54 protein-coding genes (2 of these 54 cut by a window edge) are annotated in these 56,989 nt (G+C 59.9%); 38 read left to right on the plus strand and 16 right to left on the minus strand.

Annotated features, from left to right (window positions below; genetic code table 11):
- The 7 genes from FIV03_RS17150 to FIV03_RS31610 form a co-directional block, all read left to right on the plus strand.
- On the plus strand, window positions 1-347 hold the 3' portion of the coding sequence (locus FIV03_RS17150; RefSeq protein WP_031269252.1) for an amino acid ABC transporter permease. It extends 334 nt beyond the left edge of the window; only the last 347 of its 681 coding nucleotides appear in the window; its start codon lies off the left edge, out of view; it ends in the stop codon at window positions 345-347.
- Window positions 344-1,099 carry an amino acid ABC transporter ATP-binding protein gene (locus FIV03_RS17155; RefSeq protein WP_152510403.1) on the plus strand — a complete coding sequence of 252 codons (756 nt, stop codon included), beginning with the start codon at window positions 344-346 and terminating at the stop codon, window positions 1,097-1,099. The genes FIV03_RS17150 and FIV03_RS17155 overlap by 4 nt, the downstream gene beginning before the upstream one ends.
- 312 nt (window positions 1,100-1,411) lie before the next feature.
- The gene (locus tag FIV03_RS17160; RefSeq protein WP_031269253.1) at window positions 1,412-2,422 is read left to right on the plus strand and encodes a metalloregulator ArsR/SmtB family transcription factor; all 1,011 of its coding nucleotides are present in this window, start codon (window positions 1,412-1,414) and stop codon (window positions 2,420-2,422) included.
- A 1-nt stretch (window position 2,423) separates the two neighbouring features.
- Window positions 2,424-3,338 carry a methylenetetrahydrofolate reductase [NAD(P)H] gene (gene metF / locus FIV03_RS17165; RefSeq protein ID WP_152510404.1) on the plus strand — a complete coding sequence of 305 codons (915 nt, stop codon included), beginning with the start codon at window positions 2,424-2,426 and terminating at the stop codon, window positions 3,336-3,338.
- A gap of 183 nt (window positions 3,339-3,521) precedes the next feature.
- Window positions 3,522-3,806 (plus strand): hypothetical protein, encoded by a 285-nt coding sequence (locus tag FIV03_RS17170; RefSeq protein ID WP_077292563.1) that lies wholly within the window; start codon window positions 3,522-3,524, stop codon window positions 3,804-3,806.
- Window positions 3,807-3,883: 77 nt separating this feature from the next.
- Window positions 3,884-7,612: a methionine synthase gene (gene metH, locus FIV03_RS17175; protein WP_152510405.1), complete on the plus strand. Its 3,729-nt coding sequence runs from the start codon at window positions 3,884-3,886 to the stop codon at window positions 7,610-7,612.
- A gap of 222 nt (window positions 7,613-7,834) precedes the next feature.
- Window positions 7,835-7,978 carry a hypothetical protein gene (locus FIV03_RS31610; protein WP_156912470.1) on the plus strand — a complete coding sequence of 48 codons (144 nt, stop codon included), beginning with the start codon at window positions 7,835-7,837 and terminating at the stop codon, window positions 7,976-7,978.
- Window positions 7,979-8,129: 151 nt separating this feature from the next.
- Here the strand turns inward: FIV03_RS31610 and FIV03_RS17180 are convergent, their stop codons facing one another.
- Complete coding sequence (locus tag FIV03_RS17180; RefSeq protein WP_152510406.1) at window positions 8,130-8,819, minus strand: winged helix-turn-helix domain-containing protein; 690 nt, start codon at window positions 8,817-8,819, stop codon at window positions 8,130-8,132.
- Window positions 8,820-8,912: 93 nt separating this feature from the next.
- On the opposite strand from FIV03_RS17180, the gene FIV03_RS17185 reads away from it, so the two are divergent.
- From FIV03_RS17185 to FIV03_RS17205, 5 genes are all read left to right on the plus strand, one after another.
- Complete coding sequence (locus FIV03_RS17185; protein ID WP_055656646.1) at window positions 8,913-9,245, plus strand: NIPSNAP family protein; 333 nt, start codon at window positions 8,913-8,915, stop codon at window positions 9,243-9,245.
- The gene (locus FIV03_RS17190) at window positions 9,242-9,586 is read left to right on the plus strand and encodes an antibiotic biosynthesis monooxygenase (protein ID WP_152510407.1); all 345 of its coding nucleotides are present in this window, start codon (window positions 9,242-9,244) and stop codon (window positions 9,584-9,586) included. Before FIV03_RS17185 ends, FIV03_RS17190 begins: the two co-directional genes overlap by 4 nt.
- A 10-nt stretch (window positions 9,587-9,596) precedes the next feature.
- On the plus strand, window positions 9,597-10,517 hold the full coding sequence (locus FIV03_RS17195) for an EamA family transporter (RefSeq protein ID WP_152510408.1): 921 nt from the start codon (window positions 9,597-9,599) through the stop codon (window positions 10,515-10,517).
- 75 nt (window positions 10,518-10,592) lie between these two features.
- Window positions 10,593-11,015 (plus strand): cupin domain-containing protein, encoded by a 423-nt coding sequence (locus FIV03_RS17200; RefSeq protein ID WP_023000917.1) that lies wholly within the window; start codon window positions 10,593-10,595, stop codon window positions 11,013-11,015.
- 137 nt (window positions 11,016-11,152) lie between these two features.
- A complete protein-coding gene (locus tag FIV03_RS17205; RefSeq protein WP_152510409.1) occupies window positions 11,153-12,295 on the plus strand; it encodes an NAD(P)/FAD-dependent oxidoreductase in 1,143 nt (380 codons plus the stop codon).
- Between the two features lie 6 nt (window positions 12,296-12,301).
- On the opposite strand, the gene FIV03_RS17210 is transcribed toward FIV03_RS17205, so the two are convergent.
- Together FIV03_RS17210 and FIV03_RS17215 are read right to left on the minus strand one after the other, a co-directional pair.
- Window positions 12,302-13,747, minus strand: a complete 1,446-nt coding sequence (locus tag FIV03_RS17210; RefSeq protein ID WP_152510410.1) for an ATP-binding protein — start codon at window positions 13,745-13,747, stop codon at window positions 12,302-12,304.
- Window positions 13,744-14,472: a response regulator gene (locus FIV03_RS17215; protein ID WP_023000920.1), complete on the minus strand. Its 729-nt coding sequence runs from the start codon at window positions 14,470-14,472 to the stop codon at window positions 13,744-13,746. Before FIV03_RS17215 ends, FIV03_RS17210 begins: the two co-directional genes overlap by 4 nt.
- 235 nt (window positions 14,473-14,707) lie before the next feature.
- Between FIV03_RS17215 and FIV03_RS17220 the strand changes: the two genes are divergently transcribed.
- The 4 genes from FIV03_RS17220 to FIV03_RS17235 all read left to right on the plus strand — a co-directional run bounded on the left by FIV03_RS17220 (window position 14,708) and on the right by FIV03_RS17235 (window position 18,318).
- A complete protein-coding gene (locus FIV03_RS17220; RefSeq protein WP_152510411.1) occupies window positions 14,708-15,877 on the plus strand; it encodes a calcium-binding protein in 1,170 nt (389 codons plus the stop codon).
- Window positions 15,878-16,072: 195 nt separating this feature from the next.
- Window positions 16,073-17,071, plus strand: a complete 999-nt coding sequence (locus tag FIV03_RS17225) for a hypothetical protein (RefSeq protein ID WP_152510412.1) — start codon at window positions 16,073-16,075, stop codon at window positions 17,069-17,071.
- A gap of 263 nt (window positions 17,072-17,334) precedes the next feature.
- A complete protein-coding gene (locus FIV03_RS17230) occupies window positions 17,335-17,778 on the plus strand; it encodes a hypothetical protein (protein ID WP_152510413.1) in 444 nt (147 codons plus the stop codon).
- A 72-nt stretch (window positions 17,779-17,850) separates the two neighbouring features.
- Window positions 17,851-18,318: a GFA family protein gene (locus FIV03_RS17235; RefSeq protein ID WP_152510414.1), complete on the plus strand. Its 468-nt coding sequence runs from the start codon at window positions 17,851-17,853 to the stop codon at window positions 18,316-18,318.
- Between the two features lie 13 nt (window positions 18,319-18,331).
- On the opposite strand, the gene FIV03_RS17240 is transcribed toward FIV03_RS17235, so the two are convergent.
- Window positions 18,332-18,709, minus strand: coding sequence for a VOC family protein (locus tag FIV03_RS17240; protein ID WP_152510415.1), 378 nt, complete (start codon window positions 18,707-18,709; stop codon window positions 18,332-18,334).
- A gap of 132 nt (window positions 18,710-18,841) precedes the next feature.
- Window positions 18,842-19,750, minus strand: coding sequence for an iron-siderophore ABC transporter substrate-binding protein (locus FIV03_RS17245; RefSeq protein ID WP_152510416.1), 909 nt, complete (start codon window positions 19,748-19,750; stop codon window positions 18,842-18,844).
- Between the two features lie 92 nt (window positions 19,751-19,842).
- Between FIV03_RS17245 and FIV03_RS17250 the strand changes: the two genes are divergently transcribed.
- The 8 genes from FIV03_RS17250 to FIV03_RS17280 all read left to right on the plus strand — a co-directional run bounded on the left by FIV03_RS17250 (window position 19,843) and on the right by FIV03_RS17280 (window position 28,956).
- Entirely contained in the window at window positions 19,843-20,832 is a 990-nt protein-coding gene (locus FIV03_RS17250; RefSeq protein ID WP_152510417.1) for an iron ABC transporter permease, read from the plus strand.
- Complete coding sequence (locus FIV03_RS17255; protein ID WP_286202200.1) at window positions 20,832-21,851, plus strand: iron ABC transporter permease; 1,020 nt, start codon at window positions 20,832-20,834, stop codon at window positions 21,849-21,851. The genes FIV03_RS17250 and FIV03_RS17255 overlap by 1 nt, the downstream gene beginning before the upstream one ends.
- Window positions 21,844-22,686, plus strand: a complete 843-nt coding sequence (locus FIV03_RS17260; RefSeq protein WP_152510419.1) for an ABC transporter ATP-binding protein — start codon at window positions 21,844-21,846, stop codon at window positions 22,684-22,686. Before FIV03_RS17255 ends, FIV03_RS17260 begins: the two co-directional genes overlap by 8 nt.
- A gap of 41 nt (window positions 22,687-22,727) precedes the next feature.
- Entirely contained in the window at window positions 22,728-23,168 is a 441-nt protein-coding gene (locus FIV03_RS31770) for a hypothetical protein (protein WP_209009687.1), read from the plus strand.
- 3 nt (window positions 23,169-23,171) lie between these two features.
- The gene (gene xrtT, locus FIV03_RS17265; RefSeq protein ID WP_209010074.1) at window positions 23,172-24,224 is read left to right on the plus strand and encodes an exosortase T; all 1,053 of its coding nucleotides are present in this window, start codon (window positions 23,172-23,174) and stop codon (window positions 24,222-24,224) included.
- Window positions 24,221-26,539, plus strand: coding sequence for a VIT and VWA domain-containing protein (locus FIV03_RS17270; protein ID WP_152510420.1), 2,319 nt, complete (start codon window positions 24,221-24,223; stop codon window positions 26,537-26,539). The genes xrtT and FIV03_RS17270 overlap by 4 nt, the downstream gene beginning before the upstream one ends.
- A 66-nt stretch (window positions 26,540-26,605) precedes the next feature.
- Window positions 26,606-27,328, plus strand: coding sequence for a response regulator transcription factor (locus FIV03_RS17275; protein ID WP_152510421.1), 723 nt, complete (start codon window positions 26,606-26,608; stop codon window positions 27,326-27,328).
- Complete coding sequence (locus FIV03_RS17280; protein ID WP_152510422.1) at window positions 27,325-28,956, plus strand: histidine kinase dimerization/phospho-acceptor domain-containing protein; 1,632 nt, start codon at window positions 27,325-27,327, stop codon at window positions 28,954-28,956. Before FIV03_RS17275 ends, FIV03_RS17280 begins: the two co-directional genes overlap by 4 nt.
- On the opposite strand, the gene FIV03_RS17285 is transcribed toward FIV03_RS17280, so the two are convergent.
- Window positions 28,934-29,830, minus strand: coding sequence for a LysR family transcriptional regulator (locus tag FIV03_RS17285; RefSeq protein ID WP_023000934.1), 897 nt, complete (start codon window positions 29,828-29,830; stop codon window positions 28,934-28,936). The two genes, FIV03_RS17280 and FIV03_RS17285, sit on opposite strands and share 23 nt — an antisense overlap.
- 176 nt (window positions 29,831-30,006) lie before the next feature.
- Here FIV03_RS17285 and FIV03_RS17290 point away from each other — a divergent pair, with 176 nt between their 5' ends.
- A complete protein-coding gene (locus FIV03_RS17290) occupies window positions 30,007-30,627 on the plus strand; it encodes a glutathione S-transferase (RefSeq protein ID WP_152510423.1) in 621 nt (206 codons plus the stop codon).
- A 76-nt stretch (window positions 30,628-30,703) separates the two neighbouring features.
- Window positions 30,704-32,356 carry a pyridoxamine 5'-phosphate oxidase family protein gene (locus FIV03_RS17295; protein ID WP_152510424.1) on the plus strand — a complete coding sequence of 551 codons (1,653 nt, stop codon included), beginning with the start codon at window positions 30,704-30,706 and terminating at the stop codon, window positions 32,354-32,356.
- Window positions 32,357-32,384: 28 nt separating this feature from the next.
- Here FIV03_RS17295 and FIV03_RS17300 read toward each other — a convergent pair whose 3' ends face one another.
- A complete protein-coding gene (locus FIV03_RS17300) occupies window positions 32,385-32,765 on the minus strand; it encodes a VOC family protein (RefSeq protein WP_055654985.1) in 381 nt (126 codons plus the stop codon).
- A gap of 707 nt (window positions 32,766-33,472) precedes the next feature.
- On the opposite strand from FIV03_RS17300, the gene FIV03_RS17305 reads away from it, so the two are divergent.
- A complete protein-coding gene (locus FIV03_RS17305) occupies window positions 33,473-34,603 on the plus strand; it encodes a type III PLP-dependent enzyme (RefSeq protein WP_023000938.1) in 1,131 nt (376 codons plus the stop codon).
- Window positions 34,604-34,613: 10 nt separating this feature from the next.
- On the plus strand, window positions 34,614-35,165 hold the full coding sequence (locus FIV03_RS17310; RefSeq protein ID WP_152510425.1) for an N-acetyltransferase: 552 nt from the start codon (window positions 34,614-34,616) through the stop codon (window positions 35,163-35,165).
- A 96-nt stretch (window positions 35,166-35,261) separates the two neighbouring features.
- Here the strand turns inward: FIV03_RS17310 and FIV03_RS31615 are convergent, their stop codons facing one another.
- Window positions 35,262-35,783 carry a hypothetical protein gene (locus FIV03_RS31615; RefSeq protein WP_173013724.1) on the minus strand — a complete coding sequence of 174 codons (522 nt, stop codon included), beginning with the start codon at window positions 35,781-35,783 and terminating at the stop codon, window positions 35,262-35,264.
- A gap of 286 nt (window positions 35,784-36,069) precedes the next feature.
- On the opposite strand from FIV03_RS31615, the gene FIV03_RS17315 reads away from it, so the two are divergent.
- The 3 genes from FIV03_RS17315 to FIV03_RS17325 all read left to right on the plus strand — a co-directional run bounded on the left by FIV03_RS17315 (window position 36,070) and on the right by FIV03_RS17325 (window position 39,629).
- Window positions 36,070-37,455 (plus strand): homospermidine synthase, encoded by a 1,386-nt coding sequence (locus FIV03_RS17315; protein WP_152511964.1) that lies wholly within the window; start codon window positions 36,070-36,072, stop codon window positions 37,453-37,455.
- Between the two features lie 175 nt (window positions 37,456-37,630).
- On the plus strand, window positions 37,631-38,746 hold the full coding sequence (locus FIV03_RS17320; protein WP_152510426.1) for a hypothetical protein: 1,116 nt from the start codon (window positions 37,631-37,633) through the stop codon (window positions 38,744-38,746).
- A gap of 412 nt (window positions 38,747-39,158) precedes the next feature.
- Window positions 39,159-39,629, plus strand: a complete 471-nt coding sequence (locus FIV03_RS17325; RefSeq protein ID WP_286202310.1) for a cytochrome b/b6 domain-containing protein — start codon at window positions 39,159-39,161, stop codon at window positions 39,627-39,629.
- Between the two features lie 51 nt (window positions 39,630-39,680).
- Here FIV03_RS17325 and FIV03_RS17330 read toward each other — a convergent pair whose 3' ends face one another.
- The 3 genes from FIV03_RS17330 to FIV03_RS17340 all read right to left on the minus strand — a co-directional run bounded on the left by FIV03_RS17330 (window position 39,681) and on the right by FIV03_RS17340 (window position 45,149).
- Complete coding sequence (locus tag FIV03_RS17330) at window positions 39,681-41,507, minus strand: adenylate/guanylate cyclase domain-containing protein (RefSeq protein ID WP_209009688.1); 1,827 nt, start codon at window positions 41,505-41,507, stop codon at window positions 39,681-39,683.
- 116 nt (window positions 41,508-41,623) lie between these two features.
- Entirely contained in the window at window positions 41,624-43,438 is a 1,815-nt protein-coding gene (locus tag FIV03_RS17335) for an adenylate/guanylate cyclase domain-containing protein (protein ID WP_152510428.1), read from the minus strand.
- Between the two features lie 172 nt (window positions 43,439-43,610).
- Window positions 43,611-45,149 (minus strand): SulP family inorganic anion transporter, encoded by a 1,539-nt coding sequence (locus FIV03_RS17340; protein WP_152511966.1) that lies wholly within the window; start codon window positions 45,147-45,149, stop codon window positions 43,611-43,613.
- Between the two features lie 471 nt (window positions 45,150-45,620).
- Between FIV03_RS17340 and FIV03_RS17345 the strand changes: the two genes are divergently transcribed.
- The 3 genes from FIV03_RS17345 to FIV03_RS17355 all read left to right on the plus strand — a co-directional run bounded on the left by FIV03_RS17345 (window position 45,621) and on the right by FIV03_RS17355 (window position 48,010).
- On the plus strand, window positions 45,621-46,289 hold the full coding sequence (locus tag FIV03_RS17345) for an ABC transporter substrate-binding protein (protein ID WP_209009689.1): 669 nt from the start codon (window positions 45,621-45,623) through the stop codon (window positions 46,287-46,289).
- 237 nt (window positions 46,290-46,526) lie between these two features.
- Window positions 46,527-47,270, plus strand: a complete 744-nt coding sequence (locus FIV03_RS17350; RefSeq protein ID WP_152510430.1) for a transporter substrate-binding domain-containing protein — start codon at window positions 46,527-46,529, stop codon at window positions 47,268-47,270.
- Between the two features lie 47 nt (window positions 47,271-47,317).
- Entirely contained in the window at window positions 47,318-48,010 is a 693-nt protein-coding gene (locus FIV03_RS17355; RefSeq protein WP_152510431.1) for a transporter substrate-binding domain-containing protein, read from the plus strand.
- 23 nt (window positions 48,011-48,033) lie between these two features.
- Here the strand turns inward: FIV03_RS17355 and FIV03_RS17360 are convergent, their stop codons facing one another.
- Entirely contained in the window at window positions 48,034-49,818 is a 1,785-nt protein-coding gene (locus tag FIV03_RS17360; RefSeq protein WP_152510432.1) for an SPFH domain-containing protein, read from the minus strand.
- A gap of 179 nt (window positions 49,819-49,997) precedes the next feature.
- Between FIV03_RS17360 and FIV03_RS17365 the strand changes: the two genes are divergently transcribed.
- Window positions 49,998-51,176, plus strand: coding sequence for an aminotransferase (locus tag FIV03_RS17365; protein WP_152510433.1), 1,179 nt, complete (start codon window positions 49,998-50,000; stop codon window positions 51,174-51,176).
- A gap of 35 nt (window positions 51,177-51,211) precedes the next feature.
- Window positions 51,212-52,240, plus strand: a complete 1,029-nt coding sequence (locus tag FIV03_RS17370) for an asparaginase (RefSeq protein WP_152510434.1) — start codon at window positions 51,212-51,214, stop codon at window positions 52,238-52,240.
- A 115-nt stretch (window positions 52,241-52,355) separates the two neighbouring features.
- Here the strand turns inward: FIV03_RS17370 and FIV03_RS17375 are convergent, their stop codons facing one another.
- The gene (locus FIV03_RS17375; protein ID WP_209009690.1) at window positions 52,356-52,772 is read right to left on the minus strand and encodes a GNAT family N-acetyltransferase; all 417 of its coding nucleotides are present in this window, start codon (window positions 52,770-52,772) and stop codon (window positions 52,356-52,358) included.
- A gap of 45 nt (window positions 52,773-52,817) precedes the next feature.
- Between FIV03_RS17375 and FIV03_RS17380 the strand changes: the two genes are divergently transcribed.
- Complete coding sequence (locus FIV03_RS17380) at window positions 52,818-53,618, plus strand: arginine deiminase-related protein (RefSeq protein ID WP_023000954.1); 801 nt, start codon at window positions 52,818-52,820, stop codon at window positions 53,616-53,618.
- Window positions 53,619-53,861: 243 nt separating this feature from the next.
- Here FIV03_RS17380 and FIV03_RS17385 read toward each other — a convergent pair whose 3' ends face one another.
- Together FIV03_RS17385 and FIV03_RS17390 are read right to left on the minus strand one after the other, a co-directional pair.
- Window positions 53,862-55,232: a TIGR03808 family TAT-translocated repetitive protein gene (locus FIV03_RS17385; RefSeq protein WP_209009691.1), complete on the minus strand. Its 1,371-nt coding sequence runs from the start codon at window positions 55,230-55,232 to the stop codon at window positions 53,862-53,864.
- A 199-nt stretch (window positions 55,233-55,431) separates the two neighbouring features.
- The gene (locus tag FIV03_RS17390) at window positions 55,432-55,905 is read right to left on the minus strand and encodes a YHS domain-containing (seleno)protein (protein WP_023000956.1); all 474 of its coding nucleotides are present in this window, start codon (window positions 55,903-55,905) and stop codon (window positions 55,432-55,434) included.
- Between the two features lie 203 nt (window positions 55,906-56,108).
- Here FIV03_RS17390 and FIV03_RS17395 point away from each other — a divergent pair, with 203 nt between their 5' ends.
- The gene (locus FIV03_RS17395) at window positions 56,109-56,687 is read left to right on the plus strand and encodes a TetR/AcrR family transcriptional regulator (protein ID WP_152510435.1); all 579 of its coding nucleotides are present in this window, start codon (window positions 56,109-56,111) and stop codon (window positions 56,685-56,687) included.
- A 236-nt stretch (window positions 56,688-56,923) separates the two neighbouring features.
- Here the strand turns inward: FIV03_RS17395 and FIV03_RS17400 are convergent, their stop codons facing one another.
- Window positions 56,924-56,989: the 3' end of a peptidase C15 gene (locus FIV03_RS17400; protein WP_152510436.1), read on the minus strand. 546 nt of this gene lie beyond the right edge of the window; the window shows 66 of its 612 coding nt (coding positions 547-612); its start codon lies beyond the right edge, outside the window; the stop codon is at window positions 56,924-56,926.

Below are 56,989 nucleotides of genomic sequence, written 5' to 3' on the forward strand. Positions count from 1 at the left end.
TTTCCTCCGTGCCGAAGGGACAGTGGGAAGCCGCGTTTTCCACCGGGATGACATGGCGCCAGGCAATGATGCGCACGATCCTGCCGCAGGCCGGACGCGTGGCGGTGCCGCCGCTGTCGAATACTTTCATTTCGCTGGTCAAGGATACGTCTCTGGCCGCTGCCATCACGGTGCCGGAGTTGTTCCAGTCGGCGCAGCGCATCGTTGCCACCACATATGAGCCTTTGATCCTCTACATTGAGGCAGCCCTGATCTATCTTGCCATGAGTTCCGTGCTTGCCTGGCTGCAGGAGCGGCTGGAAGTCCGGTTTGCGCGATATGGCGGCATGCTGGAGACATCAAGATGATCGAACTCTCCCATATCGAGAAAAAGATCGGCGAAGCGCTCATCCTCGACGATATCTCGCTGCGTTTTCCGGAAGGCAGCGTTACGGCGCTTGTTGGCCCGTCGGGCGGCGGCAAGAGCACTTTGCTGCGCTGTATCAATCTGCTGGAGATACCGACCTCCGGCAGCGTTCAAGTCGGTGAACACAAGATCACGTTCAAGCCGGGCGTTTCAGTGCCGCAGGCATCGGTTCAGAAGATCCGCTGCGAGACAGGCATGGTGTTCCAGAACTTTCAGCTCTTTCCGCACAGGACAGTGATCGAGAATGTGATGGAGGGCTTGTTGGTGGTTCAGAAATGGCCCCGTGAAAAGGCACGCAAGCGGGCATTGGATCTGCTCGAAAAGGTCGGCATGTCGCACAAGACCGACGCCTGGCCGGCCAATCTTTCCGGCGGTCAGCAGCAGCGTGTTGCGATTGCCCGTGCTCTTGCACCTTCGCCCAAGGTGCTTCTATGCGACGAGCCGACTTCCGCGCTCGATCCGGAACTGGCCGGTGAAGTGGTCGATGTACTCGGCCAGCTTGCCCGGGAAGGGACCACCATGGTGATGGCGACGCACGACCTGCGACTGGCATCGCAGATCGCAAATCATGTCGTCTTTCTGGAGGCCGGGCAGGTGGTGGAAACCGGAGACGCGGATGCGATCTTCCGTCATCCAGAGCGCGAGCGCACCCGCCGGTTTGTTTCCTCCATCAACGCCGCACAGACGCTCTAGGTCAGCGCTGCCGCATTGCTCAGATGCGGGAGGTGGTGCAATTCGGCGTGTCACGCGAGGGCTGGGCTATTGCCCTTGCCCGAGCTCAAGACCGCGTAGGGCAGCTCACCTGACCTGAAGTGGCTCGTTCCATTTGTGCTGATGGTCCCGCTCAGCGGATGCGAGGTGGTGCGCAGGTCGGCTTTCGTTTTTCTCCTGCGGGCGTAATTTCGACGAATACGGACCAATCAGTGTCGTATTTGTTTTGATCCCTTGCATGGTGCTTCGATTTCATATAAAGATATCTTTATATCGACATTGATGGCGAAGCGCATGACCGAAGAACAGACCCTGTCCGTTGACGATACCCTGGCCGCCCTGAGGGCTGTCGGCGAGGCGACGCGCCTGAGGCTGATTGCGCTTCTGGCGGAAAGCGAGCTGACGGTGAAGGATGCCACGGCGATCCTCGGACAGAGCCAGCCGCGCATCTCCCGTCATCTGAAGCTGCTTGCCGAAGCGGATCTCATACAGCGGTTCCCGGAAGGAGCCTGGGTCTACTACAGGTTGGCGGATGGTCCTGAAGGCCAGCTTGCACGCGATCTTGTTGCCCGTATTTCCCTGGAAGACCCGGTGCTCGCGGCGGACCAGGAACGGTTCCGGGCGATCCGCAAGGCCAAGGCGGACGAGGCGGCTGCATATTTTGCAGCCCGCGCGCTCACCTGGGACCGGGAGCGTTCGCTGCATGTTTCCGAAGACGATGTCGAGAAGGCGATGCGCAAGGCACTGGGCGACAAGCCGTTCCAGTCGTTCCTCGACCTTGGCACCGGAACCGGCCGGTTGCTGGAAGTGTTTGCAGACCAGTATGCGACGGCACTTGGTGTCGATGCCTCGCATGACATGCTTGCCGTTGCCCGCGCGAACCTCGCCAAGGCCGGGCTTTCTAACGCCCAGGTACGCCACGGCGATGTTTACGCACTGAATGTGCCGCCGCGGTCCTTCGATGTCGTGGCGATCCACCAGGTGCTGCACTTTCTGGAAGAACCGGCAAGGGCGCTCAACGAGGCTGCCCGTGCGCTGCGTCCAGGCGGCCGCCTGTTGATCATCGATTTTGCTCCGCATCAGCTGGAGTTCCTGCGCGAAAAACACGCGCATCGTCGCCTGGGCTTTGCCCATGACCAGATGGAGCGCTGGCTTGAAGCGCTCGAACTGGACCTGGAACAGGTCACCGATCTTGTTCCGGGAGACGGCAACGACACCAACCTTACCGTAACCCTTTGGCTTGCGCGTGACCGCCGAATTGTCACCGACCTGCCTGCCCGAGACACGTCCCGAGAGGTCGCCTAACATGACAACCTGTTCCAACCGCCGGTCTCACCAGGCCGCACCTTCGCCAATCACGGCTTCGTTCGAATTTTTCCCGCCGAAGTCCGACAAGATGGCGGAGACGCTGTGGCAGACGGTTCAGCGGCTGGCGCCGCTCAGCCCGTCCTTTGTTTCCGTGACCTATGGTGCCGGCGGTTCCACCCGCGAGCGCACGCATCGCACTGTCGAGCGGATTCTGAAGGAAACCGACCTTGCACCGGCGGCACACCTGACCTGTGTCGGCGCGGCGCGCAGCGAAATCGATGCGATCGTCAAGGACTACTGGGATCTGGGTGTGCGTCATCTGGTGGCGCTGCGCGGTGACCCGCTCGACGGCATCGGCTCGCGTTACGTGCCGCATCCGGAGGGCTATGCCTATGCCTCCGACCTGGTCGAAGGCGTCAAGAAGATCGCCAATTTCGATATTTCCGTCTCCGGCTATCCGGAAAGGCATCCGGAAAGCGGCAATTGGCAGAAAGAGATCGACAATCTGAAGCGCAAGGTCGACGCCGGTGCGGACCGGATCATTACCCAGTATTTCTTCGACAATGACCTGTTCGATGATTACCTGGACCGGATTGCGGCCGCCGGCATCAACATTCCGGTGATCCCGGGCATTCTGCCGATCCACAATTTCGAACAGACGATGGTGTTCTCCGCCAAATGCGGCACATCCATTCCGCAGTGGCTGGCTCGGCGTTTTGCCGGCCTCACCAACGATCCGGAAACCCGGAAGCTGGTTGGCGTTTCGGTTGCCTGCGAACAGGTGATGGACCTGGTCGACCGCGGCATCAACGACTTCCATTTCTACACCATGAACCGGGCCGACCTGACCTTTGCCATCTGCCACATGCTTGGCATGGGGCAGCCGGAAACCAAGGAAACCCTGGCGGCCTGAGGGAGGCGAGGCGGCCGGGCCGGGCGCAGAAACGAGCCAGTTGTTTTGGATTTAGAGCGGATGCCCCCTCTTGGCCCCTTACCCTTACCTGGGTGCGGCAGGGTTGGGGGTATCGGCGCAGCCGGGACACGCTGCTGTCATCAGGACAGGAACGACCGGAAACCAAGCGGGAAGCGGAGCGAGATGATCAAGTTAAGCACTGCCGATGCCATTGAATCGACCGCCTATGCGGTGTTGCGCGAGAAGGGTTTCGAGCTTCATGTCGTCGACATGGGCGCGGACAACAATCGTCTGATCGTCGCCACCGACAAGGACCACGAGTTCCGCGGGCATTCGGCCCTCGAAATTCTCGGGCTCCTGGCCGTTTATGAGGCACGCGGAGAAGACTGGCACCCGACCGAAGACGACGTTCACAGCCGCACCAAGTTCTGGGACGCCTCCTACAACGATACCGACCGGGACAGCTGACACGCTGTCCGGTTGCACAGTCAAATCACGCCGGCTTCCGCCGGCCAAACCAACAGAAATTTCCGGAAGGAAACCCCGTGATCAAGTCAGACGCCTTCGAGCGCCTCCGTGACCTCGCCAAGACCCGTATTCTCGTCCTTGACGGTGCCATGGGCACGGAAATCCAGCTTCTGAAACTGGATGAAGCGGCCTACCGTGGTGACCGCTTCAAGGACTGGCCGAGCGACATCAAGGGCAACAACGACCTGCTGAGCCTGACCCAGCCGGACGCGATCCGGAAAATCCATGTCGATTATCTGGAAGCCGGTGCCGACATTGTCGAGACCAACACCTTTTCCTCCACGACGATCGCCCAGGCCGACTACGGCATGGAAGAGCTTGCCTATGAGCTGAACTTCGAAAGCGCGAAACTCGCGCGTGAAGCCTGCGACAAGGTCACGGCACAGGATCCGTCCCGGCCGCGTTTCGTCGCCGGGGCGCTTGGCCCGACCAACCGGACCGCGTCGATCTCGCCGGATGTGAACAATCCGGGTTACCGTGCTGTTTCCTTTGATGATCTGCGCATTGCCTATGCCGAAGCTACCCGCGGTCTCATTGCGGGTGGTGCCGATATCATCCTGGTGGAGACCATCTTCGACACGCTGAACGCCAAGGCGGCGCTATTTGCTATTGACGAGGTCTTCGAAGAAACCGGCAAGATCCTGCCGGTGATGATTTCCGGTACGATCACCGATCTTTCGGGCCGGACGCTTTCCGGACAGACACCGGAAGCCTTCTGGAACTCCGTCCGTCACACCAGCCCGCTGACCATCGGTCTCAACTGCGCACTTGGCGCCAAGGAAATGCGTGCACATGTGGACGAGCTCGGCCGCGTCGCCGACACGCTTGTGTGCGCCTATCCGAACGCCGGCCTGCCGAACGAATTCGGTGAATATGACGAGAGCCCGGAACATATGGCCGGCCTGATCGAGGAATTTGCCTCGGCGGGTCTCGTCAACGTTGTCGGCGGCTGCTGCGGTACCACGCCTGCGCATATCAAGGCGATTGCAGACGCCGTTGCGGACAAGAAACCGCGCGAGATCCCGGAAATCGACATTCACATGCGTCTGTCGGGCCTGGAGCCGTTCGTGGTGACGAAGGAGACCAACTTCGTCAACGTGGGCGAACGGACCAACGTGACCGGCTCGGCCAGGTTCCGCAAGCTGATCAAGGAGGGTGACTACCCAACCGCGCTTGAAGTTGCCCGTCAGCAGGTCGAGAACGGCGCGCAGATCATCGACATCAACATGGACGAAGGCCTGCTCGATTCCGAGGAAGCCATGGTCACCTTCCTGAACCTGGTGGCCGCCGAGCCGGATATCGCCAAGGTTCCGGTGATGATCGACAGTTCCAAGTGGACGGTCATCGAAGCGGGTCTCAAATGCATTCAGGGCAAGGGCGTCGTTAACTCCATCTCGATGAAGGAAGGCGAAGAGGAGTTCATCAAGCACGCGACGCTGGTGCGCCGCTACGGGGCTGCCGTTGTGGTGATGGCGTTTGATGAAAACGGACAGGCCGACACGTTCGAGCGCAAGACAGAGATCTGCGCGCGGTCCTACAAGATCCTGACCGAAAAGGTTGGCTTCCCACCGGAAGACATCATTTTCGACCCGAACATCTTTGCCGTCGCGACAGGCATCGAGGAACACAACAACTACGGTGTCGACTTCATCGAGGCGACCGGCTGGATTCGCGAGAACCTGCCGCACGCCCATGTGTCGGGCGGTGTATCGAACCTGTCGTTCTCGTTCCGAGGCAACGAAGCCGTGCGCGAAGCGATGCACTCGGTATTCCTCTATCATGCCATCAAGCGCGGCATGGATATGGGCATCGTGAATGCCGGTCAGCTTGCGGTCTATAATGATCTCGATCGCGAACTGCGCGAGCTTTGCGAGGACGTTGTCCTCAACCGGCGGCAGGACAGCACTGACCGGATGCTGGAAGCGGCCGAGCGCTGGAAAGGCGAGGGTGGCAAGAAGAAGGAAGCCGATCTCACCTGGCGCACCTGGGGTGTTGCCAAGCGCCTGGAACACGCGCTCGTTCACGGCATTGCCGATTACGTGGAAGAAGACACCGAAGAAGCCCGCCAGGCCTTCGACCGGCCGCTGCACGTGATCGAAGGCCCGCTGATGGACGGTATGAATGTCGTCGGTGATCTCTTCGGATCCGGGCAGATGTTCCTGCCGCAGGTGGTCAAGTCTGCCCGCGTCATGAAGAAGGCGGTCGCCTATCTGATGCCGTTCATGGAGAAGGAAAAGGAAGAGCTTGGCCAGACGGGTCATTCTTCCGCCGGCAAGATCCTGATGGCCACGGTCAAAGGCGATGTGCATGACATCGGCAAGAACATTGTCGGCGTCGTTCTCCAGTGCAACAACTTCGAGGTGATCGATCTCGGCGTCATGGTGCCGGCAGCGAAGATCCTCGATACGGCGCGTCAGGAAAAGGTCGACATGATCGGGCTGTCCGGCCTGATCACACCGTCGCTGGACGAAATGTGCCACGTTGCCGCCGAGCTGGAACGTGAAGGGCTTGACGTGCCGCTGCTGATCGGTGGGGCGACCACGTCCAAGATCCATACAGCGGTGAAGATCCACCCGAACTATGCCCGTGGCCAGGCAATCTATGTCACCGATGCGGGCCGGGCTGTCGGTGTTGCCTCCAAGCTGATGAGCGAAGGTGGCCGCGCGCCGTACTATGCCGATGTGCGTGCCGAATATGCCGATATTGCCGAAAAGCATGCAGCCGGCCGGGGCTCTCAGCAGCGCACGTCGCTGAAAGCCGCGCGGGACAATGCCTTCAAGGCCGACTTCAAGGGCAAACAGCCGGTTGCGCCGAAGAAGCCAGGCACGACTGTCTATGACGATTTCCCGCTGGAGGAACTGGTGCCGTTCATCGACTGGACACCGTTCTTCTCCACCTGGGAGATCAAGGGCCGTTATCCGGCGGTACTGACCGACAATCGCTACGGCCCGGCGGCCAAGGCGCTTTTCGACGATGCCCGGCGGATGCTTGATGAGATCGTTGAAAAGAAGCTGCTGACGGCACGTGGTGTTGCAAGCCTGTGGCCGGCCAATGCGGTTGGTGACGATGTGCGTGTCTTCACCGACGAAAGCCGGAGCGAAACGCTGGCGACCTTCCACACGCTGCGCCAGCAGATGAGCCGGACTGCAGGTGGCCGCGCCAATATCGCCCTCAGCGATTTCGTTGCGCCCGAGGCCAGCGGCATTGCCGACTGGATTGGCGGATTTGCCGTTACCTCCGGTCATGGCGAGGACGAGCTGGCGGCACGTTACGCCAGGGAGTCGGACGACTACAACAAGATCCTGTCCCAGGCCCTGGCAGACCGGCTGGCGGAAGCCTTTGCCGAGAAGCTGCACCAGATCGTGCGCAAGGACATTTGGGGCTACGCCGCCGCCGAAGACTTGTCCATCGACGATATCATCGCGGAAAAATATCAGGGCATTCGTCCGGCACCGGGCTACCCGGCCCAGCCGGACCACACGGAAAAGGATACCCTGTTCCGGCTGCTCGATGCGGAACGCCTGACAGGTATTCAGCTGACAGAGAGCAGGGCCATGTTGCCGGGGTCTTCCGTTTCCGGGCTCTATTTCGGCCATGCCGACAGCCATTATTTTGGTGTTGGCAAGATCGAGAGGGACCAGGTGGAAGACTACGCCGCACGCAAAGGTTGGGATCTGGCCTATGCGGAACGCTGGCTGGCTCCGATTCTCAACTACGATCCGGCCCGGATGGTCGCTGCCGAGTAGGGTCAGCACCACCTAGACCGAGTGGAAACAGATGGCCTCCCGCGTGTTGCACGCGGGAGGCTATTTATTTTCTCCAATGAATTAAATGACGTAAGGAAAATAACACAATTTTTTGAGAATATGCACAATGTGCGCTCTTGTAATGTGCACGCAGTGCGCTAACATAAGCTCTATCAGGTGAGTGCCGATAAAGGTTCTGCGCACACCAAAGGAGAAAAAAACATGACTGTGCAAATCGCTAGAATTTTGCTGGTTCAGCATCGCCAGGATTACAACCGGGACCGCCTTGCGTGGTTGCCGGCGCGGCTTTATCGCTCCTGGCGTGAAGCCCTTCCGAAGGTTCAGGAGACCATCCGGTCTCTTTGAGCTGGGCCCACCCCGAAATTGGCCCCAAGAAACAAGAACAAGATCACTGGGCGCCTCGTTTGCCCCTGGCGTCTGCCCACTTCCTTACAAAGCCCGGCTTCGGCCGGGTTTTTTGTTGATCTGTGGATGAGAAGAAAGGGTGGGCTGTTGCTCAGGCCACCGGAAACAGTTTCTTCAGTTCCGCTTCACCTTTCGGCGAAATATGAACGATGCGTCCCGCCGGTTCGCGGCGCAGCCAGCCGCTTTCGGTGAAGCGCGTGAGAAGAGCGGCACCCAGACCTCCCGCCAGATGGTTGCGCCTTTCGCTCCAGTCCAGGCAGGCACGGCACATCGGGCGACGGCTTGCTGAGAGGGCACCCAGGTCAATGCCGATGTCTGAGACGAAACCTTCACCATCTGCGGTCAGGGCGAGGCCGCCTTTGTCCGTCGAGACGGCAAGGAACCCGCGCTTCTGCAGGCTGTCGAAAATACGCACCGCCATATCGCCGGCCAGATGGTCGTAGCACACACGGGCGGCCCGCATCTGCGGGTCTCTGGGGCCGGTGCGGGTGCGCAGGTGGCCCTTGCGGGCGGCAAGGCCCATCACGGCTTCCAGCACGGCTCCAACCTCCGGTCCCGCGAGCGTGAAATAGCGATGCCGGCCCTGTTTGGCCTGGGTCAGCAAGCCACCTTCCATCAGTTTCTTCAGGTGCGAACTTGCGGTCTGGCCGGTGATGCCGGCTTCGGTTGCCAGTTCCGTCGCCGTCAGGGCCTTGCCGCTTAACAGCGCGCTCAGGATGTTGGCGCGGGCCGGGTCACCCATCAAGGCGCCGATGCGGGCGATGTCCGGTCCATCCTTCATGAGATCTCCTCCATGGTTCGATCTGTGTCGAAGCATTGCAGACATTGACCGTGTCACACAAGCGCAATCGACACAGCCTTGAAGGAGACCTTGGTGATTACCTGTTTCATCCGCTATCACATCGACCCGACGAAGAAAGCCGCTTTTGAGCAATACGCAAGAAACTGGGGGCAGGCGATCCCGCGTTGCGGTGCGGATCTGATCGGCTATTTCGCACCCCACGAAGGCTCGACGACGCTGGCTTACGGTGTTTATTCCATCGAGAACCTTGCGGCATATGAAGCCTATCGGGCGCGGCTTGCCGCGGACCCGTTGGGGCAGGAGAACTATGCTTTTGCCATGAAGGAAAAATTCATCTTGCGGGAAGACCGCACGTTTCTGAAACTGGCCTCCGCGCCGCATGGCATGGGAGAGAAACTCAAATGATTGCCGTCATCTTCGAAGTGATCCCGCATGCGGACAAGAAACAGGCTTATCTCGACATGGCTGCCGAGATGAAGCCCCTGGTCGAACAGATCGACGGCTTCCTGTCCGTCGAGCGATTTCAGAGCCTCACCAATCCGGAGAAATTACTGTCGGTCTCCTTCTTTCGGGACGAAGCCGCGCTGAATGAATGGCGGCAGCTCACGCAGCATCGCAAGGCGCAGCGTGCCGGACGGAGCAGCTATTTCAGGGACTACCGTTTGCGGGTGGCGCAGGTGGTGCGCGACTATGGCATGGACGAGCGCGACGAGGCTCCCGCCGACAGCCGCGACGTGAACGGTTAAGCCGGCAGCCATGCACAACAGATCCATCGAACTGGCGCTTTTGGGCGTGCTCGCTCTGCTGTGGGGTTCATCCTACATGTGGATCAGCCTGGCGCTGCCATCGTTTCCTCCTGCGACGCTGATTGCCATCCGTGTGTCTCTTGCTGCGCTGGCGCTGCTGGCCATCATGGCTGCAAGGGGCATTCGCATGCCGCTGGACAGGCGAAACTGGAAGCAGTTCTTCATCCAGTCCCTGGTCAACAGCACAGGACCCTGGCTGATGCTGGCCTGGGGCCAGCAATATGCCGGGACGGCCGTATCAAGCGTTCTGAATTCAACCTCGCCGCTCTGGGTCTTCGCCTTTTCGTTCCTGCTGCTGAACCATGGCGAAAGGCCAGGTGCCCGGCAACTCACTGGCGCCTTGTTCGGCTTTGCCGGTATCGTGCTGATCGTCGGTGTCGGTGCGCTTGAGGATATCGGCAGGAACCTTGTGCCGCAGCTTGTCGTCCTGTTCGGGGCTGCGCTCTATGGCATCGCGGCCCTGCGCGGCCGTGTCTTTGCAGGCCTGCCGCCTATAGTGCCGGCTGCGGGAACGCTCATCTGCGCATCGGTAGTGCTTGTCCCGGCAAGCCTCATCGTTGACCGGCCCTGGCAGTTGACGCCGGATACGACCGGCATCGTTGCCGCGCTGACGCTCTCGCTTGCATGCACCGCGCTGGCATTTCTGATCTATTTCCGTCTGCTGTCGACCCTTGGGGCAATGGGGACGGCCAGTCAGGCTTATCTGCGCTCTGGCGTAGGTGTCTTTCTCGGTGTCGTGTTCCTGTCGGAGACGCTGGATCTGGAGACCTTTGCCGGAATTTGCCTTGCCATTTTCGGTGTTGTTCTGATCAACTGGCCACGCGCGGTAAAGCGTCAAGACGTTTCGGCTCCAGTATCTGCCGCCAAGTAAGAGGGCGTTTGGCCGGCAGGAAACTGGGCGGCCCGATCCGTGCGCATGGTGGCAGAGACTTGCGAGGAGGTGTCCATGAGTGTCCTGACCGTTTTCGAGGCCGGTTCCAGGCCATCGCGACGTGCAAATCCGGATTATTTCACTGGAACGGTCTGGCAGGACCCGGTGATCGAGGCGCCCGCGCCAGCGCGTGTGCGTGCATTGCGGGTGACGTTCGAACCTGGGGCACGTACCCACTGGCACACTCACCCGCTCGGGCAGACCCTTCAGATACTGGAAGGGGCAGGTTTTGTGCATCTGTGGGGGCAGGAGAAACTGTCGATATTGCCAGGTGATGTCATCTGGATCCCGCCTGGTGTCAAACATTGGCATGGCGCCGGACCGAACACGTCACTTGTCCATCTGGCCATACAGGAAGAACAGGACGGTGCGACGGCGGAATGGCTCGAACCGGTCGACGAGGCGACTTACGCCGGTGGCCTTCAGGCGCGGCGTTGAGCGTCCGGTGCCGAAGTTGCCCCGGCTCCTGTCGGCAGACGGCTTGCGTTCATCCGCGGCACGGGGTGCCGGAGCATATTGTGCTTGCCGGCAGACTCTGGTCAAAAGGATCCATCCATTCATGAAGTGATTGCCCGATGAACATAGCCATTGTCGGGGCCGGGATCGGAGGACTGGCGACAGCCATTCTTCTGGAGCGTCTGGGCCACCGGATTTCCCTGTTTGAACAGTTTCGCAAACCGGTTCCCATCGGTTCGGGCTTGATGATCCAGCCCGTCGGGCTGGAAGTCCTGGAGCAGGCTGGTGTCGCGGATGTGGTGCTGAAGCACGCAACACCGATCAAGCGTGTGCTTGGCAGCTCGTCGCAAACCGGCAGGCGGGTTCTTGACGTCGACTATGGCGCAGTCCCGGGGCTTGGTATCCACCGGGCCGCGCTGTTTTCCGCGCTTTATGAAAAGGTGCTGACGCGTGCGCTTTACTGGCGCACGGATTGCCGGATCACTGGTCACCAGGATGGAAAACTGCGTTTCGCCGATGGCAGCTTTTCCGAGGCCTTCGACCTGATCATCGATGCGTCGGGCGCAAATTCGGTTCTGTCGCCGCTGAAAGCACGCGCACTGTCGTTCGGTGCGATCTGGGGAACTGTCGACTGGGTTTCCGGCGGTCTGCCCGAGGATCATCTTTCCCAGCGGTATCGCGGTGCAGACCACATGATTGGTGTGTTGCCTGTCGGCCTCATGCCGGGACAGGACCGGCGGAAGGCCGCGTTCTTCTGGTCACTTCGCCAGGACGCTTATGAAGACTGGCTCAAGGGCGGGCTGGCAGCCTGGAAGGACACGGCGCTGTCGATCTGGCCCGATGCCGGGCCCTTTCTGGAGCAGATCACGGATCCGGAGCAAATGACCATGGCGCGCTACAGCCATGGCACCTTGCGCCAGCCCTGGGGGGACAGGATTGCCTTTGTTGGTGATGCCGCCCACCGGGCGAGCCCGCAGCTCGGGCAGGGCGCGAACATGGCTCTACTGGACGCTGCCGCCCTGGCAAAGGCATTGGAGACCCTGCCGCTTGACCAGGCTCTCCCTGCCTACGGCAAGGCCAGACGTTGGCACGTGGGTGTCTATCAGGCGTTCAGCGCGATGTTCACGCCGGCCTATCAAAGTGACAGCAGGTTGCTGCCCTTTTTGCGCGACAATGTGCTGTTTCCTGTCAGCCGTATCCCGCCCGTTCCCTCGGTGCTGTCGCATCTGATCTCGGGAACGCTTGTGCCACGCGGTATTTGATCCAGTCTATTTGCCCGCCCCGAGCGGCAATCTGACGTCGGCCTGAAGACCGCCTTCCGGACGGTTCTTCAACTCGATCCGGCCGCCATGTGCATGGATGATCGAACGGGTGATCGCCAACCCCAGACCGATGCCGCCCGTTTCTTCGCTGCGGGATTCTTCAAGCCTGACAAAGGGTTCGAAGACGTCCTTCAACTTTTCCTCGGGAATGCCGGGACCCTTGTCGGTGATGCGGATGATGGCTTCGCCGGCGGATCTGGCCGCGTGGACCGAGACGCCGTCTCCGTAGCGGATCCCGTTCTCTATCAGGTTCCTCAGGGCCCGTTTCAAGGCCACCGGACGGCACGGAAGCACGATCCGTTCTTCCGTTTCAACGGTGCATTTGTGGCCAAGGTCCTGCTGGTCGCCTGCAAGTGCCTCCAGGATCGCACCAAGATCGGCGTTTTCCGCTGTTTCCGCCTGGGCGTCGTCCCTGGCGAAACGCAGCGCGGCTTCCGTCATCGCAGCCATTTCTTCCAGGGTTTCGATCATCTTGTCGCGGTTTTCCTCGTCCTCGATGAACTCGGCCCGCAGGCGCAATGAAGTGATCGGGGTTCTGAGATCGTGACTGATGGCGGCCAGCATCCGTGTGCGGTCCCTGACAAACCGTGTCAGGCGGTCCTGCATGTCGTTGAAGGCGTTCGTCAGCGAGCGGACTTCGCTCGGCCCGCTGGGTGTCAGTGGCTTCTGTTGTTCGCCGCGGCCGAACTTCTCGGCAGCCACGGACAGTTCCTTCAAGGGCCGGGTCACGCGGCGGACGGCAAAACCGATAATGAGCACCATCAGCAAGGCGGTAATCGACAGCTGCACGACCAGAGGCAGAAAATCGCCGGCTGGCGGGCGATAGCTGGTAGCGACATTCAGCCAGCGTCCGTCACTCATCTGGATAGACAGCGACAGGTCTTCCGGCTTGTTCATGATCTTGCGCAGTTTCGAAGGGCGTTCGTGCCGCGGCTCGTCGCGCGACTTCGGATGATCATCGTCGTCTGCCTCGCGGCCACGCGGTCCACGTTTTTCGTCGGCAAGAATGTTGAGATGCACAGTCTGGCCGTGTTCCAGCCTTTCGGCCATGTAGCCCTGCAGGCGTTTTTCGAAACGCGAGTTGCCGGGCGCCGGTGCCAGCGGCTTGTCGCCAAGCCAGAACACTGCGAACCGGCTGCTGCTGGCCACAAGGATCCTGTCCTGCAGGTTTGCAGGTGTATCTTCCATCAGCTCCGCCAGGGAAACAGCGCGCGACAGAAGGTTGTCACGGGCCGCCGCCACGAGCGCGATGCGCCGCTCGTCCTGGAAGATCCAGATGCTGAATGCCTGTGCCGCGACGATGGCTGCGAGCAGCAGAATGATCAGCTGCGAGGCGAGGGTGCTCGGCCAGAGACGGGACAGGATCGGTCGGGGCGTCGGACGTGTCGTCATTCGGCCGTGTCTCTCACTTCGGCAGTGAACATGTAGCCGCCTCCCCAGACGGTCTTGATGAGTTTGGGATCTTTGGGATCGATCTCGATCTTGCGGCGCAGACGGGAGACCTGGTTGTCGATGGACCTGTCGAAGACAGCGGGCGTCCGGCCGGTTGTCAGGTCCATCAGCTGGTCGCGGTTCAGCACCATTTTCGGACGTTTGAGGAAGGCGCACAGCAACTGGAATTCACCGCTGGAAAGGGCCACCGAAGTCCCTTCCGGGTCCAGAAGCTCTCGACGGGAGACATTCAGCGACCAGCCGTCGAAATGAAGCCTGTCGTGCTCGATCGGATCGCGTTCCTTCGGCACAAGCGATGTACGGCGCAGGACCGCGCGAATGCGCGCGAGCAGTTCGCGGGGATTGAAGGGCTTTGTAACGTAGTCGTCGGCACCGATTTCCAGACCGATCACCCGGTCCGTGTCGTCTGCCATCGCGGTCAGCAGGATCACGGGCATGGAGCCGGTTTCCACCAGATGACGGCACAGGGACAGTCCGTCCTCGCCCGGCATCATGATATCCAGGACGACAAGATCGATGGACGCCGCCTTCAGGGTCTTGCGGGCCTGTGCGGCATTTTCCGCCACGGTTGCGCGCAGTCCATTCTTGACGAGGTAGCGCGCAAGGGTTTCGCGGATGTCGCGGTGATCGTCCACCACCAGGATATGCGGGCTCGGATCGCTCAAGTGTTTCTCCAATCTGGCCTGCCGGGAATGGTCTCAAACCGGCCGGGCGCTGTGATCCTACTGTTTCTAAGGTAAAAATAGTCTCCGGAACGCGCTTGTGCGACCGGAACTTGTAACAAAGTGTGTCGCAGTGCCCATCCGGGACAGACGGCGACACTTCGGGCCCATTCGGACGGTATTCCTGCGACAATTGCTGCCTACCTTCAGCTCATCAACGAACCAAGGAGTTGTTGGAATGAAACCGTTCAAGAAGATTGCAATTGCCGCCCTGGCTGCGAGCGTCGCGGGTACCGCGCTGACGGCCGGCCTGTCCGCTTCCGCCCAGAACGCGACTGCAAACCAGGACGGGGGGCAACAAATTCAGCAGGCCGACGGACAGCGTGTCGCGCTTATGGATGGGCGCGGTGGTCCTGGACACGGCTTCGGCCGGGGCCATGGCATGCGCGGTGGCAAGGAACGCGCCGAGCGGTTGTTCGAACGTTTCGATGTCAATGAAGACGGTGTCATCACCAAGGCTGAAATCGAGGAAGTCCGGACGCAGGAGTTCACATCGGCCGATGCAGATGGCAACGGCGAGATCAGTCTGGAGGAATTCAAGGCCGAATTTCTCACCCGCTCCAATGACCGCATGGTCAGGGCGTTTCAGTTCCTCGACCGTGACGGCGATGGCACTGTAACCCAGGACGAAGCGGATTTTCTCGCCAACCGCATGTTCAACATGCTGGATCGTGACGGCAACGGAACCGTTGAACGTGTTCGCGGTCCGCGTGGCCCTATGGCCGACGATGACGACGATGATCGTGGCCCGCGCGGCGAAAGAGCAGAGCGGGGTGAGCGTGGAGAGCGTGGAGAGCCCGGGGAGCGCGCCGAGCGCGGCGGCCGTGGTGAGCATGGCTGGCGCGGTGGTCCGCAAATGAGACAAGGCGGACACCACATGGGTCGTGGTGGTCACGGCGGCCCGGGAGGGATGTTCCTGGGCATGTTCGACACCGATGCGGACGGCAAGGTGAGCCGCGAGGAATTCGATGCCAGGCGCGGTGAATTGTTTGCGCTGGCCGACACCGACGGCAACGGCTCGTTCACGCTTCAGGATTTCGGTCCGCTGTGGCTTTCGATCAACGAGAGCCGGGTGGTCGACATGTTCCAGCGTGCCGATGCCGACGGCAGCCTCGGGATCACCGCGGAAGAACAGAGCAAACACCAGGACCGCATGCTGGAGCACGCCGACCGCAACAACGACGGCGTGATCACCAAGGCGGACTTCAAGGGTGGCCGGAAAGGCGGCCATGGTCCGGACAAGGGCCACGGCTGGAAGAAAGGTCACGGCCATGGTGATGGCGAACGTCGCGGTCAGGGCCAAGGTCAGGGCCAAGGTCAGGGATGGGGGAAACACCACCGCGGCTGATCTGGCGCACAACACCTGAAAAACTTCGGCCGATCGCACCGGCCGGAGCCGTTTCCCACCCCCGGCGGCCCCACCCCGCGCACGGGAAACGGATAAGGGAGCCGTCCCTCGCGGCTCCCTTTTTTTGTCGGTTCGGTTTTAGGGTAACTTCAAGAAATTTCGGCAATAGTCGTTCCGGTTTTCAAGGGGGACAGCATGGCCAAACCGACGTTGAATGAATTCGTGACTGCCAGAATAGCAGCGGGACATCTCAGTGAGGATGATGTCATCAACGTGCGCCGCTACGTTTACGGCGACATGGCCGTGTCTGTTGAAGAGGGCGAGGCTCTTTTTCGGCTGAACAATGCCGACATCACCTATCACGACACCTGGTACGAACTCTTTCCCGAAGCCATCCTCGATATCTTGGTGCACCAGGCAAAACCAGAGGGCTATGTTTCCGAGGACAAGGCTGCCTGGCTGGTCAGCCAGATCATGGCGGATGGTCATATCTGTGGCAAAACCGAGCTGGACGCCGTGCTGCATGTGCTGGAAAAAGCCCGCGAAGCACCGGAAAGTCTCGAACAGTTTGCACTGCGGGCTGTGGCGGACAGCGTGATTTCGGGGAAAGGGCCGACGCGCTCGGGCCTGGATCTCAAGCCCGGCGTCATTGCCGAGGCTGAAGTGGAGCTGCTGCGCCGGGTGCTCTATGCCGGTGCCGGCAGTCGTGGTGTTGCCATTTCGAAGGCTGAAGCCGAGGTACTGTTCGATCTCAACGACGCTACAATAGAGGCGGAAAATGCTCCCGGCTGGTCGGAGCTCTTTGCCAAGGCGGTCGCCAATTATATGATGGCGATGTCCGGTTTCACGCCACCCTCCCGCAAGATTGCACTCGAGCGTGAAAACTGGCTGGAACAACCCGGCGGATTTGAAGGTGGGCTCAGCGGTTTTTTCAAGAAAATGTTCAGCGGTGGTATCGGCGGCATTCGTGACGCCTATGGCGACACGCCTGATCCGTTCACCGCCCGTGGAAACGAGATGCTTGCGGAGATTGCCGCCAATGAGGTGGTGACGGAAGACGAAGCCACCTGGCTGGTGGAGCGCATTGGCCGCGACGGTATCCTGCATGAAAACGAGAAGGCCCTGCTGCGGTTCATCCGGGAAGAAAGCCCGAACATTCATCCCTCCCTCCGGCCATTGCTGGAGAAAGTTTGACCGGGCACCAGGCCGGTCAACGTTTTTTTGTTCCATCCGGCTTCTTGGCACGTCGTCAATATTGCAAGGATGCCGCGGTCCGGTTACCTGAAGATTGTCGAAAAAGGCGTGACCGGTTGGGCCTGTCGCCCGGGTAAGCCCCGGTCCCTTCACACGTGAAGGCTTTGTTCGGTCAGGCGGCATAAACGCCGTCTGGCAAGAACCCCCGACTGTGGCGGCGGAGATGCCGCCCCTTCGCGTTTGCGAAGTCGAGGGAGCATGTCATGACGAACCCATTTGAAACGCAGGGGTCCACGCGCCCGATCGGGTACTGGATCCGCTCTGCCGATAGATGTCTTACCAAGGCGATCGAGGCCATCCAGTCTGACCTGGGGCTTGAGCGAGCCGACTGGCAGGTGCTCAATACGCTTGCCGAAAGTGCAGCAGGAATGCCGTTTGGCCGGCTGAGAGAGACTTTTGATCCCATGCTGGAGGTTAGGGACCTGCACAAGGTTCTGATCAGTCTTGCAGACCGGCGGCTTCTTTGGTTCGAGGAAGATTTCTGGCAGCTAACCGACAAGGGCAGGGGCGTCCACAGAAGTGCGATGGAACGCCAAACCACCTTGCGGAGAAAGGCGATGCGGGGAATCTCCGAGGCTGATTACAGTCTTGTGGTGAATGTTCTGGCCAGGCTCGTCAGCAATTGCCACAGGCCAGAAGACACTTGAAAGGAGACGCGAACCTCTGCAAGTTGCCGTCGCCACTGGCCAAACGGCCAGCCGAACCAGATGGAGCCGGACATGACGCAAGAGACTTTTTCACTCAAGGGGACATGCCGTTGTGGTCACACGAGCTTCGAGGTTTCCGCGCCGCCGCTGATCACCTGTGCCTGCCATTGCAGAGGGTGCCAGCAAATGAGTTCCAGCGCCTATTCCCTGACGGCGATCATGCCGGCGCCCTCGTTCAAGGTGACCGAAGGTACACCGGTAAAAGGGGGATTGCAGGGACCTGAGGCGGATCATTACTTCTGCCCGGACTGCAAGACCTGGATGTTCACGCGTATTCCCGGGTACGACGAAATCGTCAATGTCCGCTCGGTCCTGCTCGACGACCTCCACTGGACAGAACCCTTCATGGAAACAATGACTGCCAGCAAGCTGCCTTGGGCGGAAACGCCTGCAAGGCACCGTTATGAAGGCTTTCCGCCACCGGAAGACTTCATGAAGCTGATGGGCGAATTCGCCGCCCACCAGCAGGCGACCAGATAGCGGGTCGGCCAGGTCAGATTTCCTCGGCAACGTCGATCCGGTTGCCGTCCGGATCGGCGAAGACGAAGGCTCTGAGGCCGTAGTCCTTGTTCCGGAGGCGCTTGACGATGCGCAAACCATGGCGCTCGCAGGCCCGGCAGGCGGCGTCGGCGTCGGACACCATGATGTGGGCCTGATTGAATGGCGGAGCCTGGTAGCCTTTCTGGAGTGTCAGGTGCAATTCGGCCTCGTCCTTCTTCAGGATCATGAAGCCAACCGGACTGCCGTTTTCGAACACTTTTTCCAGGCCGAAGATTTCCCGGTAGAGCGTACGGGAACGTTCAATATCGCTGACGCCCAGTGTTGCGGCGATGCGGCCGAGCCGCAGCTGCGAGGAAGTGTCGGTGGTCATGGCTTACCCTTCTGTTTTCAATGACGGACAGCAAGGCAACCGGTCGGTGCCGGTGAGAACCTGCTAATCCGCAATCTCAGGGCGGTGCCTGTGTGGGAACGGCTTCCGTTCAAGCGGAAGCCGAACGGTTTTCTAGTCGAGGCCGTAAATCCCGGCAATGTCGTGAAGCATCAGCTTTGCAGCCAGAATGCCACCGGCGGTGTTCCAGATGGCATCACTGACCTGGTGCACCTTGCCGGCCTTGACGGCGGACAGGGACTGCCACAACGGATCGGCAAGCACTTCTTCTTCCAGAGACGTGCCTTTGCCGTCGCCCGTGTCATAGGTGAAATAGAAGATCCGGTCGCCGTCCATATCCGGAATGCTCTCCTTGCCGGTGCGGATGGCAAATTCTTCCACATTCTGGTTCGCCGGCCGGTGAAAGCCGATGTCTTTCAAAAGCACACCGGAGAAACTGTCGAGCTGATAGATGCGGATCTGGCCGGGCACGAAACGGATCACGGAAACTTCCTCGTTGAGGTGGTCACCAAGTTTCTCCCGAAGGTCTGCGACTGAAGCATCGTAATCGGCGATGGCCGCATCCGCTTCCTGCTCCTTGCCGAGTGCTTCGGCATAGAGGCGGAAGTTGATTTTCCAGTCGCCACGAAGCTCCTTGGACATGACGGTCGGGGCGATTGCGGTCAGCTGCGGATAGATTTCCTCGTGCCGCTGCTTGTTTGCCAGGATCAGGTCGGGTTCCAGAGCCGCGATCAGTTCCAGGTTCACCGCGCTTTCCTTGCCGACAGGTTCTGCTCCGTCCATGGCATCGGAAATATGGTCCCACCAGGGATCGCCATTCCAGGAATTGGCCGCGCCCACCGGCGTCACTCCAAGCGCCAGCAGCGCTTCCGTGCCTTCATTGGTAAGGACAACAATCCGTTTCGGGGCGTCCGGAACCGTGACGTTGCCCATGCTGTCGGTGACATCGCGAGCAATCGCAGGGGCTGCTGCCAGCATCGCACACAGCGGCAGGGCGCACAGCAGGCGTGACCAGATCTTCATTAGAATGACTCCAAAAAGTTGAATATTTGCCTCCAGTATTAAACCCGTGTATGGACGGGCCGTTGATTTGTCAATCGGAGGGGAGAGGGCGCATGAGGCGGCCGGCGATTGCATTGTGTCTGGCGCTGTGCGCGGCTGTCATTTTCAGCCTGCATGCCGGATTGACCTTCTATGCGCCTCATACGGTCCTTTCCGCGCTCATGGGGGGCGAGGGCGCAGATGCGCTGATTGTGACGACGTTGCGTCTTCCAAGAACCGCGATCGGCGTGGTTTGCGGGGCCTCTCTCGGCCTTTCCGGCTTGTTGATGCAATCGGTTACGCGCAATCCGCTGGCAGAGCCGGGACTGCTCGGGGTCAATGCAGGCGGTGCGCTGTTCGTGACCTTCGGGGTGACGGTCTTCGGCGTGGCAAGCCTTGCCGGTATCGGCATTGCAGCAGTGATGGGTGCGCTGGCGGCAACGGCCCTGGTGTTTTCGATTTCAGCGTCCACTGGCGGTGCAGGCAATCCGGCAACCACGTTGCTGGCCGGATTTACCGTAGCCGCCCTGCTGGCGTCCTTCACACAGACCTTGCTGCTGATCGACGAAAGCGCTCTTGAGACACTGCTGTTCTGGCTGTCGGGCAGTTTTTCCGACCGGCCGATCGGGTTGTTGCAACTCGGGTTGCCGTTGCTTGCCATCGGGGTCGCAGGCAGCCTTCTTCTGGCAACACCGCTGGACGTGCTGCGTCTCGACGATGCCAGTGCCCGGTCAGTGGGTGTCAATGTTGGCGCAGTCCGATTGACGGCGCTCGGGCTTGCGGCCCTGCTTGCGGCGGGTGCGGTGGCGATGGCGGGGCCGGTGCTGTTTCTGGGCCTGGTTGCGCCGCATCTTGCCCGGCGCCTGACCGACGGCGCCCTGCCGTCGACACGGCAGTTGATCGTGCTTTCCCTTCTGACCGGTGCCCTGATCGCAGTCCTTGCCGATATTCTTGCGCGTATTGTCGTTGCGCCCGGTGAAGCGCCGATGAGTGCCGTTCTTGCGCTTGTCGGCGTTCCGATGCTGGTGCATCTGCTTCACAGGCGGAAAGGGCTGGCAGCGTGATGGCAGGCGCATTTCCTCTTGTCAGGCTGCTTCCGGTCATGCTGCTCGTGTTTGCGTTGACACTGGCAGCAACGGGCATCGGGTCCAGCTTCATGCCGCCGGAACGTGTTGTCGCGGCGCTGGCCGGGCAAGGCAGCCGCATGGATGAAGTAATCGTCTGGACCCTGCGCTTGCCCCGTGTTGCCCTTGCCATACTGGCCGGAGCGGCGCTTGCCCTTGCGGGTGCCTTGCTGCAGCGGGTCGTGCGCAATCCCATGGCGTCGCCCTCGGTTCTGGGCATTACCGACGGCGCGGCGGTTGGCGTCGTGCTGTTCTTGTGGCTGTTTTCCGATCAGGCGAACAATCTGACAGTCTCCATTCACTGGCAGCCTCTGGCCGCCATCGCCGGGGCGGCAGTCTTCGGAGCCCTGGTAATCGCATTGGCATCGCTTGATCGGGCAGGCAGCAAGCCGCTGAAGATCATCTTGTACGGTATTGCCCTGGCAGCACTCGCAAAGGCCGCGGTCACGCTGTTGATTATTCTCGGGCCTGTCTACAGGGCAAGTCAGGCACTTACCTGGCTGACGGGCTCGGTTGGTGCAGCCCACTGGCAGGACGTTCTGGCGGTCGGTCTCGGACTTGTCGCAATCGTCCCGGTGTTGCTGTGGCAACGGCTCACACTTCGGCAACTCGTACTTGATCCTCAAAGCGCTGCCGTGACAGGCCTGTCGCTGGACAAGGCCCAGTTCTGCCTGCTGGCGGTTGCCGTTTTCCTGACGGCCATCGCAACGGCCCATGTCGGTGCCATTGGTTTTGTCGGTCTGGTCGCGCCGCATGTTGCACGGATCTTCCACGGTCAGTTCCGGTCCGGATATCTGGTTTCCGTGGCTCTGACCGGAAGTTTCCTGGTGCTGGCAGCCGACACGCTGGCCCGGATCATCGCGCCACCGCTGGAATTGCCCGCAGGCGCGTTGACTGCGCTCGTCGGTGCGCCGCTGTTTCTCTATCTGCTTGTAAAAGGACGGCAATCCCATGCCTGACACTCTGGCCAGTCTCGATCGTGTCAGTGCCGCATATGACGGCGCGCCCGCGCTGAACGAGGTCTGCCTCGACCTGCCCGACGGCAAGATCATCGCCTTTTGCGGACCGAACGGCAGCGGCAAATCGACGGCCCTGAAAGTGATGCGCGGTCTGCACCGGCCGGATGCCGGCAATGTGGAAATCGCAGGCAGGGCGCTTGGCGACTGGTCGCAGAAGGATCTTGCGCGCCAGGTCGCCATGTTGTCCCAGTCGCCCGATGCACCGTCGGACCTTTCGGTTGAGGATCTGGTGCTGATGGGGCGGTTTGCGCATCGAAGCCGGTTCGGCGGGCCATCGGCAGCGGACAGGACTGCCTGCGACCGTGCGCTTGAAATCACCGAAATGACCGAGCTGAAAACCCGGGCTCTCGCCCAGCTTTCCGGCGGGCAGCTGCAACGTGCCTGGGTTGCCATGACACTGGCGCAGGATGCGCCCCGGATCTTTCTGGACGAGCCGACCAACCATCTGGACATTGCCCATGCATTTGAGTTGCTGGACCTCGTCAAGCACCTGAGCCGCTCCGAGAACCGAAGCTTCGTCATTGTCCTGCATGATCTCAACATGGCCATGCGTTATGCCGATCACGTTGTGCTGTTCGAAAAGGGACGGATCGCCGCCAATGGTCCGACAACGGAAGTGCTGACGGAAGCGACCGTCTCTTCCGTATTTGGCATCGCCTGCAGGATCATGCCCCTGGACGGGTTGGAACGACCGGTCATCGTTTCCTGGGGCAAGGCCACCGGCGCGGGCGTTTCCGGCCAGTCGTCCGGCAAAATGCGCAAAATCTGCACATAGGCTGACAAAGGCCTGCAAGCGGGCTTGGCACAACAGGTGCCATGACCCGCCTGGCAACCTCTTCCCCGACCTCACTGGCCTTCCTCCTGGCCTCGCTGATCCTTGCCTACGAGCCGCTGCGCTGGCTGATCGGCACATGGACTGACCCGTCCTACCCATCGACCGGCGCGCTCTATCTGGTCGCGGTGGCAGCCCTGGTGCTTTGGTCGATGACGAGCCCGGTTCGGCAGAATTCGATCGGGCACCGGCAAATGGCAGTGCTGCTCCTGTTGGCGGCGGCGCTGATCCGGCTGGCGAGCCAGGTTCTGGGGATCAACGTGATCGGCGGGGTGGCGCTGGCAATTGATGTCTTCGCGCTCGCTACCCTTTTGCGGACAGGGGAGAGGCAGAGAGCCGTTTCCCCCTTCTGGCTGTCCGTCCTGTTTCTGTTCACTCTGCCGGTCGAGCGCATTCTGCAACGGCTGCTCGGCTATCCGCTGTAGGAACTGTCGGCCAAGCTTTCCTGCGGCGGTCTCGGCCTCTTCTTTTCGGATCTCTCGTGCTCAGGCATCCGGATCGGACTTGCCGGCAAGGACGTTCTGGTGGACCTGCCTTGCTCGGGCACATCCGGGCTGATGCTCGCCATGGCCTTTCTGGTCATCCTGACTGCGCTTTACCGGCCGAACCTGCTGACTGCCGTACTCTGGATTGGCATCACGCTCGGACTTGCTCTCATCGGCAATTCTCTGCGCATCGCTTTGCTTGCCGTCGGCATTGCCTATCCGGAAAGTGTCCTGGAGGCCGATGTCATGGCGCAGCCGCTTCACGACATTATCGGTTATCTGACGCTTCTTCTGTCGATGGCACCGGTGCTGGCGTTCTACAAGCCACGTCCTGCTGAGTGGCGCGCTGCCCGGGCTGTCTTCAGCTTGCCGGTGATGTCGCGGCCCTTGCAGAAGATGTCTGCTCTGGTGTTCCTGAGCCTTGCCTTGTTCATCGTCAGCCTGCCGAGGCACGCGCTTGATGTCTCGGCTTCATCCCGGCCTCAGCCGCTGCCTTTGACACTGGCAGGTGAGGTCGGTGTCGATGAAGCGCTGTTGCCGATCGAGGAGCAATATTTCCGGCAATACGGTGGCCACGCCCAGAAGCGGCGCTACGGGCCGATGGCACTGACGCTCGTGCACACCTCTTCGCCGCTGCGCCATCTGCACGCCCCGGACGATTGCCTGCGCGGGATGGGCTTCGATGTGACCTTTGTCGGCAGCCGTTTCGAACCGGTTCCGACAGCGCTCTACCGGGCCCGGTCGGAAACCGGTGGGGACTGGCGCGTTGCCGTTACCTTTACTTCGAGCACCGGCGAGACGACCCACAACATCGCCGAGGCGATCTGGCTGTGGCTGAAACGGCCCGGCACCACCTGGACCAGCATTCAGCGAATTACCCCGTGGACTCTGGACGAGCCGAAACGCGCCGCCTTTGAGGCCGCCGCAGGGGCTGCGCTCGATCTCAACACCCGCACTTCCGGTAATTTCCCTGCCCAAAAGGAGAAACGCATATGACGTTCCTGTCCCCATTGGCGTCTGCCAATTCTCTGAAAGCCACTCTGGCAGCCTCGCTGGCTATCGTCTTTGGCACCCTTTCAGCACTGCCGGCTTCAGCCGAGCCAGACCTCGACGATCTGTCCGGCACCGTGGTCGCCACAGCCGATGGCAAGGAGATCCATCTGCCGCTTCTGAAGGCCGATTACAGGGTCGAGGTTGACGGCGATGTTGCCCATGTGGAACTGACGCAGACCTTCCTGAACCCGACCAAGCTGCCACTTAACGCGACCTATCTGTTTCCGCTGAACCAGAAGGCCGCCATCTACGCCATGCGGATGGATCTCGACGGCGAGACCATCGTGGCCCGGATGAAGAAGAAGGAAGATGCCAGGGCAACCTTCGAGAAGGCGAAACGGGAAGGCAAGGCCGCTGCCCTTCTGACGCAGCACCGGCCCAATATGTTCACCCAGGATATTGCGCATCTGATGCCCGGTCGCCCGGTGAAGGTGACACTGGAATACGCCCAGACCGTCCCCAAGATCGACGGCGCCTATGAGCTGGTGATGCCGATGGTGGTGGGGCCGCGTTACGAAGGACTGGGCGCGCAAGCCGCCCTGAAGCCTTCGCAAAACATCGCGGACAAGCGAGTGCCGGAGGACGACAGTCCCGGATACGGCGATACTGAATATGCGAGCGATGTGCCCGTCTTTGCGAAACCTGCTGCCTTCAAGCACAGTGAAACAGTCTCCGGCTGGCAGATCGACAAGCTTCCGGCCTATCCGGAGGTCATCGGGCAGAATGCTCCGAAGGAAATCGATCCGAGGCGGGTGTCGCTGGAACTTGCTCTCAAGGCACCGATGCCTGTCTCGCGGCTGTCGAGCGATACCCATGCACTGGAGGTTTCAAGCCAGGGCGAAATGCGGACAGTTCGCTTCAAGTCCGGCAGGGCCATCGACAATCGGGACTTCGTTTTGCGTTACGAGCTTGCCGCACAGAGCAATGTTGCTGCCGGTGTCTCGTCCCGGTACGAAGCCGATGGCGGGGGCTATTTTTCGCTGCTGATCGAGCCGCCGAAACTGCCGGCTGAAGACATGATTGGCCAGCGCGAGCTTGTCTTCGTGCTGGATACATCCGGGTCCATGAGCGGGCAGCCGATCGAAGCGAGCAAGACCTTCATGACGGCAGCGATCAAGTCTCTGCGCTCTGATGACTATTTCCGCATCCTCCGCTTTTCCAATAACACCTCCCAATTTGCCGGAAATGCTGTTCTGGCAACGGAGCGAAACAAGCGGCAGGCCTTGAAGTTCGTGGCTGGTCTTTCGACCGGTGGCGGGACGGAAATCAACCAGGCCGTAAACACCGCCTTCGATCAAGCGCAGCCGGAAAACACCACCCGTATCGTTGTCTTTCTGACCGACGGTTACATCGGCGACGAGGCGACCGTGATCTCGAGTGTCGCGAGCCGTATCGGCAAGGCGCGTATCTATGCCTTCGGCGTCGGCAACTCGGTCAACCGGTTCCTGCTGGATGCGATGGCCACAGAGGGCAGGGGCTATGCCCGCTATGTGGCTTTGGGAGAAGATGCGGGCGAAGCGGCGGAAAGCCTTGCCGCAAACCTGAAGACACCGCTCCTGACAGACATCACCATCGACTGGAACGGTCTCAAGGTCGAGGGACAGAGCCCGGCCAGGATACCCGATCTGTTCGAAGGCGGCTCGGTGCGCGTGATGGGGCGATACGCTGCCGGCGGCAAGCACACGATTTTCATCAACGGTCTGGTCAACGGACATGCTGCCAGACTGCCGCTTGAAATCGACCTGAAGTCTTCTGTCGACGGCAGTGCGGTTTCCAGTCGGGCCCTGCCGCTGATCTGGGCGCGCGAGCAGATTTTCGACAAGGAGCGCGCCTATACGATCGGCGGCAGCACCGACACGCAACTGAAGCAGGAAATCGTCGATCTGGGCCTGACCTATTCGCTTCAGACCCGGTTCACGTCCTTTGTCGCCGTCTCTGAAAAGGTGGTGAACGGCGCACCGGCGACCGCCTCTCACCGAAACGTGCCCTTGCCGCAAGTTGCAGGCGTTTCGACCAATGCCTATCCGTCCTTGAACCTTTCCGGCAGTTCCGCGCCGGAGCCGGAAGGCATATTGGGAGTGATGCTGGTCCTCCTGGCTGTGGCTGCCCGGTTCCGGCTTCAACTGGCAAATAGCTTCCGCAAGTTGCGGGAAAGGGTTCGCGGGTTCCGGTCACGCGATGAGGAAGCTGCGTCTGGCGAGCTGGATCTTGCCTTGCCCCGCACGTTGCGCCGGGATGGTTGGTGGCTGGAAACCTGATCCGTGCTTCGCTATTGGTAACGCTCCCGCAGGCAACTGCGGGAGCCATTTTTCGGGAAGAGACATTTGCCAGGTCAAACCATTCTTGTTGTCGATGACGACCCGCATATCCGGGACGTCATCTGTTTCGCGCTTCAAAAAGCGTCCTATGTGTTCGAAGTTGCCGCTGACGGGAAGGAAGCGCTCGACAAGGCGCTTTTATGCAATCCGTCCCTGATCGTTCTGGACATCGGCCTGCCGGAAATGGACGGGCTGGACGTCTGCCGACACCTGCGCCGCACGTCGGAGGTGCCGATCCTGTTTCTGTCGGCACGCGATGACGAGATCGACAGGATCGTCGGCCTGGAACTGGGTGCCGACGACTATGTGACCAAACCTTTCAGCCCGCGCGAACTGATCGCCCGCGTCGGCGCGATCCTGAAGCGCTATGGCACACCCGCGGCAGCCGAAACGGTTGAAGACCTGCCTGCGCTGCGTTTCGGTGCGGTCGAACTTGACCGGTCGCAGCGCCATGTGACAGTCGGTGGAACGCCTGTCACGCTCACGGCCATCGAGTTCGATATCCTGGCCACCCTGCTGGCCCGGCCGAAGATCGTCTTTACCCGCGAGCAGATCCTCCAGAATGCCTACCGGGACAATATCCACGTCTCCGATCGCACCATCGACAGCCACATCCGCAACATCCGCGCCAAGCTTGGAACCGTTGGATGCGGCGATGCCATCGAGACCGTGCACGGCGTCGGATTCCGGCTTGGGCCCTGCCGCGTCGAGAATGGAAACGGCGGATGATCCTGTCGCGCACCTTCCGAGACAAATGGCGTCCGCCGCTGTCGCTCGTGGTGGCGGGGGTTCTTGGCATCATGCTGCTGGTGCCTCTCGCAGGTGTCGCTTTCTTTCGCGTCTATGAAAACCAGCTCATCGAGACGACAGAAGCGGAGCTGATCGGGCAGTCGGCGGCAATTGCCGCGGCAATGGCGCAGCGCCTTGAGGAGATCGGTGGCGCCGACCTGCCTTTGGGGCCGGAGGTTGCGAAGGCTACGGTGGTGCCAGGCAGTCGCAGCATCTATCTGCGAAACCCGGGCGGAAGCTGGACGCCGCAACTTCCGGAACTCGATCTCACGCGCACGACGGTCTTGCCCGGGAGAGGGGCGCCACGGCCGGCTGCCGAACCACCGCTTCTCGAATACCTGAGTGCCGGACAAGCCGTGGACCGCATCCTGCAGGAAACTCAGAAGAAGACCCTGGCCGGTTTCCGGGTGCTGGATTTCAATGGTGTGATCATCGCCGGGCGTGAGGATATCGGCCTGTCGCTTGCCCATGTGGAGGAGATCAAAAGAGCGCTTTCGGGGCATTATGCCAGTGCGCTGCGCGAGCGCATCGTCGACAATCCGCAGCCGATCTATTCCATCAGCCGGGGAACCAGCGTTCGCGTTTTTGTCGCGATGCCGATTATCGTGAGCGACCGGGTCGCGGGCGTTGTCTATGCCTCGCGCACGCCCAGCAACATCCTCAAGGAAATGTTCGTTAAGCGCGAGGCCGTCTTCTGGGTCGTGGTCTTTGTGCTGGCTGCGACTTTTGTCGTCGGGTTCATTTTCGCACGCGCCATCACCGGACCGATCAAGGCACTGACCCGACGTTCTCTGGCGATCGGTAATGGCGAGCGGGAGGCATTGGTGCCGCTTGCCATTCATGGCAACCGCGAGATCCATGCACTTTCAGAAAGCATGCTGGACATGTCGCGCAAGCTGTTCGATCGGAATGACTATATCTCCACCTTCGCCAACCACGTGACCCACGAATTGAAAACGCCGCTGACCTCTATCCAGGGAGCGGCGGAGCTGTTGAAGGATGAAGGGGCGGAGCTGAGCGATGCGGACAGGGAGAAGTTCCTGAGCAATATCCTGCACGATACCGAACGTGCCTCGAAGCTCTTGAACCGGCTTCGTGATCTCGCCCGAGCCGACAGCGTCGAGATCGGCGGGAGTTGCCGGCTGAGCGAGGTTGTCACCGCGCTCAGGAGGCGTTTCGAAGGACTCGAAATCGACCTGTCCGGCGAGGCGGATTTGCCGATGTCGGCGGAAAACGCCCGGATTGTTTTTGAAAACCTGATCGACAACTCCCGTCGCCACGCCGCGTCCAGGGTATCGATTGTTGCTGTGCCCGACGAGAAAGGCCTGACAGTTCAGGTGCAAGACGATGGTGAGGGCATTTCCGAAGGCAATCAGAACCAGGTCTTTGAACTCTTCTTCACCACCCGGCGGCAAAGCGGGGGCACCGGCATGGGGCTTGGCATCGTCCAGGCGCTCTTGAAGGCCCATGGTGCAGCGATCCGACTGCTGCCGGGTGCCGGTGGCGCAACCTTCGAGCTCTCCTTTCCAGTGAAGCCGCCTGCCGTCAGTCCGGCCAGCGGGAACTGAACACTGCGGCCAGATGATCGAGCAGTGCACGCACACGGCGGGTCAGGTGCCTGTTGGGTGGGTAGAGTGCATAGAGGCCGAACGTGTCGGTCTTGTATTCCGGCAGCACGTGCTCAAGCCGTCCGTCTGCCAGGGCGTCCTCGATGGCATAGAGCGGCGCGATGGTGAGGCCGAGACCGCCCATTGCCATACGGGCCAGGGCTCCGGGCGAGTTGGAGCGGACGGCACCATGCAGCCGGATGACCTGCTCTTCATCCCCGGAATGAAACCGCCAGGTGTTGAGTTCGGTCTGATTGCTGTCGACAAGGCAGACATGGGTTGAAAGGGCTCTTGGGTCCTGCGGTCTGCCGTGCCGCTTCAGATAATCCGGTGAGGCACAAAGAACCAGCGGCATGCCGGCCAGCTTGCGAGCGATCAGGGTGGAATCCCGCAAGGCTCCGATGCGGATCGCCAGATCGAGACCTTCCTCCACCAGGGCAAGCCGGTGATCGGTCAGGCGCATATCCACCTCGACATCCGGATGCTTGCGCAGGAAAGGGACAAGCGCCTCGCTCAGCCTCGTGCTGCCGAAGCCGGTCGGGGCCGTCAGTCTGATCTGGCCGGCCAGGGCGCCCTGACGTTCACGCACAAGCGAATCCAGATCATCGATCTGCTCCAGGATCGGCCGGCAATGCTCCAGATAGGCTGCGCCGACGTCGGTCAGGGACACACTGCGCGTGGTCCGGTTGAAAAGCTGGGTCTTCAACTGGCCTTCCAAATGCTGGACATATTTGCTGACAAGCTTGGTCGACAGGCCCAGCCGTCGCCCCGCGCTTGTGAAGGATCCTTCCTGCGCGACGGCGATGAAGGCTCGCATGGTTTCGATCTTGTCCATCACTATTGTCCTCGGCGGATCCTGCTCTCATCAACTAATTATCCCTTATTTGTACATAATCATTGAATGAATTCGAAGATTATTTCTATTCAAGGCAGGAGGCATATTGCAGGCAGCGGACCGGACAAAGACGCTTCGGCCGCAGAAAGATCCTTCAAGGCAAGAGGAAGCTGGCGATGTCCAACGCAATCAAGATCCACCGTTTTCCGCTCTCCGGTCACTGCCACCGGGTGGAACTCTTTTCCAGCCTCACCGGCATCAATTACGAGCTGGTCGAGGTCGACCTGGCCAATGGCGAGCACAAACGCGATCCGTTCCTGAAACTCAATCCGGTGGGCCTGGTTCCGGTCATCGAAGATGGTCCGACCGTGCTCTCGGATTCCAACGCGATCCTCGTCTACCTGGCCCGCAAATATGCGCCGGACTGGCTGCCGACAGATCCGTATCTGGAAGCGGAAGTCCATCGCTTCCTGGCCTTTGCCGCCGGTGAACTTGCAAGCGGCCCGGGTGCGGCGCGGTTGATCACGGTCTTCGGACGGCCGCTTGATCCGGAACGCGCGAAGTCTGTCGCCAAGGTGGCTTTCGATAATCTGGAAGCCCATCTCGATGGCCGCGAGTGGCTCGTTGGCGACCGGCCGACGATCGCCGACATCGCCATCTACAGCTACACGGCGCATGCGCCGGAAGGCAACGTTTCGCTGGAACCCTATCCGCGCATCCGCGGTCTTTTGAAGCGTATCGAGGCCTTGCCGGGCTTTGTGGCCATGCCGGCGACCAAGGCAGGCCTTGCCGCGTAACGTTTCCCCGAACTGCAGGTCCTTGCGAGCAAGGGCCTGCGTCTGGCGTTCCTGAAGGTACCGAGAGGATTTGACGATGGCTGAGATCGATGAGACTGCAAACCGGACGGTCATCCCTTCTCCGTTTCATGACGGCGAACGCCAGGTGCAGGAACTACTTGGCGACAGGGACGTGGAGCGATGGGCGCGTGGTGCCATCCGCGGCTTCATGCCGGATCAGCATCGGGCCTTCTACGAGGACCAGCCATTCATGATCGCCTCGGCACGCGATGCTGCCGGTCGCCCCTGGGCGACAGTGCTGGAGGGCTGGCCCGGATTTGTACGCTCACCCGATCCCGGGTCGTTGACGATTTCAGCGCGTCCTGTCGCAGGAGACGCCCTGGAAGAGGCATTTGTCGAAGGCGCGGATGTCGGGTTCATCGGGATCGAACTTGCGACCCGGCGGCGCAATCGCGTCAACGGGACAGTCGCCTCCGCAGGGGGTGACGGGTTCCGGTTTGCTGTCGGGCAGTCGTTCGGAAATTGCCCGCAATATATCCGGGCACGGGATGTGCGCTGGAGCACGGAAGCTGTCTCGGGAGAAGCCGTTCGTGGATCGCGTCTGAGTGCTACGCAAACGGCGTGGATCAGGTCTGCCGATACGTTTTTCATCGCAACCGGCTACCGGGGAGAGGGCGATGACGAGGCCTTCGGCATGGACGTGTCTCACCGGGGTGGTGAACGCGGCTTCGTGCATGTTCTGGATGATCGTCGGCTGATCTTCCCCGACTATGCTGGCAACAGGTTCTACAACACGCTTGGCAACATTCTGGCGGATGCGAGAACAGGGCTGTTGTTCCTGGATTTTGCAAGCGGCAGCCTGTTGCAGGTGACCGGTCGGGCAACGATCGTTTGGGATAAGGAAGAAGTGGCGAAAGTGCCTGGTGCACGTCAACTCGTGTCCTTCGAGGTCGACGAAATCGTTGAACTGACGTCGGTCTTGCATTTGCGCTGGCAGAAGGATGCATCGGCAATCCGGTCGTTGAGGCTCGCCGAGAAAATCCGGGAAAGTTCCGACGTGACGTCGTTCGTGTTCGAGGCTCGCGACGAGGGAGCTTTGCCTTCGTTCAAGGCCGGTCAGCATTTGCCGATCGAACTCAGCCTTCCTGCCGGCCACGGCAAGATCCAGCGAAGCTATTCGCTATCCGGCGATCCGTCCGAAGGCCGCTATCGAATATCCGTGAAGCGCGAGCCGAACGGACTTGTCTCGCGTCTCCTGCATGATGTGCTTCAGGTTGGCGGATACATAGACGCTGGAAGGCCGGCTGGTGATTTTGCGCTGCCGGAGACGAAAGACCCGGTGGTGCTGGCAAGTGCGGGCATCGGTATCACGCCGCTCCTGAGCATGCTGCATCATCTGGCAGGTGAGGATGGGAGCCGGCCCGTGTGGTTCGTCCAGAGTGTCAGGGATGGTGATCATCATCCCTTCCGGCAGGAAGTCGAAAGCCTGACGGCGGGGAGGCCGAACATTCAGCACGAGATCCGTTATAGCCGCCCGCAGCCTTCGGACGTTTCAGGTCAGGATTATGATGCGGTCGGCCGGATAACGGCACAAGATCTGCTGGACTTGTCACCCCTACTGCAGACGCAATACTTCCTGTGCGGTCCGTCTGCCTTCCTGGCTGATCTGAAGTCCGGGCTCGAACAGCTCGGTGTTTCGCAGGAGCGGATCCACTTCGAAGCCTTTTGAGGGCGATCCGGGAGTTTCGATCCGGTCGTCAGCCTTCCGGGGTGAAGTCGACATGGATATGGTTGCCGTCCGGGTCCCAGACATTGATGGCAACCGTCCCCGTGCCGGGCTGAACGGAGCGGCGATAACGTTCGCCGCGCTCGTTCAGTCTTGCTTCGAAAGCTTCCAGGCCGGAAGCGGTAAAGGCGAAATGTTCCAGTTTCAGCTTTGCTTCGGATCCGGTCGCTTCCGGCCCCTCAACGCCGACCAGATGAATGGCAGCATCGTTACCCGCGTAGAGCCAGGCGCCTGGAAAGGGAAAATCGGGACGCGGTCCGGGTTCCATCCCGAGAATGTCGCCATACCAGGCGATCAGTTCGTCGAGCCGCGTGGTGCGAAGATTGACGTGGTCTAGCTTTCCGATCTTCATGCGCTGGCCTTTCCCGAGCGGTCCGTTTTGTCCGGTAAGTGGTGATTTGCTGTCTGACCCTCGAGGGCTGGCAAGTCAATGCCGGTCGGCATCCAAGGGACCGTGCAAGGCACCGCGAAACGTCTGCCGGGACTGTCACAATTTTTAGCAAATAGTTAAGGCGGGGCAAGGCTTTCGGCTCTGAAGACCACTCGTCCGGTTCAGCGTGAAAAAAAAACCTTCTGCAACTGAAAATTTCCTATTGCATCGGGGGGCGAACGGGCGCATATACGCCTTGCCCAAATTCGCACGTGCCCGTGGTCGTCCATGGGATGTTCAACAAGACATCTCTTAAGGGGCCGCTGCCAGACAATCCGCCAAGGGGCGGGGCAGTTGAGATCCGGACGGCTTAAAGCAACGACGTAAGAGGGCTTTTTTGGTCTCTGCCGGGGTTTCCAACCTCCGGCGTCACTGAAGAGGCACTTGTTACATCATTGCCCGACGTGCGGTTCGGTTCTCCCGATCCAATCAACGGCATTTCCCGACGCGGGAAAGCTTTGTGCTGCTTGGCAGTCGCATAGCCCAACCGTCGCTGCAGTCAACCCGGCCTCCGGTTCCATCCCGGGGGAGGCCCGGTGCGCATTGCAGCCCCCTGTGACGTGAACGCAGCGCGCACGCCAAGGATTAGCGCGCCTGCGGCTGAGATTGAGAAAGAGGGGAGCCCCCCAATGAGCGACCGTATCCGCGATTTCCTCCGCCGACGTGACGAAGATGGCCCGTGCGTTGTTGTCGATCTCGACATCGTGCGCGACAACTTTGAAGCTTTTGCCAAGTCCCTGCCGGACACCTCCGTCTACTACGCAGTGAAAGCCAACCCGGCACCTGAAATCCTGTCGCTCCTGGAAAGCCTCGGCTCCTCCTTCGATTGCGCCTCCGTCGGCGAAATCGAAATGGTGCTGGCAACCGGCGCATCCGCCGACCGCATTTCCTACGGCAACACGATCAAGAAGGAGAAGGATATTGCGCGTGCCTATCAGTATGGTGTCCGCCTCTTCGCCGTCGACTGCGTCGAAGAAGTTGAAAAAATCGCCCGCGTTGCCCCTGGCTCCAAAATCTTCTGCCGCGTCCTGTGCGACGGTGTCGGCGCCGAGTGGCCGCTCTCCCGCAAATTCGGCTGCGACCCCGAAATGGCGCCCGACGTCCTCGAACACGGGCACCGGCTCGGCCTTGTCGCCCATGGCGTTTCCTTCCATGTCGGCTCCCAGCAAGCCAACCTCACGGCGTGGGATCTCGCTCTCGCCATGGCAGCAGGCGTTTTCCAGGAAATGGCGCTCCGCGGCATCGAACTGAAAATGGTCAACATGGGTGGGGGCTTCCCGACCCGTTACCTGAAGGACGTCCCGGGCGTTTCGACATACGGCGAAGCGATCTTCCAGGCGCTGTGCAAGCACTTCGGCAACCGTCTGCCGTCCACCATCATCGAGCCGGGCCGCGGCATGGTCGGCAATGCCGGCATGATCGAAGCTGAAGTCGTGCTGATTTCCCGCAAATCCGCAAACGACGAAGTGCGCTGGGTCTATCTCGATATCGGCAAGTTCCACGGTCTGGCCGAAACCATGGACGAGGCGATCCGTTATCCGATCCGCACCCCGCGCGACGGCGACACCACCGCACCTTGCGTGCTGGCCGGCCCGACCTGCGATAGCGTCGACGTTCTTTACGAAAAGACGCCGTACGAACTGCCGGTGAGCCTGTCCATTGGCGACAAGGTGCTGATCGAGGCTTGTGGTGCCTACACCACGACCTATTCCACGGTCGGCTTCAACGGCTTCGCGCCGCTGGCGTCCTTCGTCATCTGAGGCAAGTGCCATGATTGATATTGTGGACGAGGCGCCGGATCACACCGGCGCCCGCGAGGGTCTGCTTGACCTTTGTTTCGGTGAGGACCGCTTCAGGAAAACCTCCGAGCGTCTGCGTGAAGGCCGGCTTCCGGTCTTCGCATTTTCTGCAATCGACGAATCTGGCAAGCTCGTTGGCACGGTAAGGCTCTGGTCTGTGGCGGACCGCAACGGCTCGCAAAGCCTGTTGCTCGGACCCCTTGCCGTCGATCCGGGTTGCCGGGGACTGAAGGTCGGAGACCGCCTGATGCGGCACGCCCTCAACCAGGCTGCCGTGCTTGGCCATGGATCTGTGATCCTGGTCGGCGATCAGCCGTATTATACCCGCTTCGGTTTTGCTGCGGGCCTTCTCGACAAGGTCGGGATGCCGGGACCGGTGGACTATCACCGTTTCCTCGCACTGGAGTTCACTCCAGGGCACGTTGACGGCCTGGAGGGTGTGCTTTCGGCATCCGGTGTACCGGATCCGATGGCAGTACCGGCTGCCCGGGAAGACGTCTTCTCGGTTTCGCAAGCAATTTGAAGCTTTCGACTTGGAGACGGCGGCGAAGTTTTTCGCCGCCGTCTCTTGTTTTTTAAGCACAGGCTTGTTTGTTTAAAAATAACAGGGTTGAGACGGTCATTTGTCTTTCCTTGAACGGGCTTTCATCGAGAAGACTTGAAATTCCTGCAGAAACCAGCCACACCTAACAAAGGCGCAATAAGTGCGCTTTGCTGTTTGAAGGATTTCCCAACGGGCCGGACCCTCTGGAAGCGATGTGGGCGGCATATCGGATAGGATTGGAGTTACGCATATGACCGACGACACCAACGACGGTGCGCCGAAGAAGCCGGCGGTAAAAGCTGCCGCAAAGCCAACAACACGGCGCAAGACCACATCGCGTACGCCTGCTTCCAGAGCCGCATCGGAAAAGCCGGCAAGCTCCAGATCGACACCTGCCAAATCATCGTCCGCGAAGCCGGCAGCAGCCAAGGCTGCACCCGCCAAACCCGCTGCAGCCAAGGCCGCGCCCGCCAAACCCGCTGCTGCGAAACCGGCGGCCGCGAAACCGGCTGCTGCAAAATCTTCGGCCAAAACGGCTTCTGCAAAACCTGCTGCTGCGAAACCCGCAACCAAGAAGCCGTCCGCATCCGCCGCCAAGGCAGCTGACGTGAAGGCACCCGCAAAGTCTGTGGCGGCCACAAAATCTTCGACAAGCAGGACACCGAAACCTGCAGCTGCGAAAGCGCCGGCCAAGGCTGCGGCCAAGCCGGCTGCCAAAAAGGCAGCTCCGGTGAAGCCGGTAGCAGCGAATGCTTCTAAGGCGAAGACAGCCGCTCCTAAAGCTTCTGCACCGAAGGCAGCAGCTTCGAAGGCTGCTGAACCGAAAGCAGGTTCCACTGCATCAGCAGGCGCCGTTCACGGAACGATCACCGGTCCGCTTGTGATGATCGGTCTCGGTTCCATCGGCAAGGGAACACTGCCGCTGATCGAGCGTCATTTCAATTTCGACAAGAACCGGTTCACGGTCATCGACCCGGTCGATGGCGATGCCAAGCTTGTGACCGACCGGGGATACCGGTTTGAAAAAGTCGCCCTGACGCCTGAAAACTACAAGGACATACTCACGCCTTTGCTCACAGAGGGCGAGGGGCAGGGGTTTGTCGTTAATCTGTCTGTCGACACTTCATCTCTGGACCTGATGAAACTCTGCCGCAAGCTTGGCGTGCTCTATATCGACACGGTGGTCGAACCCTGGCCGGGGTTCTACTTCGACGACACCGTAACGGCTGCCGACCGGACCAATTATGCGCTGCGTGAGGCCGTACGACGCGAAAAGAAGAAACATCCTGGCGGCACTACGGCAGTTTCCTGCTGCGGCGCCAATCCTGGCATGGTCTCCTGGTTCGTGAAGAAGGCACTGGTGGATATCGCGACCGATACCGGCGTCAAGTTCAAGGAACCGTCCAGCCAGAAGGGCTGGGCGAAGCTGATGAAGAAAGTGGGTGTCAAGGGCATCCATATTGCCGAGCGTGACACTCAGCGAGCCAAGGAACCGAAACCGTTCGGCGAGTTCTGGAACACCTGGTCGGTGGAAGGTTTCCTGTCCGAAGGTTTCCAGCCTGCGGAACTCGGCTGGGGTACGCACGAAACCTGGAAGCCTGCGAACGCCAAGAAGCACAAGAAGGGCTGCAAGGCGGCGATCTATCTGGAACAGCCGGGCGCCAACACCCGTGTGCGGACCTGGTGCCCGACGCCGGGCGCGCAATATGGCTTCCTCGTCACGCACAATGAAGCGATCTCCATCGCCGATTACTTCTCCGTGGGCGACGGCAAGAAGGTCAGCTATCGCCCGACATGCCACTATGCCTATCATCCGGCGAACGTGGCCGTACTCTCGCTACATGAACTGTTCGGCTCCGCAGGAAAGGTTCAGGAGACGCTGCACGTTCTCGACGAAAGTGAACTGCAGGACGGCATCGATGAACTCGGCGTCCTGCTCTACGGTCACAAGAAGAACGCCTACTGGTATGGCTCGCAGCTGTCTGTGGAGGAGGCCCGGGACCTTGCGCCGTATCAGAACGCGACCGGTCTGCAGGTGACTTCGGCCGTTCTGGCCGGAATGGTCTGGGCGTTGGAGAATCCGGAAGCCGGCATCGTCGAGACGGACGAGATGGACTACAAGCGCTGCCTCGAAATTCAGCTGCCGTATCTTGGGCCGGTCAAAGGCTATTATACGGACTGGACTCCGCTGGAGGGGCGGCCAGGCTTCTACAAGGAAGATATCGACACCAAGGATCCCTGGCAGTTCCGTAACATTCTGGTGCGATAGGGAAAAAGAGCAACCTTTGGTGAATATAGCCGCCGGGTAACTCCGGCGGCTTTTTTGTTTTTTGTTAAAATTTGGAAAGTCGCCGAGCACGAAAACTTTGTGATCTACATAACATTCTTGAAATAGATTCTGGCTGAATATACGTCATAGGGTGCAACCATTCGGCGAGGGCAAGGTGAAAGTCGACCAGGCAAGACTGAACGCTGCCATCCGGGGCCTTTATGAGGCCGCGGTTACGGCGGAGCTCTGGAAGCCGGCCATGGAAGAGGTGACAGACGCTCTCCAGGCAAAGAGTTGTCACTTCTTCTCCAACAACCTGACAGATGCGGGGGACGATCTCTTCGTCACGGTTCGCATGGATCCTGATTTTCACAAGGATTACATGGGCACTTACGCAGAGCTTGATGTCAGGTATCCGCGCATCATGGATGCACCGGTCGGAAGAGTTCTGCACGGAGATCTCCTGTGGACCGACGAAGAGCGGATGGCCAGTCCCGTCTATCACGAGAACCTGCTGCCTTTCGAACTCTACGAGGTAACTGGCGCCCAGCTCGCCATGCCCGATCGCTTGAGCTGGCTTGGCTTTTCTCTCTATGACGAGGAGCCTTGGGAAAAAGACCAGCTTGAGGCACAGCAGCTCATCCTCGGCCATACCCGGCAGGCCTTGCGGATCCATCTGACACTGGCTGAAGCAAAAGCGAATACGGAAACGCTCGGCAATCTCCTGACAGCACGCGGGCAAGGGATAATCCTGGTGACCGCAGGGGGCAGGATCGTCTTCGCGAACGATCAGGCCGAAGCCTTGCAGCAAGAACAGGTTCTGAAAATGAGCAGCCGGGGACTTGTCTTCCGGGACAGGGCCTTGAACCGGCGACTTGCGCTTGCACTGGACGCCCTTCACTTCCGTTCGAGCGTTCCTTCAGGCGAGACCGTTACGCTCACCGATACAACGGATCATCAGATCGGCGTCCGCTTCCTGCCCGTTCCCGGAGGAATAGGTGGTGGCGGTTCGATGCTGGCTGTCCTGTGTATTCCGCTCCACATGCAGCGTGGGCCGGACCCATCTGAGATCAGGCAATTTGCCGGATTGTTCCGCCTGACACCTTCCGAGGAGCTTGTGGTTGGCGCAATCGCGTCCGGGCAGGATCTGTCGCAACATTGCGTTGAGCGCGGCATCTCACTCGACACTGCAAGAAAACACCTGAAGAATACAATGGCCAAGGCCAACTGCCGCTCGCAGAAAGACCTTCTGCGGCTGGTCGAGCGGTTCTGCTTCTTCCGTCTTCGCTGACCTGCGAAGCTCTTGCCATCCGGAATGCCTGACAGATTTATACTGGATCCGTTGTCGCTGATCTTGCCGGACCCGGGCCGCCTTGCGTTGTTTCCCCCGGTTTGTACCAAGACCACTTGCACCTGCTTTTCAGGCAGTGTCGCTGGTCACAGGGGGCAGGGAAGGGGATGAGCTAACAAGAGACGGTGACAGGGCTCGTGACAGGTTCAAACGCTGGTGACAACGATTGCCATCTACCCGAACCTGACGGGCAGCCGACCGTGAAAGAACCGGGCGCAAAACGAACCCGGGCTGTTAAGGCATAAAAAGGACAATGACAGTGCTGAATTCCATGGAAACAACTTCGCGAACCGATGCGCATCCCCTTGGACCGGAAAGCCGTCATGCCGGAACCACCAGGATCCTGCACTGGATGATTGCCGCTTTGGTTCTGGCGACATGGCCACTGGGCTACGTGATCAAGTTCGTGAAAAGCGATGTGTCCCTGGATTTCTACCTGCTGCACGAAAGTTTCGGCTTTCTGGTGCTCTGGCTGATGCTGGTTCGTGTCGGCAACAAGCTTGTTGCCCGAAAGCCGGCGGAGGAGGGCCCGGCTCTGGAACGACTGGCGGCCAGCGTCGTTCACGGCTTCCTCTATCTGTTCTTGATCGTCATGCCTGTGAGCGGGTTTCTGGCGACAAACGCTCATGGATTTCCGCTGAGCTGGTTCGGCCTGGTTCCGGTCTGGAGCCCGATCGGCAAGTCGCCAGACATTGCGGGGACACTGTCGGCCACTCATTCCTGGAGCGCATGGGCTTTGCTGGCACTGTTTGCCCTTCACATCGGCGCGGTACTGTTCCACCACGTTCTGAGGCGTGACCGGACACTCTACAGGATCCTCTGAGCCGAACAGCCAGTGCTGGGCAACGCTGACCGCTTCCTCCCGTGGTGAGCGTCAATCGATCAGCCGGACAACCTCCAGGGGCTCAACTCTGCCTTTTACCTGATGCTGGCCGATGGACCGGTACTCAACGGTGTTGCCAAGGCGCTTGGCGATCTCGCTGGAGACGAGGATCACCACATCGGAACTGCCGTCGATCTCCTTGCCGAGGCTCTCCAGCCGGGAAGCGGCGTTTACCGTGTCGCCGATGACGGTGTAGTTGACCCGCTCCGGTGCGCCGATGTCGCCAACGACAAGCGGTCCCATGTGAAGGCCGATGCGAATACGCACCGGGGCTTCACCGCGGACAACGCGTGCAGTGTTGTCCGCCCGGATGGCACGTGCCATGCCGATTGCCGCACGGGCCGCAGGCTCTGCCGGATTTTCCAGCCGTTCCGGAGCACCCCAGAATGCCATGACACTGTCGCCGATGTATTTGTCGATGGTGCCGCCTTCCTTTGTGATCTCGGCGCCGAGCAGGGACAGGTGATGATTGACGAAGGCTGCTGTTTCGGTTGCCGTCATGCCTTCGGAGGCGGATGTAAAGCCGGCAATGTCGGTGAACATAACCGCGACTTCACGTTCTTCCGGCGGTGCATACGCCCGGCCTTCACGCAGGAGTTTCCTGACCAGTGTTTTGGGTACGTACCGGCTGAAAGCGGTCAGGCCGCTGACCATGGAATTGAACCCGTTGGCGAGATCATCAAGTTCGCGCACGAAGCTGCCGGGCAGGTGCTCGGCGGAATCCAGTTCAAGATCCGCAACGGCCCTTGCCCCAAGTGCCGCCCGGCGGATCGGCTGGCCGATGCGGTGGGCAAGAAAACCGGCGCCGATCAGCGACAGACCGAGAAGGGCGATGCCGATCAGTATCGCATCGCTCAATTGCTCAAGCGGCTGCTCAAGAACCTCTGCCGGAAAATGGGCGCCAATGGCAATCGGCAACCCCGTCGGGCCGAGGTCCGGGCTTTGGAGGACGACAAACCGCTTGTTGCCAAGGGCGTCATAGCCGGCACGCATTTCGTGTCCCTGGCGGATCCCGTAGCCTGATGCATCGACTGTTTCGGTCGATTTGAGGGTTTGCAAAAAAGTGTCCGGGACGTTCTCGAGTTCAATCAGCGGACTTGTCGGCGACAGAAGGTTGAAGACCTCCGACAACGCAGGATGAGCAATCAGACCGTAGGTCTGCGGGTTGATCATGAACACCTGAACCAGGCCGGTGGAGATGTCGCTTGTGACTTCCGACAAGCGCTCCATGGACATGGCCATCAGGACGAGGCCTTCGTATTCACTGCCGTCAGGGCCTTCGGACAGGATCGGTTGAACGTGAGCGATATAGGTGTGCTGGCGCTGAGGGTAAAAAGCCGGCCCAGACCAGAAAGGGGCTGTCTTGTCCCTTGATGACGAAATCAGACCCGCAAGGGCATGCGTTTCGTCCGTCTTCGGCACGAATTGCGGTACCAGAATTCCGTCTGCACGGCCCCGGTCGACCTGGATGAAATTGCCGTTCCTGTCGGCGACGATGACAAAGGACACATGCTCCATGGCCGACAGCGCACCGAACATGTAGTCGGCGACTTCCTGAGGACGGCGCAACAGGATGCTGCCGGTGGAAAGCGCTGCCGCGGTAAAGGAGCTTGCTTCCTCGACGGCTTCTATCTGGGCGGAAAAGGCCTGCTCCAGCGAGTGCATGCCCGAGTTGATCAGCGAGCCGCCCAGGTTGCGCACGACCTTTTCCGACGTGGCCGCCTGAACGATCAGGACAAGCGCTGCGGTGACGAAGACAAAACCACCGATGACCGTCGTGAGCGTCGGCGTGATGTGAAGGCGCCTGTTAAAGGGCAAGTGCTTGGCCTGCGTGCTGAATTTCGACGCAATACCCATACCCTGATAACGTGGCGAGGCAAAGCACGGGTGACCGGATGAAACCGTGAGGATTGCAATGGATGATCGGCTCGGAGCTAGCCACGCAGCCGAACGACCTCGACCGCTGCCGATTTACCCTTGACCTTGTGCAGTCCGATGGCTTCTTGCTCGATGCTGCTGTCGAGACGTTTGGCGATCTCGCTGGAGACGAGAATCACAATATCGGCGTCGCCGTCGATCTCCTTGCCGAGGCTCTCCAGCCGGGAAGCGGCGTTTACCGTGTCGCCGATGACCGTGTAGTTGACCCGCTCCGGTGCGCCGATGTCGCCGACGACGAGGGGGCCCATGTGAAGGCCGATGCGAATACGCACAGGCGCTTCACCGCGGGCAACGCGTGCCGTGTTGTCTGCCCGGATGGCACGGGCCATGCCGATTGCCGCACGGGCCGCAGGTTCTGCCGGGTTTTCCAGCCGTTCCGGAGCACCCCAGAATGCCATGACACTGTCGCCGATGTATTTGTCGATGGTGCCGCCTTCCTTTGTGATCTCGGCGCCGAGCAGGGACAGGTGATGATTGACGAAGGCTGCTGTTTCGGTTGCCGTCATGCCTTCGGAGGCGGAGGTAAAGCCGGCAATGTCGGTGAACAGCACTGCAACCTCCCTTTCTTCCGGCGGGGCATCCGCCCGGCCTTCGCTCAGAAGTTTCCTGACAAGTGTGCCTGGAACGTAGCGATTGAAGGCTTTCAAGCCGCCTAACATGGCATTGAAGCCCTTGGACAGGTCGTCCAGTTCCCGGATGATGCTGGAAGGCAGCGGGGCTACGGTCGAAAAGTTCAGGCCCGCCACTTCTCTTGCCGCGACCGAAGCACGTTGCACCGGTCTTGCAATCCGTCTCGCGAGCAAAACCGCGCCAAGCAGGGACAGGATGAGCAGTCCGCCGCCAACAAGTAGCGCCATCAGCAGTTGTTTCAGCGGCTGGTCAAGGTACTCGGCAGGAAAGTGAACACCGATCCTGACCGGAAGACCCAGAAGGTTTTCGTTCTTCTGCTCCAGGATCACGAACCGTTCGGCGCCGTCAGAGGCAGCGCCGGAATAGACTGCCAGCTTCTCGGAAATATCGAAGGACTCATTCTTGACCCTGGGCATGTCCTTGAAGCCGGCCAGAAAGGCATCGGGCAAACGATCGACATTCAGAAGGGGCATTTCTGCTGTCAGGTCATCGAAGGATTTGTGAAGGTCGGGATGGGCGACGATTTCGTCTGATCCCTCTTTCATGAGAAAGACGGTTATGTCGTCTGTCGAAACGTGCCAGGTGATCTCGGACATTCTGTCGAGCGACATGCCGATCATCAGGCTGCCACGGTAGGTCTTGCCCTCGTGCAGCGGGCGTACAAAGACGTAATAGGTGTGCTCGCGGTTCGGCATGTAGAACGGCTCGCTCCAGAAAGCGCCAGACCGGTTTTTCGCGCGTTCCGCCAGGGGAACCAGGATCGGAATATCCTTCGCCAGATTGACGTTGCCGCCCAGCAGCTTGCCGTCCGCATCGCCCCTGTCGACATCAACACCTTCGCCATTTTCGTCTACCAGAACCAGAAAGGAGACCTGCTCCATCGGGGCGAGTGCGCCGTATAGGTAAGACAGGATGAGATCGGGATCATCGACCGGCAGTTCCTTGCGCTCATAGGTCAGTCGAGTGAATTCGGCGGTTTCGGTGATGGCATGAAGCTGCTCGACAAACGCTGTTTCGGCCGCATCCATGCCGATATCGACCAACTCACCGCCCATTCTTCTGACGACTTCCGAAGAAGTGACGGCCTGGATGAAGAGGATCGCAGCCGCGGTCACCAGCACGAAACTGCCGATGACGGAGGCAAGGGTCGGCGTGATGAAGAGTTTCCTGCGTGCTGGCACCGTGACGTCCCGATTGTGAGCTGTGTCGTCGTAAGCCGTTATCTCTTTCAAATTACGCCGCGCGTAGCAATCGGGGAACTGCACCGGAAGCTTGAAACCTGTTTCAGATACAAAAAGACCCGCACGGGGAAACCGTGCGGGTCTTGGTTCGTCGCGCTTGGAAAAGCGTGCGTCAGGAGGTCTTTTCTGCCCGGTCGAACGTGTGACCGTAGTCCACGGCAATCTCGTAATCCGGATCTTCTAGGACCGAGACTTCGACAAGATCGCCAGCCTTGGCCAGCAGCTTCTTGCAGTCCGGCGACAGGTGGCGCAGGTGCAGACGCTTGCCAGCAGCAAGGTATTTCGAGGCGAGGGCGTCAATTGCTTCCAGACCGGAATGATCGACCACGCGGCTGTCGATGAAGTCGACGACAACGTCCTCGGGATCGTTCAACGGATCGAAGAGGTCGGCAAAGCCTGTGGTGGAGCCGAAGAACAGCGGGCCGGTCAGGCGATAGACCTTCCAGCCCTCCTTGCTGGTGCCGATACGGGCACGGATCCGGCTGGCTGCATTCCAGGCGTAAGCAAGCGCGGAGATGATCACACCGACCACGACAGCGACCGCGAGGTCCGAATAAACGGTGACGCAGGTGACGATGACCATCACAAGCGCGTCGATCGGCGGGATCTTGTGCATGATCTTCAGGCTGGTCCACGCGAAGGTGCCGATGACCACCATGAACATTACGCCGACCAGAGCTGCGACCGGGATCCGTTCGATCAAGGGCGAAGCGATGACGATGAAGGACAGCAGGAAAAGAGCTGCGGCAATGCCGGAAATCCGGGTTCGTGCACCGGATTTCACGTTGATCATGGACTGGCCGATCATGGCGCAGCCACCCATACCACCGAAAAAGCCGGTCACGACGTTCGCCGTGCCCTGTGCAAGGCATTCCTTGGACGCGCCGCCCTTGGTGCCCGTCAGGTCAGCCACGAGGTTCAACGTCAGCAGGGATTCAATGAGGCCGATGGCTGCCAGGATCACGGCATAAGGCAGGATGATCTGCAATGTGTCGAGCGTCAGCGGCACCATGGGAATGTGGAAATCCGGCAGGCCGCCGGCGATCGACGCGAGATCGCCAACCGAGCGGGTGTCGAGGTTGAAGCCGAGCACGAGCGCGGAGACAACCAGAATGCCTGCAAGCGGCGCGGGGAAAGACGAGGTGATCTTGGGCAGGAACCAGATAACAGCCATGGTGAGGGCTATCAGGCCGAGCATCAGATACAGCTGGGAGCCTTCCATCCATGTCAGTCCGCCAGCGCCATCTGGAACCTTGAACTGGCCAAGCTGTGCAAGGAAGATCACGATCGCAAGGCCGTTGACGAAACCAAGCATGACCGGATGGGGCACCATGCGGATGAACTTGCCCCACTTCAGCACGCCCACCACGATCTGGATGAGGCCCATCAGCACGACGGTGGCAAAGAGGTATTCCACCCCGTGCAGGCTGACGAGGGAAACCATCACCACGGCCAGTGCGCCGGTCGCGCCGGAAATCATGCCGGGACGGCCGCCGATACAGGCCGTAATCAGACCGACAAAGAATGCTGCATAGAGACCTACCAGCGGATTGACGCCGGCAACAAAGGCAAAGGCCACGGCTTCGGGAACGAGCGCCAGGGCAACTGTAAGCCCGGCCAGAAGTTCGGTTTTGATGCGGGACGCATCCATTTTCAAAGGTTGTTCAGGCGCAACGGCCTCCGCGCGTGCTGACACGGGCTGCTCCGGATATTTGGTGTGGTTTTTTAGGTCAGCGCCAATCCCTGCCCGGATTTCCACTTTTGACCTGGATCAAGTTGCCACCTTCTAATCGATTTTTTGCAACGCAGCAAGGCAGGCCGGGCAGGAGCAGCCATGCGTTGACCGGGGTTCTTCCTTGATAAAGGTTCGGCGCTTGCCAGTTGAGGTAGTAAAGCACGTGTATGTCAGAAATTTTCCGTTAAGGAAGATGGGCTGGTTCTTGCTGGATACAATTTACGATATTGCAATAATACGAGCGATAATATTTGATGAAATTGGGTAACAACTTTAATTCTCTGATTATTTGGGGTTGTTGTTGTGTCAATTTCTCGTATCTGTTGCGTTGCTTTTTCCTTTTTGCTTGCGGTGTCAGCAGGCATCGCACGCGCGGACGAGATGATCATGGCCACAGATGACTGGCCGCCCTTCCGGATTACGGAGGGAGATACCTTCATCGGGCTGGATCTGGACCTGATGGACGAAGTTGCCAGGCGCACAGAAGCCGAACTCCGGATCGCCAAACTGCCCTGGGGGCGGGCGCTCACCGAGATGCAAGGGGGCGGCGTCGATGTCATGACCGGGCTGGCTTTCCGTCCGGACCGGGCGGAATACATCGCCTATACCGATACGCCTTATTTCAAATGCACGACCGCCTTCTACACCATCAAGGGACAGGCCGACAAAATCCGGAGCTACGAAGACCTGGCGCCACACCAGGTCGGCTACGTGTTGCATTCGGCCTACTTCGAAAGGTTCGACCAGGATACGTCATTGGACAAGGTTGGCGTTGCTCAGGAGCAGATCCTGATCGACATGCTGATGAAGGGGCGTTTCGGTATCATGATCGGTACGGATTGCCAGGTGGACTACCTGATCAAACGTCAGGGGTTCGCCGACAAGATTGAAAAGGCGCCGTATAATCCTGGAAACTCGGTCGACCTGTATCTCGGTGTTTCCAAGAAATCGGGTTGGGCGGCAAAGCTTGATGAATTGAACCGTGTCATCAAGGAGCTAGTCGACGAAGGCTTCATCGACAAGATTGCAGAGGACTATTACGGCTCGCACTCCTGACGTTGCCAAATCTTTCGATCCTTGAAGTCTTTTCCTGACTGGCAGAAGGAGAGACAAGTAAGCGCACGTTATTGGTTATTCTCGATAGATTGTACAACCGCATTGCAATCAGCTTCGAAAGTCTGCAAATTGTCCCGTAGGGTTATTGCTCTAGATACCGGACTGCGGAGGACGTGGCCGCAGCTGAACGGCTTGTTGTGAACGAAATTGTCGTGCAGGCAGCTTAAGGAGGGCGGAATGCATCGGCTCATTTTTTGCGCCATGCTGAGCGTTCTTCTTCTGATGTCCGGCGCCCGGGCACAGGACGTTCTCAAGCTGTCCGGTTTCGAAGCCCCCAACCTGACCCCCGTCGCCGAGAGTATTCTAAGTCAGGCCTATGGGGAGATAGGCATCCGCATCCAAACGGTTATCACCAGCCCTCGCAGGGCACTGCTGGATGCAGCTTCCGGCAAGACCGACGGTGAACTGGTGCGGATCAGAACCATAGAAGCCGATCATCGCAGCCTGTTGCGTGTCGATGTTCCGATTATCCTGGCTCGGACCTTCGCCTATACGAACAAGCCTCAGCTTCGCGGCAAGTCCTTCAAGCAGCTCCGGCACTTGCGGGTCGGCCATGTAGCGGGCGCACGGTTCGCCGCTGAACTGGCAGAGGGGTTTGCCGAGGTATGGACCGCAGATACGCCCGAACAATTGTTCGAGATGCTCCAGCGGGACCGGATCGACCTTGTCATTGCCGGGGAGGGCACGGGGCGGCGCATCATCCGCGACCGCAAGCTGGTGGGTGTCTTCCCGTTGCGACCGTCTTTGCAGGAGGTCGCATTCTATCATTATCTGCATGAAAAACATGCTGATCTGGTGCCCAGGATCGAAGCAGTTCTGAAAAGAATGCTGGCGGTGCCGGTGGGTGAGGAAACCGACGGTGTCGGTGAGACGACACCGGAGAAAGATGGACACGTTCTGCACAAGACCGGCTTGAGCTGAAGGTTTTACGCAGGCTGCACGGCCGACGAGACGCTGCGAGGAACACTATGTGCACGAAGAGGCTCATCTGCTTGCTGGCCGGGTTACTGCTGGCTACTGCCGCTTCCGCAAGCGAGAGAATTGTGCTGTCCGGGTTTGAGGCTCCCGGTTTGACCCCGGTGGCGGTCGGTTATCTGCAGAAAGCCTATTCGAGCCTTGGGATCGAACTGGAGATTGTCGAAAACACGCCAAGCAGGGCACTGGTGGAATCCACCTCCGGCAAAACCGATGGCGAAGTGATCCGGATCGGCTCTGTGGGTGACCGTTATCCCACCCTCGTCAGGGTGGATGTGCCGCTGCTTTCTGTTGTGGCCTATGGCTACACCAACCGCGCAGACCTGAAGGACAGATCCCTGGAGGATCTTAAATCCCTGCGGGCAGGGCATGTGCGCGGGGCTGTCTTTGGCGAAATGGCGGCTAGCGGATTTGCAGAAGTCTGGTCGGCTGAAGAACCGGAGCAGCTGTTTCTCATGCTGAAACAGAAGCGGCTTGATCTGGTTTTCGTCCGCGAGTTGAGGGCGAAGGAGATGATAGAGAGGTTCGGTCTTGAGGATGCTTTTTCCCTCCCGTCCAGCCGCAAGGAATATGCCTTCTATCATTACCTTCACGAGCGGCACCGGGATCTGGTGCCACAAGTGGAGGAGGCCTTGCGCGCCGTCCTGAGTGACGAGCACAAGGATACCGGGGATGGCCCGAGCTAGGCGGGCCAATCCGCTGATCCGGACTACTGCCCGCCGGATGTACGGCTAGTTGCCGGTTGCTGGGCCTGTCCCAGGCTTGCACCGAGAAGGGCGGCCGCACCGGCAAAGCCGCTGTCTCCACCGACAACTGTATTGGGAACAAGCTTGCCGACGAGGCCGACCAGCTCCGGTTTGCGTTCCAGCGAGGTCAGCAGTTTCTCCAGCGCCTGCAGCAGAGCTACGCGGTCCTGGCCGAGAACGTCGACCTGCGCTCTCTGTCCTCGGGCAAGTTCCTCCAGATACTGGCGCTCGGCACGGCCGAGGGCCGCGCGTTCCTGTTCGCGCTGATTGGCCACCTGCACGGCTATCTGGGCTTCCACGAGACGGGGCTGTTCGTCCGCCGTGGAGCGTGCCTGTTCCGTTTCGATGCGTTTTTGCTGTGCATCCGTTTCACGTTCGTAGGCGGTGGAAAGCTGATCGGCCAGTTGCACGCGCAGGCGGGAGACCAGCAGTTCCGGCGGGATGGCCGGTTCGCCCAGACGGATCTCGCGGATGTCGACGCCGGCCTTGTTGCCTTCGATCTTGATCTGCTGCTCGATGGTCTGTTCCAGGGCATCGCGGTTTTCGATGAGATCGAGAACCTTTGTCGGGCGCACGGTGTAGGTCGCAGGCTGCACCGGCGTTCCGTCGGCATTCTTGTCCTGCACGCGGATCGAGGCACCGGCGACGTTCCTCACGATCGAGCGGATGGCCGGTGTCAGGATGCGGTTTTCAATCTCCTCCAGTCCGCCGACGGAGCCGACGACCACGGGTGCATTGTCAGGATCGACCTGAACGAGGGCGCGCAGTTCCAGGGGAATGTCCCAGCCTTCCACCTTGACGTAGACCGCCCGGTCGGCAGCGTCGCTGGGGATCTCTTCCTGAACGGAGCGTTCGTTCTGCTGGATATTGCCCTGTTGATCTACCGAGAGATCGATGATGCGTTTTACGTAGCCGCCCTTGTATTCCCAGGTCTGGACGCGGGTATCGACCAGCGTGACTTCATAGGCCTGCCGATTGAGGTAATAGGCCCCGGGGAAGAGCGGGTCTTTCCAGATGCCGACGCAGCCCCTGGGCACCAGGGGAACGGTAAGCGCCTCGCGGGAAACAGAGGAGGCAGAGACTTCTTCCTCGATGCAATTGATGCCGGGCTGACTGACATTGGACTTGACCACACCCACGTGCCCGGCGGGGATGATCGTCGCGTTGGTATTCTCATCGAGGCGAATGTCGAAGAGATACCGGTTCAGACGGTATTGCCCGGGCTTCAGCACCGTTTCCTGAGGGCCGCGCAGACCGCCCTTCGTCAGGAAGCTGTCGGCCTTCAGCATGTCGCCGACATCTGCATCTGCAATTGCCGGTGCCATGAACATGCCGGAGGGCATGGCGTCGCCGTCGAGTGCGGTCAGCTGGCCATAATAGCCTTCGGGAATGGTGACGACGTCCCATTCCTCGAAATCGTAGAGCACCCGGACAAGCGGAATGAAATGAAAGCCGGGCCCGAGGATCTGGGCCTGCGGGCCTTTTTCGCCGTCCAGGGCAATGATGCGGCCCTCAGGCAACTCCTCGAACGCATAGATCCTCTTCAGGTGACCAACACTGTTGGCATCCACCAAGATGAAGGAAGAGGACAGGAGCATGAAGCCGCCGATCAGCACCAGAATGACGCCCATGAACCGGCTCGAAAAAATTTGAACCAGCCTGTGACCGCCGGCTGGAACTCCGGCTCGTCGAAGAATGATGCTGGCTCCCAGAAGGATCGCCACAATTCCAATAATAACGCCGAGCATCACGTTTCCTCCGCCAAGGTTCCGATGCGGAACCTATCTGACTGCGGGTCATGGACTGAGTCAACGACACTCATGTGACACGTGGTGGTCGAACTGCGCCTGTGCCTCGATCAAATGAAAAAGCTCGACGGCAAACGCGGGTAGGATTAGAACCGGCGAAAAGACGCTCGGGAGGAACCATGAAGCCGACCAATCCGGTCTTCACCGGCATTGCCACCACCGTGTTCGAGACCATGTCGCGCTTGGCTATGGCGCATGGGGCCGTGAACCTCGGACAAGGGTTTCCAGATGTCGACGGGCCGGTGGATATCCGGCAGGCGGCGGCTGATGCGTTATTGCAGGGGCCGAACCAATATCCGCCCATGCTTGGCATACCGGACCTTCGCCAGGCCGTTGCCGAGGCCAATCGCCGTTTCTACGGTCTCGAGGTCGATCCGCAAACCGAAGTGATGGTGACTTCCGGTGCGACCGAGGCATTGGCGGATTGCATTTTCGCGTTGGTCTCGCCGGGTGACGAGGTCGTGCTGATCGAACCGCTCTACGATTGCTACCTGCCGCTGGTGAAGCAGGCCGGCGGCATTCCCGTGCGCGTCCGGGTGACCCCGCCCAACTGGTCGCTGGATGCTGAAGCTCTCAAGACAGCCTTCTCCGACAAGACCAAGGCAGTTCTCATCAACAACCCGATGAACCCGACGGCCAAGGTGTTTTCAGACGAAGAGCTTGAGTTGGTCGCCTCTCTCTGCCGCCAGCATGATGCCTATGCGATCTGTGACGAAGTCTACGAGCACCTCGTCTTTGACGGTCATCGGCACACACCGCTGATGGCGCTGGACGGCATGCGCGAGCGCACGGTGCGGATCGGCTCTGCGGGCAAGACCTTCTCGCTCACCGGCTGGAAGGTCGGCTATGTCACCGGGCCTGCCGCGCTGATGGATCCGATTGCCAAGGCGCACCAGTGGGTGACCTTCACGACACCGCCACATCTGCAAAAGGCTGTTGCCTATGGCCTGCGTAAGGACGACAGCTACTACGATGGCCTGTCGCAAGACCTTGCCACAAAGCGCGACCGCATGGCGGCAGGCCTTGCCGCCCTCGGCTTTTCCGTTCTGCCTTGCAATGCAACCTACTTCCTGACTTGCGGGTTCGAGGGGCTGGGGCTTGGACGGACCGACGTCGAGGCGTGTGAAACCCTGGTCACAGCCGCCGGCGTTGCGGCAGTTCCCGTGTCTGCCTTCTATGGATCGGATGCGCCTGAAGGCTACATTCGCTTCTGCTTCTGCAAGCAGGATGCCGTGATCGACGAAGCGCTCGCCCGTCTTTCCGCATTTTTGACTGCGGCCCGGGCCGAATCCGCTTAGCCTGATAGTGTGAAACCTTGGAAATGAGAAACTTCATGGACAATCCGGCTCTGGTCGACGTCACCCGCGGCACCGTGATCGAAAGCCTGCATCGGGGCAGCATTGCGATCGTCGATAGCGCCGGAAAGCTGGTTTTCGGTATCGGCAACGTGGAAGCCCGGGTGTTTCCGCGCTCCGCCATCAAGGCACTTCAGGCATTGCCCCTGGTTGAATCGGGAGCGGCGGAAGCGCTCGACTATTCAGATGCCGAACTGGCACTTGCCTGTGCGTCCCATAACGGCGAGGAAGTTCACGCAAATTCGGCAAGGGTCATGCTGATGAAGGCAGGCCTTGCCGAAGACAATCTCGAGTGCGGCCCGCAATGGCCCCAGCGGATGGAAGATGCAGCCAAACTTATCCTGGCTGATGAATCGCCCTGCGGCCTGCACAACAACTGCTCAGGCAAACATGCCGGTTTCCTTGGCCTGGCCAAGGTGATGGGTGTCGAGACACGCGGCTATGTAAACGCGGAACACCCTGTGCAACGTGAAGTTCGCAACGTGATGGAGCAGATGACCGGCGACACTCTGTCCGAGGATGTCTGCGGAACAGACGGCTGTTCAATCCCGACCTACGCTTCACCATTGCGCAGCTTCGCGCGCGCCTTTGCCGCCTTCGGAACCGGTGAGGGGATGGAGCCGCTTCGGGCAGAGGCTGCGGAACGGCTGTTTGATGCGTGCATCAACGAACCTTACATGGTTGCCGGGACAGGCCGTTTCTGCACCAGGGTGATGGAAGCTTTCCGTGGCCGAGTGTTCGTCAAGACCGGAGCCGAAGGTGTCTTCTGCGCTTCCATTCCCGAGCTTGGTTTCGGTGTCGCGCTGAAATGCGACGACGGAGCAACCCGGGCGTCCGAAGTGATGATGGCAACCGTTCTGGAAGCGATGCTGGAGCTGAACGATGATGAGGCAGCTCTGCTTGACGGACTGGTGAACCCGCCGATCCTGACCCGGGTCGGTATCCAGGCCGGACACATCAAGCCGCGCGAAGAGTTCCTGACCGAGTTGAAAGCAGCGCTGCCTTAACAAGCCGGCGCACTCTCAGGCTTCATTCCTGGCTCTCACTTGTTTCCTTCTAGTTTCAGATGCCGCTTTTTCGGCTCTTGAGGCAGAGGCGTGTGACGAGCGCTTATGATCTGGCTCAAAGATCTTTTTTCATCAGCACCTTGTTGCCGGTTCTTTCCATTTCACTCCAACCCAGGTGTGCGTAAAGAGCAACGTTCTCAGGCATGGCGAAATGGGTTGCCAGATGTATCTCGGTGGCTCCGCTCTCACTGGCAAGGACCTCGACGGCTTCCATCAACAGACGCCCGATGCCCATGCCCCTGATATCCGGATCGACGGCTATGTTCATGAGATGAGCACTTTGGCTGTGGAGACCCAGGATTGCGCAGCCGACGATACGGCCATCCGTTTCAGCGACGAAGACCTGGTTTTGCTCGATGTCTTCCTTCAGGCCGGAGGAGACGTCCGGCAGGTCCGGCAAGGTTGATTTTACCGGTGCATAGGCCCTGTCGATGCATGTTTTCAGGGCCGGGACATCTTGCAATTTTGCCATGCGGATGGCTGGTTGAGCGCTTGGTTCTGTCACAGGAGTTGTCTCATGGCACATCGTCCCGATTTGTCTTTCCGTTTCACCCACGCGATCACGCGCACGCCCGCCGACAGCGTGGCCGACGGCATCCGGGCAGTGGACACGGGCAACCCGAGTGGCGAAAAATTCAGGGCAGAACATGAGCGTTATGTCTCGGCCTTGCAAGAAGCCGGCTTGACGGTTGACGTTCTGCCGCAGCTTGAAACCTACCCGGACAGTTGTTTTGTCGAGGATCCTGCCTTCTGCCTGCCTGAAGGCGCCATCCAGCTTCGGCCGGGCACGGCCAGCCGTGAAGGCGAAGGCGCGGAGATCCGTGCGGCGCTGGAAAGCCGGTTCGGCAAGGTTGTCGATCTGCCGGGGAACGGTCATGTCGACGGCGGCGACGTCCTGATGCTCGACGACGTCATCCTGATCGGCCTGTCCGCCCGCACCGACCGGGAGGGCGCCGATGCCTTTGCCGGATTGCTGGGCGAGTGGGGCTACAAGGCCGAAGTCTGCGAGACGCCCGATGGCGTGCTGCATTTCAAGACGGCCTGTTCCACACTTGGCGATGGCGTCATCCTGGCGACCAAGGTCATGGCAGACAGCGGCTTTTTCGGTGACCGGGAAATTGTGGTCGTTCCCGAAGGGGAAGACTACGCCGCCAATGTGATCCGTGTGAATGATGTCGTGATGGTGCCGGAAGGCTATCCGAAGACATTGGCAGCCATCGAGGCGGCCGGTTTCACGACCGTCGTCCTGCCGACCCACGAAGCCCGCAAGGTCGATGGCGGCCTGTCGTGCCTGTCACTGCGGTTTGCGCTGGATTGATCTCTCTGGAGCTTTGCAGTTCTTAAACCTGTTCGTCTCGACCCTGGGAATGCGCGGAAGTGCGTTCTAGGGATGAGTTTGCCGAGAAGCATCAGGTTTTCGAACTCCTTGATCATGCCATGGCTCACCATGGAAACCACGCCGTTCCGTTTCCGCTCGTAGGGTTTTTATCTGAGGCATGGAGAAAGCAGTCTACACTTTGTCTCAGAGGATGAGCGCGTTTGTGCCGGGCGGTCGGGTCAGTCAGGCCGCTATCTGGTTGCCGTGAACGGTGAGATTGTCGAATTCCGAAACATTGTTCAATTCACCGGTCGCTTTTTCGAGCCAGCGGTAGCCGTTGATCGCGCCCTGTTGCGAGCCCTGGACGATGTTGTTGGTGATGACGGCAGCGCCCGCGCCATCAACCACGGTTACGGCAATACCGGTGCCGCAGTCCCGAACAACGTTCTGGGAGGCTGCGATGTTGCGCATATAGGGGCCCCAACCGAGCATCAGACCGAATTTCGGTGCGCCCTCAACCACATTGCCGGTCAATGTCGTATCCGCTTCAACGGCGATGCCGATGCCGAAGCCGGCCACTTCCGGCGGGTAGGGGCCTTCCTTCTTGATGTTGCGGATCAGATTGCCGGAGCAGACCGCCATACGGCCGCCATCCATGAAGTTGGCGATGGATATGCCGATCGTGCCGCCATCAACGATATTGTTGGCAATGACCGCTCCCTGGAAACCGAATTCGGAATAAATCGCCGTTTCTCCGGAGCGCAGGCAGGAATTACCGATGATCTGGACGTTGGAACCTGCATTGGAGCGGATTGCGGAGAAGGCGCAATCCGCCACGCGGTTGTTGGAAACCATGACGCCATGAGCGCGGAAAACATTGATGCCGTTGCCGAACTGGCCGGTGCCGCCGTAGCGGGCGCCGATACGTTCCACCCGGTTGCCGGAAACGATGGTTCCGTCTTCGCCTTCGCGCCAGCGGTGCACCCAGATGCCGCCGTTGGCGCAGTCGGTTATCGTGTTGCCGGTGATGGCAAGGCCGTTGGCCTCGTTCGAGCGCAGTCCCGCTTCCGCGGCACCGGAGATCCGGCAATTTTCGACCCGGCCTGAACAACGGTCCAGCAACAGTCCCATCTTGGAAGAACCGGTGATCTCGCAATTGTCCAGCGTGACGTTCTTGACGTTGATGAAATGCAGCAGGCCCTCGGTGAAATCGCCGATCGATCGATTGGCGCCATCGAAGGAAATCCCGGTCAGGCCGACATTGGCGACATTCTCGGCACGGATCAGCTGACCACCGCCGCCCTGGTAGACGAGCCGTGTTCTGCCGGGAACGCCGACAATCAATGTGCCGGAGGGAAGACGCAGATTGGCGACCGGATAGGTGCCGGCAGGCAGGAACAGCGCGCGGCCACGCTCAACGGCACGGTTGACGGCATTCTGGAATTGAGCGGTCTGGTCATCTGCCGCGTTGGGCAGAAGACCAAGATCTTCGGAATCGATAGAACCGCGCAGGTCGGCAACCTTCATCTGGGCCGTGGCGACTGTCCCGGAAAGACACAATGCTGTCCCGGCAAGAAACGCGCGTCGGTTCAGTTTTGAAAGATTACGTGTCATCGATCCGGCCAATTGCTTTCCGACGTCCCGGATTGGGATCCGCCTCAAGTGTCTGTGGCTGAAATCGCAAGAGCCGTGCCGGATTGGCATTTTCGAGACCGTACGCTGTAACCGGCGGAAAAAAAGAGACCGGCCAGGCACATGGCCTGGCCGGTCAGGTAACCGGTCTACAGGGGCAGAAGAGACCGGTCAGAGGCGATTAGAGGCTGCTCGGGTCAACGCTTTCCAGACCAACCCAGTTTTCGTCAGCCTTGGAAATGAAGCCCGGTACGTCCTTGTTCCAACGTTCCTGGATCGACGGTGCGAGGTTCAGGTAAAGCTTGTTGTCAACGATCTTCCACAGGTCCGGGTCACCATCGACCTTCACGCCCATGGCAGCACCGAAGGCGCAGAAACCGCCGTATTGCGGAAGATATTTTTCCGGGTTCTGCTTGAAGAGATCGCGGTTCTCTTCAGACGCGAAACGGTAGGTGGCGCCGTTGTGAACTTCGGTAATGGCAATGTCGCCGTCCTGCGGAGCGCCATTGACGAAATAGGAAACCGGATCGACACCGCGCAGGGCCAGGCCGGTGATGGTGGCGTTGACGTCAAAACCGGCACCGAAAGCGCTGGAGACAAGCCCGGTGACAACGACCAGGGCGGCAACTGAGCCGCGAATGAGGTTTGCAAACATCTGGAGACACTCCCAAGGGGTTGAATTGGTCCGGCAAAGACGTGTTCAAGTGATCTTGAAATAGGAACCGATTGGTTCCTAATCGGTCGCACTTGACCAACCCTGCCGGTGGTTCCTAAATAGAGTTAGGAACCGAATGGTACAAAACACAAGCGCGTGACATACGGTTGAGTTTTTTGTGAAGTGGCTTGACGGGAGATCGCATGGCAAGACCTCGGGAATTCGACGCTGATGAGGCATTGGAAAAAGCCATGGAGCTGTTCTGGGATGTTGGCTATGACGAAGCCTCGCTGTCCGAACTGCTCGATGCCATGGCCATTACCAAGGGTTCTTTCTACAAGGCGTTCCAGGACAAGCAGTCGGTCTATCTGGCGGCACTCGACAGGTACAACGATCAGGTTGTCAGCAACACGGTCGCTTTTCTTGGTGACCCTTCGGAAGGGGCAGGACGGGACCGGATACTTGCCCTGTTCGGCCGCATTGCCGACCTCGCCCAGAAAGATGGAGACAGGCTCGGTTGCTTTCTGTGCAATGCCCTGGTCGACAAGGCGGGGGGCGCAGAGGCAGAGGCAAGGCTGCAGGCGATGACAAGGCGTCTGGAAAACGGTTTTTACCGCGCGCTTCAGGACGATGGGCTTGAGGGCGCAGAAGCTCGCGGCACCGCGCGCGGCGTACTGACAGCCTATTTCGGCTTGCGGGTTCTCGGCCGGGCGGGTTTGTCCGCCGACATGGCGGCCGACTGCATCCGCCAGGTCGAGAGACTGCTTGGCCGTGTGCATTGAGACAGGGGCAGGAGCAAGTGGTTTATTGAGGCTCGGGGACTTTGAAGCCGCGAAATACTGAATTCCCGATAACCCAGTACCACCTCAACCCGAGGAAGCACGAAGTGCTGTCTCGAAGGATGGGCGACACATTCGGGAGCAAGCGGCCCATCCTTCGAGACGGGCTTTCAGCCCTCCTCAGCATGAGGGAGATGGGTTGAGGGGAAAGTCTTCAGGAGAGTGTCCCGAGCCTCGCCCTATCGCAGGCGCCTTGCCAGTTCCCGCAGAATGCGGACCGCGGCTTCCTCGATGACAGGGTAGGT

Origin of the sequence: Labrenzia sp. THAF187b (assembly GCF_009363375.1) — a bacterium.
GTDB lineage: Bacteria > Pseudomonadota > Alphaproteobacteria > Rhizobiales > Stappiaceae > Roseibium > Roseibium algicola.

Coding starts and splice junctions, on each gene's coding strand:
- FIV03_RS17285 (WP_023000934.1), bottom strand. CDS start 29,830: ATGGACAAGATCGAAACCATGCGAGCCTTCATCGCCGTCGCGCAGGAA.
- FIV03_RS17340 (WP_152511966.1), bottom strand. CDS start 45,149: ATGGATGCGTCCCGCATCAAAACCGAACTTCTGGCCGGGCTTACAGTT.
- FIV03_RS17350 (WP_152510430.1), top strand. CDS start 46,527: ATGCATCGGCTCATTTTTTGCGCCATGCTGAGCGTTCTTCTTCTGATG.
- FIV03_RS31610 (WP_156912470.1), top strand. CDS start 7,835: ATGACTGTGCAAATCGCTAGAATTTTGCTGGTTCAGCATCGCCAGGAT.
- FIV03_RS17230 (WP_152510413.1), top strand. CDS start 17,335: ATGACGAACCCATTTGAAACGCAGGGGTCCACGCGCCCGATCGGGTAC.
- FIV03_RS17250 (WP_152510417.1), top strand. CDS start 19,843: ATGAGGCGGCCGGCGATTGCATTGTGTCTGGCGCTGTGCGCGGCTGTC.
- FIV03_RS17205 (WP_152510409.1), top strand. CDS start 11,153: ATGAACATAGCCATTGTCGGGGCCGGGATCGGAGGACTGGCGACAGCC.
- FIV03_RS17195 (WP_152510408.1), top strand. CDS start 9,597: ATGCACAACAGATCCATCGAACTGGCGCTTTTGGGCGTGCTCGCTCTG.
- FIV03_RS17240 (WP_152510415.1), bottom strand. CDS start 18,709: ATGACCACCGACACTTCCTCGCAGCTGCGGCTCGGCCGCATCGCCGCA.
- FIV03_RS17170 (WP_077292563.1), top strand. CDS start 3,522: ATGATCAAGTTAAGCACTGCCGATGCCATTGAATCGACCGCCTATGCG.
- FIV03_RS17370 (WP_152510434.1), top strand. CDS start 51,212: ATGGACAATCCGGCTCTGGTCGACGTCACCCGCGGCACCGTGATCGAA.
- FIV03_RS17290 (WP_152510423.1), top strand. CDS start 30,007: ATGTCCAACGCAATCAAGATCCACCGTTTTCCGCTCTCCGGTCACTGC.
- FIV03_RS17305 (WP_023000938.1), top strand. CDS start 33,473: ATGAGCGACCGTATCCGCGATTTCCTCCGCCGACGTGACGAAGATGGC.
- FIV03_RS17200 (WP_023000917.1), top strand. CDS start 10,593: ATGAGTGTCCTGACCGTTTTCGAGGCCGGTTCCAGGCCATCGCGACGT.
- FIV03_RS17295 (WP_152510424.1), top strand. CDS start 30,704: ATGGCTGAGATCGATGAGACTGCAAACCGGACGGTCATCCCTTCTCCG.
- FIV03_RS17355 (WP_152510431.1), top strand. CDS start 47,318: ATGTGCACGAAGAGGCTCATCTGCTTGCTGGCCGGGTTACTGCTGGCT.
- FIV03_RS17180 (WP_152510406.1), bottom strand. CDS start 8,819: ATGAAGGATGGACCGGACATCGCCCGCATCGGCGCCTTGATGGGTGAC.
- FIV03_RS17210 (WP_152510410.1), bottom strand. CDS start 13,747: ATGACGACACGTCCGACGCCCCGACCGATCCTGTCCCGTCTCTGGCCG.
- metF (WP_152510404.1), top strand. CDS start 2,424: ATGACAACCTGTTCCAACCGCCGGTCTCACCAGGCCGCACCTTCGCCA.
- FIV03_RS17270 (WP_152510420.1), top strand. CDS start 24,221: ATGACGTTCCTGTCCCCATTGGCGTCTGCCAATTCTCTGAAAGCCACT.
- FIV03_RS17220 (WP_152510411.1), top strand. CDS start 14,708: ATGAAACCGTTCAAGAAGATTGCAATTGCCGCCCTGGCTGCGAGCGTC.
- FIV03_RS31770 (WP_209009687.1), top strand. CDS start 22,728: ATGACCCGCCTGGCAACCTCTTCCCCGACCTCACTGGCCTTCCTCCTG.
- FIV03_RS17385 (WP_209009691.1), bottom strand. CDS start 55,232: ATGACACGTAATCTTTCAAAACTGAACCGACGCGCGTTTCTTGCCGGG.
- FIV03_RS17390 (WP_023000956.1), bottom strand. CDS start 55,905: ATGTTTGCAAACCTCATTCGCGGCTCAGTTGCCGCCCTGGTCGTTGTC.
- FIV03_RS17260 (WP_152510419.1), top strand. CDS start 21,844: ATGCCTGACACTCTGGCCAGTCTCGATCGTGTCAGTGCCGCATATGAC.
- FIV03_RS17300 (WP_055654985.1), bottom strand. CDS start 32,765: ATGAAGATCGGAAAGCTAGACCACGTCAATCTTCGCACCACGCGGCTC.
- FIV03_RS17360 (WP_152510432.1), bottom strand. CDS start 49,818: ATGCTCGGCGTTATTATTGGAATTGTGGCGATCCTTCTGGGAGCCAGC.
- FIV03_RS17245 (WP_152510416.1), bottom strand. CDS start 19,750: ATGAAGATCTGGTCACGCCTGCTGTGCGCCCTGCCGCTGTGTGCGATG.
- FIV03_RS17365 (WP_152510433.1), top strand. CDS start 49,998: ATGAAGCCGACCAATCCGGTCTTCACCGGCATTGCCACCACCGTGTTC.
- FIV03_RS17160 (WP_031269253.1), top strand. CDS start 1,412: ATGACCGAAGAACAGACCCTGTCCGTTGACGATACCCTGGCCGCCCTG.
- FIV03_RS17255 (WP_286202200.1), top strand. CDS start 20,832: ATGGCAGGCGCATTTCCTCTTGTCAGGCTGCTTCCGGTCATGCTGCTC.
- FIV03_RS17315 (WP_152511964.1), top strand. CDS start 36,070: ATGATCGGTCTCGGTTCCATCGGCAAGGGAACACTGCCGCTGATCGAG.
- FIV03_RS17155 (WP_152510403.1), top strand. CDS start 344: ATGATCGAACTCTCCCATATCGAGAAAAAGATCGGCGAAGCGCTCATC.
- FIV03_RS17375 (WP_209009690.1), bottom strand. CDS start 52,772: ATGGCAAAATTGCAAGATGTCCCGGCCCTGAAAACATGCATCGACAGG.
- FIV03_RS17380 (WP_023000954.1), top strand. CDS start 52,818: ATGGCACATCGTCCCGATTTGTCTTTCCGTTTCACCCACGCGATCACG.
- FIV03_RS17280 (WP_152510422.1), top strand. CDS start 27,325: ATGATCCTGTCGCGCACCTTCCGAGACAAATGGCGTCCGCCGCTGTCG.
- FIV03_RS17235 (WP_152510414.1), top strand. CDS start 17,851: ATGACGCAAGAGACTTTTTCACTCAAGGGGACATGCCGTTGTGGTCAC.
- FIV03_RS17345 (WP_209009689.1), top strand. CDS start 45,621: ATGGCCACAGATGACTGGCCGCCCTTCCGGATTACGGAGGGAGATACC.
- FIV03_RS17310 (WP_152510425.1), top strand. CDS start 34,614: ATGATTGATATTGTGGACGAGGCGCCGGATCACACCGGCGCCCGCGAG.
- FIV03_RS17325 (WP_286202310.1), top strand. CDS start 39,159: ATGATTGCCGCTTTGGTTCTGGCGACATGGCCACTGGGCTACGTGATC.
- FIV03_RS17190 (WP_152510407.1), top strand. CDS start 9,242: ATGATTGCCGTCATCTTCGAAGTGATCCCGCATGCGGACAAGAAACAG.
- FIV03_RS17225 (WP_152510412.1), top strand. CDS start 16,073: ATGGCCAAACCGACGTTGAATGAATTCGTGACTGCCAGAATAGCAGCG.
- FIV03_RS17395 (WP_152510435.1), top strand. CDS start 56,109: ATGGCAAGACCTCGGGAATTCGACGCTGATGAGGCATTGGAAAAAGCC.